General features: G+C 60.0%; 49 protein-coding genes and 1 pseudogene. 24 read left to right on the top strand and 26 right to left on the bottom strand.

Annotated features, from left to right (window positions below; translation table 11 throughout):
• The coding region (locus GC125_RS00700) for a HupE/UreJ family protein (RefSeq protein ID WP_199864389.1) at nucleotides 1-343 on the bottom strand (343 nt) is incomplete at its 3' end.
• Nucleotides 344-401: 58 nt separating this feature from the next.
• Nucleotides 402-779 carry a hypothetical protein gene (locus tag GC125_RS00695; RefSeq protein ID WP_151983270.1) on the bottom strand — a complete coding sequence of 126 codons (378 nt, stop codon included), beginning with the start codon at nucleotides 777-779 and terminating at the stop codon, nucleotides 402-404.
• Between the two features lie 103 nt (nucleotides 780-882).
• On the opposite strand from GC125_RS00695, the gene GC125_RS00690 reads away from it, so the two are divergent.
• The 4 genes from GC125_RS00690 to GC125_RS00675 all read left to right on the top strand — a co-directional run bounded on the left by GC125_RS00690 (nucleotide 883) and on the right by GC125_RS00675 (nucleotide 5,833).
• Nucleotides 883-1,161 carry a metal-sensing transcriptional repressor gene (locus GC125_RS00690; protein WP_151983216.1) on the top strand — a complete coding sequence of 93 codons (279 nt, stop codon included), beginning with the start codon at nucleotides 883-885 and terminating at the stop codon, nucleotides 1,159-1,161.
• Between the two features lie 12 nt (nucleotides 1,162-1,173).
• Complete coding sequence (locus GC125_RS00685) at nucleotides 1,174-2,496, top strand: MFS transporter (protein ID WP_151983269.1); 1,323 nt, start codon at nucleotides 1,174-1,176, stop codon at nucleotides 2,494-2,496.
• Between the two features lie 38 nt (nucleotides 2,497-2,534).
• Nucleotides 2,535-3,263 carry a nickel/cobalt transporter gene (locus tag GC125_RS00680; RefSeq protein WP_151983268.1) on the top strand — a complete coding sequence of 243 codons (729 nt, stop codon included), beginning with the start codon at nucleotides 2,535-2,537 and terminating at the stop codon, nucleotides 3,261-3,263.
• A gap of 251 nt (nucleotides 3,264-3,514) precedes the next feature.
• Nucleotides 3,515-5,833 (top strand): heavy metal translocating P-type ATPase, encoded by a 2,319-nt coding sequence (locus tag GC125_RS00675; protein ID WP_151983279.1) that lies wholly within the window; start codon nucleotides 3,515-3,517, stop codon nucleotides 5,831-5,833.
• Nucleotides 5,834-5,865: 32 nt separating this feature from the next.
• On the opposite strand, the gene GC125_RS00670 is transcribed toward GC125_RS00675, so the two are convergent.
• The 9 genes from GC125_RS00670 to GC125_RS00635 form a co-directional block, all read right to left on the bottom strand.
• Nucleotides 5,866-6,345, bottom strand: a complete 480-nt coding sequence (locus GC125_RS00670) for a c-type cytochrome (protein ID WP_286165309.1) — start codon at nucleotides 6,343-6,345, stop codon at nucleotides 5,866-5,868.
• A gap of 181 nt (nucleotides 6,346-6,526) precedes the next feature.
• Complete coding sequence (locus tag GC125_RS00665) at nucleotides 6,527-6,895, bottom strand: hypothetical protein (RefSeq protein ID WP_151983267.1); 369 nt, start codon at nucleotides 6,893-6,895, stop codon at nucleotides 6,527-6,529.
• Nucleotides 6,896-6,914: 19 nt separating this feature from the next.
• Nucleotides 6,915-10,055, bottom strand: coding sequence for an efflux RND transporter permease subunit (locus tag GC125_RS00660; protein ID WP_151983266.1), 3,141 nt, complete (start codon nucleotides 10,053-10,055; stop codon nucleotides 6,915-6,917).
• A gap of 10 nt (nucleotides 10,056-10,065) precedes the next feature.
• Nucleotides 10,066-11,775, bottom strand: a complete 1,710-nt coding sequence (locus tag GC125_RS00655) for an efflux RND transporter periplasmic adaptor subunit (protein WP_151983265.1) — start codon at nucleotides 11,773-11,775, stop codon at nucleotides 10,066-10,068.
• Nucleotides 11,776-11,842: 67 nt separating this feature from the next.
• Nucleotides 11,843-12,274, bottom strand: coding sequence for a hypothetical protein (locus GC125_RS00650; protein WP_151983264.1), 432 nt, complete (start codon nucleotides 12,272-12,274; stop codon nucleotides 11,843-11,845).
• 157 nt (nucleotides 12,275-12,431) lie between these two features.
• Nucleotides 12,432-12,560, bottom strand: a complete 129-nt coding sequence (locus GC125_RS20190) for a hypothetical protein (RefSeq protein ID WP_286165308.1) — start codon at nucleotides 12,558-12,560, stop codon at nucleotides 12,432-12,434.
• A 12-nt stretch (nucleotides 12,561-12,572) separates the two neighbouring features.
• Complete coding sequence (gene cueR / locus GC125_RS00645; RefSeq protein WP_151983263.1) at nucleotides 12,573-12,974, bottom strand: Cu(I)-responsive transcriptional regulator; 402 nt, start codon at nucleotides 12,972-12,974, stop codon at nucleotides 12,573-12,575.
• 121 nt (nucleotides 12,975-13,095) lie between these two features.
• On the bottom strand, nucleotides 13,096-13,590 hold the full coding sequence (copM, locus tag GC125_RS00640) for a CopM family metallochaperone (RefSeq protein WP_151983262.1): 495 nt from the start codon (nucleotides 13,588-13,590) through the stop codon (nucleotides 13,096-13,098).
• 500 nt (nucleotides 13,591-14,090) lie between these two features.
• Nucleotides 14,091-14,288, bottom strand: a complete 198-nt coding sequence (locus GC125_RS00635) for a heavy-metal-associated domain-containing protein (protein ID WP_151983261.1) — start codon at nucleotides 14,286-14,288, stop codon at nucleotides 14,091-14,093.
• 153 nt (nucleotides 14,289-14,441) lie between these two features.
• On the opposite strand from GC125_RS00635, the gene GC125_RS00630 reads away from it, so the two are divergent.
• Together GC125_RS00630 and GC125_RS00625 are read left to right on the top strand one after the other, a co-directional pair.
• Nucleotides 14,442-16,955 carry a heavy metal translocating P-type ATPase gene (locus tag GC125_RS00630; protein WP_151983260.1) on the top strand — a complete coding sequence of 838 codons (2,514 nt, stop codon included), beginning with the start codon at nucleotides 14,442-14,444 and terminating at the stop codon, nucleotides 16,953-16,955.
• 108 nt (nucleotides 16,956-17,063) lie between these two features.
• Entirely contained in the window at nucleotides 17,064-17,537 is a 474-nt protein-coding gene (locus tag GC125_RS00625; protein WP_199864388.1) for a DUF411 domain-containing protein, read from the top strand.
• Nucleotides 17,538-18,217: 680 nt separating this feature from the next.
• Here GC125_RS00625 and GC125_RS00620 read toward each other — a convergent pair.
• The 7 genes and pseudogenes from GC125_RS00620 to GC125_RS00590 form a co-directional block, all read right to left on the bottom strand.
• Entirely contained in the window at nucleotides 18,218-18,880 is a 663-nt protein-coding gene (locus GC125_RS00620) for a Crp/Fnr family transcriptional regulator (RefSeq protein ID WP_151983258.1), read from the bottom strand.
• A gap of 530 nt (nucleotides 18,881-19,410) precedes the next feature.
• A complete protein-coding gene (locus tag GC125_RS00615; protein WP_151983257.1) occupies nucleotides 19,411-20,007 on the bottom strand; it encodes a response regulator transcription factor in 597 nt (198 codons plus the stop codon).
• Nucleotides 20,000-21,187 (bottom strand): PAS domain-containing sensor histidine kinase, encoded by a 1,188-nt coding sequence (locus GC125_RS00610; protein WP_286165307.1) that lies wholly within the window; start codon nucleotides 21,185-21,187, stop codon nucleotides 20,000-20,002. The genes GC125_RS00615 and GC125_RS00610 overlap by 8 nt, the downstream gene beginning before the upstream one ends.
• A gap of 309 nt (nucleotides 21,188-21,496) precedes the next feature.
• A complete protein-coding gene (locus tag GC125_RS00605; RefSeq protein WP_151983256.1) occupies nucleotides 21,497-22,333 on the bottom strand; it encodes a universal stress protein in 837 nt (278 codons plus the stop codon).
• Between the two features lie 860 nt (nucleotides 22,334-23,193).
• A complete protein-coding gene (locus GC125_RS00600; protein WP_151983255.1) occupies nucleotides 23,194-23,535 on the bottom strand; it encodes a c-type cytochrome in 342 nt (113 codons plus the stop codon).
• Nucleotides 23,536-23,735: 200 nt separating this feature from the next.
• Complete coding sequence (locus GC125_RS00595; protein WP_151983254.1) at nucleotides 23,736-23,948, bottom strand: YgaP family membrane protein; 213 nt, start codon at nucleotides 23,946-23,948, stop codon at nucleotides 23,736-23,738.
• A gap of 209 nt (nucleotides 23,949-24,157) precedes the next feature.
• Nucleotides 24,158-24,413, bottom strand: a pseudogene (locus tag GC125_RS00590) (VIT1/CCC1 transporter family protein); the annotation flags it as partial.
• 348 nt (nucleotides 24,414-24,761) lie between these two features.
• Here GC125_RS00590 and arcD point away from each other — a divergent pair.
• The 6 genes from arcD to GC125_RS00560 all read left to right on the top strand — a co-directional run bounded on the left by arcD (nucleotide 24,762) and on the right by GC125_RS00560 (nucleotide 33,352).
• Nucleotides 24,762-26,231, top strand: coding sequence for an arginine-ornithine antiporter (arcD, locus tag GC125_RS00585; RefSeq protein WP_151983253.1), 1,470 nt, complete (start codon nucleotides 24,762-24,764; stop codon nucleotides 26,229-26,231).
• Between the two features lie 24 nt (nucleotides 26,232-26,255).
• On the top strand, nucleotides 26,256-27,488 hold the full coding sequence (locus GC125_RS00580; protein ID WP_151983252.1) for an arginine deiminase: 1,233 nt from the start codon (nucleotides 26,256-26,258) through the stop codon (nucleotides 27,486-27,488).
• 18 nt (nucleotides 27,489-27,506) lie between these two features.
• On the top strand, nucleotides 27,507-28,508 hold the full coding sequence (locus GC125_RS00575; RefSeq protein ID WP_151983251.1) for an ornithine carbamoyltransferase: 1,002 nt from the start codon (nucleotides 27,507-27,509) through the stop codon (nucleotides 28,506-28,508).
• Nucleotide 28,509: 1 nt separating this feature from the next.
• Nucleotides 28,510-29,454, top strand: coding sequence for a carbamate kinase (arcC, locus tag GC125_RS00570; protein ID WP_151983276.1), 945 nt, complete (start codon nucleotides 28,510-28,512; stop codon nucleotides 29,452-29,454).
• A gap of 182 nt (nucleotides 29,455-29,636) precedes the next feature.
• Entirely contained in the window at nucleotides 29,637-32,201 is a 2,565-nt protein-coding gene (locus GC125_RS00565) for a cation-translocating P-type ATPase (RefSeq protein WP_502706023.1), read from the top strand.
• A gap of 647 nt (nucleotides 32,202-32,848) precedes the next feature.
• On the top strand, nucleotides 32,849-33,352 hold the full coding sequence (locus GC125_RS00560) for a response regulator transcription factor (protein WP_151983250.1): 504 nt from the start codon (nucleotides 32,849-32,851) through the stop codon (nucleotides 33,350-33,352).
• Nucleotides 33,353-33,452: 100 nt separating this feature from the next.
• Here GC125_RS00560 and GC125_RS00555 read toward each other — a convergent pair whose 3' ends face one another.
• A complete protein-coding gene (locus GC125_RS00555; RefSeq protein WP_199864387.1) occupies nucleotides 33,453-34,289 on the bottom strand; it encodes a universal stress protein in 837 nt (278 codons plus the stop codon).
• A gap of 184 nt (nucleotides 34,290-34,473) precedes the next feature.
• Here GC125_RS00555 and GC125_RS00550 point away from each other — a divergent pair, with 184 nt between their 5' ends.
• The 5 genes from GC125_RS00550 to GC125_RS00530 all read left to right on the top strand — a co-directional run bounded on the left by GC125_RS00550 (nucleotide 34,474) and on the right by GC125_RS00530 (nucleotide 37,617).
• Complete coding sequence (locus GC125_RS00550) at nucleotides 34,474-34,827, top strand: SPW repeat protein (protein WP_151983248.1); 354 nt, start codon at nucleotides 34,474-34,476, stop codon at nucleotides 34,825-34,827.
• Complete coding sequence (locus GC125_RS00545; protein ID WP_286165305.1) at nucleotides 34,820-35,170, top strand: TraR/DksA family transcriptional regulator; 351 nt, start codon at nucleotides 34,820-34,822, stop codon at nucleotides 35,168-35,170. The genes GC125_RS00550 and GC125_RS00545 overlap by 8 nt, the downstream gene beginning before the upstream one ends.
• Nucleotides 35,171-35,185: 15 nt before the next feature.
• The gene (locus GC125_RS00540; protein WP_151983247.1) at nucleotides 35,186-35,701 is read left to right on the top strand and encodes a pyridoxamine 5'-phosphate oxidase family protein; all 516 of its coding nucleotides are present in this window, start codon (nucleotides 35,186-35,188) and stop codon (nucleotides 35,699-35,701) included.
• 84 nt (nucleotides 35,702-35,785) lie between these two features.
• Complete coding sequence (locus GC125_RS00535; protein ID WP_151983246.1) at nucleotides 35,786-36,433, top strand: BON domain-containing protein; 648 nt, start codon at nucleotides 35,786-35,788, stop codon at nucleotides 36,431-36,433.
• Between the two features lie 356 nt (nucleotides 36,434-36,789).
• Nucleotides 36,790-37,617 (top strand): Crp/Fnr family transcriptional regulator, encoded by an 828-nt coding sequence (locus GC125_RS00530; RefSeq protein ID WP_151983245.1) that lies wholly within the window; start codon nucleotides 36,790-36,792, stop codon nucleotides 37,615-37,617.
• A gap of 450 nt (nucleotides 37,618-38,067) precedes the next feature.
• Here GC125_RS00530 and GC125_RS00525 read toward each other — a convergent pair whose 3' ends face one another.
• From GC125_RS00525 to GC125_RS00505, 5 genes are all read right to left on the bottom strand, one after another.
• Entirely contained in the window at nucleotides 38,068-38,313 is a 246-nt protein-coding gene (locus GC125_RS00525; protein WP_151983244.1) for a hypothetical protein, read from the bottom strand.
• A gap of 981 nt (nucleotides 38,314-39,294) precedes the next feature.
• Nucleotides 39,295-40,041 (bottom strand): SDR family oxidoreductase, encoded by a 747-nt coding sequence (locus GC125_RS00520; RefSeq protein WP_151983273.1) that lies wholly within the window; start codon nucleotides 40,039-40,041, stop codon nucleotides 39,295-39,297.
• A gap of 215 nt (nucleotides 40,042-40,256) precedes the next feature.
• Nucleotides 40,257-40,610, bottom strand: a complete 354-nt coding sequence (locus GC125_RS00515) for a cyclophilin-like fold protein (RefSeq protein ID WP_286165304.1) — start codon at nucleotides 40,608-40,610, stop codon at nucleotides 40,257-40,259.
• A gap of 130 nt (nucleotides 40,611-40,740) precedes the next feature.
• Nucleotides 40,741-41,835: an alpha/beta hydrolase gene (locus GC125_RS00510; RefSeq protein ID WP_151983242.1), complete on the bottom strand. Its 1,095-nt coding sequence runs from the start codon at nucleotides 41,833-41,835 to the stop codon at nucleotides 40,741-40,743.
• A gap of 83 nt (nucleotides 41,836-41,918) precedes the next feature.
• The gene (locus tag GC125_RS00505; protein WP_286165303.1) at nucleotides 41,919-43,103 is read right to left on the bottom strand and encodes an MFS transporter; all 1,185 of its coding nucleotides are present in this window, start codon (nucleotides 43,101-43,103) and stop codon (nucleotides 41,919-41,921) included.
• Nucleotides 43,104-43,245: 142 nt separating this feature from the next.
• On the opposite strand from GC125_RS00505, the gene GC125_RS00500 reads away from it, so the two are divergent.
• From GC125_RS00500 to GC125_RS00480, 5 genes are all read left to right on the top strand, one after another.
• A complete protein-coding gene (locus tag GC125_RS00500) occupies nucleotides 43,246-44,142 on the top strand; it encodes a LysR family transcriptional regulator (RefSeq protein WP_151983241.1) in 897 nt (298 codons plus the stop codon).
• A gap of 453 nt (nucleotides 44,143-44,595) precedes the next feature.
• Entirely contained in the window at nucleotides 44,596-46,035 is a 1,440-nt protein-coding gene (locus GC125_RS00495; protein WP_151983240.1) for a DUF7125 family protein, read from the top strand.
• Nucleotides 46,032-47,099, top strand: coding sequence for a sensor histidine kinase (locus GC125_RS00490; protein WP_151983239.1), 1,068 nt, complete (start codon nucleotides 46,032-46,034; stop codon nucleotides 47,097-47,099). Before GC125_RS00495 ends, GC125_RS00490 begins: the two co-directional genes overlap by 4 nt.
• Before the next feature lie 6 nt (nucleotides 47,100-47,105).
• The gene (locus GC125_RS00485; RefSeq protein WP_151983238.1) at nucleotides 47,106-47,495 is read left to right on the top strand and encodes a response regulator; all 390 of its coding nucleotides are present in this window, start codon (nucleotides 47,106-47,108) and stop codon (nucleotides 47,493-47,495) included.
• 407 nt (nucleotides 47,496-47,902) lie between these two features.
• Entirely contained in the window at nucleotides 47,903-48,913 is a 1,011-nt protein-coding gene (locus tag GC125_RS00480; RefSeq protein ID WP_151983237.1) for a sensor histidine kinase, read from the top strand.
• A gap of 1,048 nt (nucleotides 48,914-49,961) precedes the next feature.
• Here GC125_RS00480 and GC125_RS00475 read toward each other — a convergent pair.
• On the bottom strand, nucleotides 49,962-50,489 hold the full coding sequence (locus GC125_RS00475) for a TetR/AcrR family transcriptional regulator (RefSeq protein WP_199864386.1): 528 nt from the start codon (nucleotides 50,487-50,489) through the stop codon (nucleotides 49,962-49,964).
• Between the two features lie 137 nt (nucleotides 50,490-50,626).
• Here GC125_RS00475 and GC125_RS00470 point away from each other — a divergent pair, with 137 nt between their 5' ends.
• Together GC125_RS00470 and GC125_RS00465 are read left to right on the top strand one after the other, a co-directional pair.
• Entirely contained in the window at nucleotides 50,627-51,082 is a 456-nt protein-coding gene (locus tag GC125_RS00470) for a nuclear transport factor 2 family protein (RefSeq protein WP_199864385.1), read from the top strand.
• Complete coding sequence (locus GC125_RS00465) at nucleotides 51,075-51,905, top strand: NAD-dependent epimerase/dehydratase family protein (RefSeq protein WP_151983235.1); 831 nt, start codon at nucleotides 51,075-51,077, stop codon at nucleotides 51,903-51,905. The genes GC125_RS00470 and GC125_RS00465 overlap by 8 nt, the downstream gene beginning before the upstream one ends.
• Before the next feature lie 1,204 nt (nucleotides 51,906-53,109).
• Here GC125_RS00465 and GC125_RS20130 read toward each other — a convergent pair.
• A partial coding sequence (locus tag GC125_RS20130) for a hypothetical protein (protein ID WP_210251650.1) occupies nucleotides 53,110-53,309 on the bottom strand: 200 nt, incomplete at its 5' end.

Genomic DNA, 53,309 nt, shown 5'->3' with positions numbered 1-53,309 from the left:
TGTTGAAGTAGACGCCGAGAAGCATGGTCGTCGAATGACCGATGGCAAACAGCGTCACGTAAATGGCGATGTGCTGCATCCGGTAAAGGAAGAAGATCACGCCGAGCAGGAACAGGATGTGGTCGTAACCGGTGACCATGTGCTTGGCCCCCAGATAGATGAACGGAATGAGGTTCACCCCGCTGATTTCCTGGATGTAGCCCTGGTCGCCGGCGGTGACCGCGTGGGCCAGCGCCGAGGACGCTAAGGCGAGCATCAGGCCGAGCGCGATAAGCCCGGTCGTGAGGCGGGGAGCGAACGCCGGAAGCGTTCGACCGCCACCCCGAGAAGGTGGTCGTGTCATGGATCAATATCCGCATTGAGGAAGAACGAGCCTCGGTTTTCCGAGGCCGGGCTATCGCTCAGGCGCGTGGCGGTCGATCCAGTTCGAATATCTGCAATGGGAGAATGTCGTAGAAGCTCGCGACATCCCAGCTCTCGCTGGCGGCGACAAGCATGGATGGCGTCGCGGGCGGGTCACCTGGCGTGTCGTGCAGATGGTCCGACGCATCATGACCGTGGAGATGACCCGAGTGGGCCTCATCGCTCCAGCCATCGTCATGGGAATGTCCGCGTTCTGCAATTTCTGCGGAAAGCGCCTGATGGCGTTCGGCCTCTGCCTGCGCAACCGTGAACGGATCATGGGACATTGATCCCGTCGGCGGCGCCAGCATAAGCGACAACGCCACCGCACAGGCGATGACGACGCGCAGCCCGACGCTTTGAAGACGGTTGACCATAGTGCCAGCGATACCCCCGCAATGGTTAAGAGCACCTTTCCCGCGATTCGGTGGCGAGATGATGGCGCTTGCCCTATCCTCCCCGGGGGGATAGCTTCTTGCAATGACTCATGCCGACCTTCATGCCTCGCATCCCGACATCGTCAAGCGCCTCAAGCGCGCTGAAGGACATCTCAAGAGCATCATTGCGATGATCGAGGCGGAGCGTCCGTGCCTCGACATCGCGCAGCAGATGCACGCCGTGGAGAAGGCCGTTCAGCAGGCCAAGCGGACCCTCATTCACGATCATCTCGATCATTGCCTGGGAACGCCGAGCGACCGCGAGGCGGGACCGGACCGCCAGTTCGTCGACGACCTCAAGGCACTGGCAAAATATCTCTGAAGGCGCTTCCTCATGATTGCCGTTCTCAAGAACCGCACCTACCGGCATCTCTTCCTGGCCCAAATCCTTGCGTTGCTCGGCACCGGGCTTGCGACGGTGGCGCTCGGCCTGCTTGCCTTCGATCTGGCCGGCGATAACGCGGGCGCCGTGCTTGGGACCGCGCTTGCCATTAAGATGGTGGCCTATGTCGGCGTCGCGCCGATCGCTGCTGCCTTTGCCGAGCGGTTGCCCCGCCGGACAACCCTGGTCGCGCTCGATCTCGTCCGGGCGGCAGTTGCCTTACTGCTGCCCTTCGTTTCGGAAGTCTGGCAGGTCTATGTGCTGATCTTCGCGCTTCAGTCGGCGTCTGCTGCATTCACGCCGACGTTTCAGGCGACCATTCCAGACGTGCTGCCGGACGAGAAGGATTATACGCGAGCGCTTTCCCTCTCAAGGCTGGCCTATGATCTGGAAAGTCTCGTCAGCCCCATGATTGCCGCCGCTCTTCTCACAATTATCAGCTTCCACAATCTCTTTGCCGGCACGGTCGTTGGCTTTCTCGCATCCGCAGCCCTCGTGCTGACGGTCCTTCTTCCGAGCCCGAAGCCGAGCAAACCTCGCGGCATCTACGATCGCACCACGCGCGGCATCCGCATCTATCTCGCCACACCCCGCCTGCGCGGATTGCTGGCCATCAACATGGCCGTTGCCGGCGGCAGCGCATTCGTCATCGTCAACACCGTCGTCTACGTCCAGGCGATCTTCGGGCTTGGGCAAAGCGAAACGGCGGGCGCGCTCGCAGCGTTTGGCGGCGGATCCATGGCGGTCGCGCTGTTGCTGCCCCGGCTGCTCGACAGTCTCGCCGATCGTCCGGTGATGCTTGCAGGTGCGTCGGTGATCACGATTGCCACAGGTGCCGCCGCGTTCATCCACTCTTACGGCCTTCTGCTTCTGGTTTGGGGCTTCATGGGCATTGGCTTTTCTCTCGCGCTGACGCCTTCCGGTCGCCTGCTCAGGCGCTCGTCCCATCCGGAAGACCGACCGGCATTGTTTGCCGCGCAATTCGCCCTGTCCCATGCGTGCTGGCTCGTCACCTACCCGCTTGCGGGATGGGCCGGCGCCAGCCTCGGGCTGCCGGCCACGGCCACGATCTTGGCGACGATCGCAGTCGCGGGCGTAACCTGTTCGGCCATGCTTTGGCCTGCCGGCGACCCTGAGGTCGTCGAACACGACCATGCGAACCTGCCGGCTAGTCATCCGCACTGGACGCAAGGAGGGCATGCCGGCAACCGACGCCACGCCCATGCCTTCGTGATCGATGATCTTCACGATGCGTGGCCACAAGCGCGCCCTTGAAGGAGCGCCAATCCGGCCCGCATCGGAAAGCGTAAAGCATGCCGTTCCTCGTCCAGAGCCTGATCGACGTCCAGCGGGACATCTATCTGACCTTTGCCGACACGATCCGGGCATTTGCTTCCGGCGGCGGATGGCTGGACCTGGCGACGTTTCTGCCGATGGCGATCGTCTTCGGCGCCGTCCATGCACTGACGCCGGGGCACAGCAAGACGGTTCTAGCGACCTATCTCGCCGGATCGACGATCTCTGTCGCACGCGGTCTGGCGGTTTCGCTGACCTTGTCGTTCACCCTTGTCCTGATGGCCGTGATCATCGCGCTGTTCTCGCTGCCGCTCATTTCCATCGCACTCGGCAGCGTCGGTCGCGCTCCTGCCATGGAAAATGTCAGCCGCGGTCTCCTGGGCCTGATTGGACTATGGATGCTGTGGCGCGCAGTACGTGGGCACCGACACGGTGATGGTGAAAACAAGGGCCTGCTGGTCGGCATCGTCGCCGGGCTGATCCCGTGTCCGCTCACGCTGTTCGTCATGATCTTTGCGATGCAGCGCGGCATCACCGAGGCTGGGCTCGCCTTCGCGGCCATGATGATGCTCGGCGTCGCAACGACGCTTTCGGCTGTCGCGCTGGCGACCGTCTTCTTCCGTCAAGCGTTTGCGGCCTTGATTGCGTCACGTCTCTTGCTGCTTAACCAGGTGAGCCGGGTAATCGAAGGACTGCCCGGTCTGATTCTGGTCCTGATCGCGTTCCGGACAATCGCGGAACCCTAGATAGCGGACGCATGTTTTCTAAGACGACTTACAATTTCTCCAGAAATGCTCGAACTCAGTGGCCCGCCGAATGGTTGGCAACGATCGACATTTCTACCGACCTGTCATCAGAGCTTGACCTTCCAGCAACAGAAAGGAGCACATAGATTGTGAAGGCCGGCGCATAGGTCTTCAGGCGGCAGTGACCGCGAAAGGAGAACATCATGTCCACCGTCGATCCTCACAAAGGCCACCCCCATTCAGACGCCGAAATGTCGAAGGTCCACGTGGAGCCTGCAACTGGCCCTACGGCCATCGATCCCATTTGCGGCATGACGGTGAGTCTGAAGCCAGAAACCAGAACGGAAAGCTTTGGTGGTGAGGACTTCCACTTCTGCTCGGGCAAGTGTCAGACCAAGTTCCTGGCGGATCCCTGGTTCTATGCCTCGGGTCGCGCCGCGGGGCGGAAGAATGCGGCCCCCGCCAATGTCCAGTACACCTGCCCGATGCATCCCGAGATTGTCCGCGATGCCCCGGGATCCTGCCCGATCTGCGGCATGGCGCTGGAGCCGATGCTGCCCTCGGACGAGCCCAGCGAGGAACTGACCGACTTCACACGCCGGATGTGGATCTCGGCGGCGGCGGCGGTGCCGCTCTTCGTGCTGACGATGGGCGAACTCGTTGCCCTGCCGGTGCGCGACTGGATCGGGCACCAGACGGCAAGCTATTTCGAGTTTCTGCTGGCGACACCAATCATTCTCTGGGCCGCGCTGCCGTTCTTCCGCCGTGGCTGGGACTCGGTATTGAACCGCTCACCGAACATGTGGACGCTGATCAGCCTCGGGGTCGGAGCAGCCTACCTCTATTCGCTGGTCGCGACGTTCCTGCCGGGCGTGTTTCCGGAACAATACCGGATGGGCCATGGTGTCGGCACCTATTTCGAGGCGGCGGTGGTGATCGTCACTCTGGTCTTCATCGGCCAAGTCCTGGAACTCCGAGCGCGCGAACGCACTGGCGACGCGATCCGCGCGCTTCTCGATCTTGCACCGAAGACGGCGCGGCGCATTCTGCCAGATGGCACTGAATACGACGCGCCTCTGGAGAACATCATGGAGGGCGACCGGCTGCGCGTCCGCCCAGGTGGTGCAGTCCCGGTGGACGGAACGGTGATCGAGGGCCACTCGTCTCTGGACGAAAGCATGCTGACCGGGGAGTCCATGCCCGTCGAAAAGGGTCCGGGCGACGCGGTGACCGGGGCCACGATCAACAAGAACGGATCTCTTGTGATCGAAGCCGGCAAGGTCGGCGTCGATACCGTGCTGGCCCAGATCGTCGCCATGGTCTCGAACGCCCGCCGGTCGCGCGCGCCGATTCAGGGGCTGGCGGACCGGGTGTCGGCAGTCTTTGTGCCGACCGTGGTGGCCATCGCGATCATCGCCTTCATCGTCTGGCTGACCGTCGGTCCGAAACCCGCGCTGGTCTTTGCCATCGCCTCAGCGGTCTCAGTGCTGATCATTGCCTGTCCCTGCGCGCTCGGGCTGGCGACACCAATCTCGATCACCACGGCGGCCGGGCGCGGGGCGCAGGCGGGGGTGCTGATCAAGGACGCCGAGGCGCTGGAACGCATGGCGGCGGTCGATACGCTGATCGTGGACAAGACCGGCACCCTGACCATGGGCAAGCCGAAGCTGAGGGATACCATTGTGTTGGGGGATATCACCAGGATCGATCTGCTATCGCTGGCGGCCGCCCTCGAACGGGGTTCGGAACACCCGTTGGCGGAAGCGATTGTCGAAGGCGCCGAAGCGCAGGGCGCCCCACGTCTGGAGGCTGCGGATTTCGAAGCGGTCATCGGCAAGGGAGTGCGCGGCAAGGTTAGCGGACGCGCGGTGGCGCTCGGCAATGCGGCGATGATGCGGGAGATGGGGCTGGAGACGGGCGCTGCCGAAGCAAAGGCGGACACCCTGCGTAAGGAGGGTAAAACGGCGATGTTCATCGCGGTCGATGGCGCGCTTGCCGGCATTGTGGCGGTGGCAGACCCGATCAAAGACAGTACCGCGCAGGCCATCCGGGAACTTCATGCTCAAGGCCTGCGGGTGATCATGGCGACGGGTGATAACGAACGCACGGCGCAGGCGGTTGCTGGCAGGCTTGGCATCGACGAGGTGCGCGCGGGCATTTTACCCGAGGCCAAGAAGGAGCTGATCGACCAGTTGCGTCGCGATGGCCACAAGATTGCCATGGCAGGCGACGGTGTGAACGACGCCCCCGCACTGGCCGCTGCCGACGTGGGCATCGCAATGGGGACCGGGGCGGATGTTGCCATGGAAAGCGCAGGCATCACCCTGTTGGGCGGTGACCTCATGGGCATCGTTCGGGCGCGCAAGCTTGCGCGTGCCACGCTCCGCAACATCAAGCAAAACCTGTTCTTCGCATTTGCGTACAATGCCCTTGGCGTGCCGGTTGCTGCAGGATTGCTTTACCCGGTCACTGGCATGTTGCTGTCACCAATGATTGCAGCAGCAGCGATGAGCCTGTCGTCTGTGTCAGTGATCAGCAACGCGCTGCGACTGCGGCGGATCGAACTGTGAAATGCTGAGGATTCTCAAGGAGTCCAAAGCGGTCAATCGCCTGCGACCGCCTTCGATCTTTGCGCCTGCGTTTCCCGAATATCTTCCGGCCACGTAGACTTGATATGGTCGAGGATGGCCTTGATCTCACGCTCGTTCAGCGCCGAACCGAAGGCCGGCATGCCTGACGTGAACGTTATGCCCATATCATCAAGCACCGCCTGGCCACCGCGGGTAATGTAGTCGAGCAGCATCGTATCGTCGTGGTGCCAGGTGTGTCCGGTTTCGTCGTGGGGCGGCGCAGGATAGAGGCCGTTGGCATCAGGGCTGCGCCAATCGGGCTGTCCCTCAAGGTTGACACCATGGCAGGTGGCGCAGTGCTCGATGTAGAGCGCGCGGCCCGTGATCATGTCCGCCTTTGCGACCTGCAAAAAATTTGCGGCAGGCAGGAGCAAAATGCCGAGCATCAATGCTGCGGGGGCTATAAACCGGGCGTGCCACATCGGCTTCCGGATCATCGGGTCACTCGCCAAGACGTCATTTCCTCCATGTCGACCAACGACTGGACATAGAGCGAACATTGGGCGCCGAAGCTTTGAAGCAGACTTCCCAGCGCCCAAGCCGCCATATCCAAAGCGAAAGAGGCTGCCAACGCGACAGATCCGCTCGCTCCAGGATTACTCCGTATCGCCCGCAGCGCCTGGTCGGGTTTGGTTACTCGAACTTGGCTTGCGACGTAGCCCCATCTGGGGCCGTCAGTTGAACCGCACCTTTGACTGGAAAAGCAACTGGAGCTGCCGCCTGGCCCAAGAGTTGCGAACCTCCGGAGGGCTCCAGAGCCACCCTTTGAGGCTTGCCTTCGACAATAAGGATAGCTGTGCCTTTGAACCCTTCGCTGAGCACGGGCGCATCGGAAGCATCGCTCAGATAAACTTCGACACTCGTATCCTTCGTGACGAGTTCGACATGATGGGCTCCTGCATCGACCAATGTACCGCCATTGGGACCCGGTCGAGGTTCATGCGCGTTCGCAATGCTGGGTATAGTCAGCGCTGCAGCGAGGGCGAGGATTCGGTAATTCATTGTTGGCTTCCTTGTTTCTTCAGAAGGATTGCGGAACTGCGCTGGTGGGCAGGGTTGCGGTTTCGCGTTCGACGCGCGCTGCATCGACCAGTCGCTTCAATGACTTCTCGCCATAGCGCAGGAAGAGGACAGGCGTCAGGAAGGTGTCGAGCAATGTCGATGACACCAGTCCTCCGAAAATCGTCACTGCGACCGGATGCAGGATTTCTTTGCCGGGCGCCGACGGATCGATCATCAACGGCATGAGCGCGACGCCCGCGGAAAGCGCGGTCATCAGAACAGGCGTAAGACGCTCAAGGCTGCCCCGGACCACGAGATCGCGTCCAAAAGGCAAACCCTCATGGATCGCCAGATTGATGTAGTGACTGATCTTGAGGATGCCGTTACGCGCCGCGATGCCCGTCAGGGTGATGAAGCCGATCATCGAGGCCACCGAAAGCGGTTGGCCCGAAAGCCACAGCGCGGCGACGGAGCCTATCAGCGCCAGGGGTACGCTGCCCATGATGATGAGAGCGCAGACCGCTGATCGGTATCGGCTGTAGAGAATGGCAAAGATCATCGCAAGCGATATCAAGGAGAGTGCGCCGATCGTCCTGGTCGCCTCCTCCTGAGCCTGAAACGTTCCCTCAAGACTTGTCGAGAAGCCCGGCGGCAACTGCGCCGCCGCGATCTCGCCGCGGATGCCCTCAATCACCGCGGCCATATCGGTTTCCCCGTCGGTGTTGGCCAGCACCACCACGCGCCGGCGCCCGTTCTCGCGAAGAATCTGATTGGGGCCATCGGTCTCGCGGACGTCGGCCAGCTCGCGCACAGGCACCCAGCCTGCCGGTGTTTCGATCAGGAGGTCCCCGAGCGACTGCGTCGTGCGGGCGGTGTCGTCCAGCCGCAGGACCACCTCATAGGATCGATTGCCGTCGACGAGACGGGAAACGACACGTCCGTTGGAGAGTTGCTCCAGTTCCTCGGTAATCCTTGCCGGCTGAATCCCGTAGAGCGCAGCCCGATCGTAATCAATATGGATTTCAAGCTGCGGAATGCGGACCTGCTTTTCGACCTGCAGATCGACGATGCCAGGAACATTCTCCATGCGTCCGCGCATGCTCTCGGCAAGCGAACGCAACGTGTCGAGGTCGTCGCCATAGATCTTGAGCGCGATCTGAGCTCGCACTCCGGACAGCATGTGATCAAGGCGGTGTGAAATCGGCTGTCCGACATTTACGGAGACCGGAAGGACTGCCAGACGCGAACGGATGTCGGCGACGATTTCCGTTTTTGCTCTTCCCTCGATGAGATCCACCTCGATCTCCGAGGAGTGAACGCCTTCGGCATGCTCGTCGAGTTCGGCGCGTCCCGTCCGGCGGCCGACCACACGAACCTCCGGCACCTCCATGATCAACCGTTCGGCGATCAGCCCGACGCGGTGGGACTCCGCGAGCGAAATGCCGGGGTTGAACGCCATCGAGATGGTCAGTGTCCCCTCGTTGAAGGGGGGCAGGAAGGCGCGGGGCAGCGCTGTCGCGGCTACCACCGCAGCGACGACACCGATCAACGCTATTCCCATAAGCATGCGCGGCCAGCGGAAGGCACGCTCGAGAAGCGCCTTGTTGCCGCGCTTGAGCCACCGGACAAGGAACCCCTCGTGCTCATCGAGCCGCTTGAGGCTCGGCAAGAGGTAATAGGCCATGACCGGGGTCAGCGTGATCGAGACGACGAGACTTGCTAGGATGGAGATGATGTATGCCTGGCCGAGAGGAGCGAAAAGGCGTCCCTCGATGCCGGACAGGGCGAAGAGTGGTACGAAGACCAGAACGATGATGACCGTCGCGTAGACGATACCCGACCGCACCTCCTGTGAAGCACTGACCACCACGTCGAAGGTGGATCGCGGGTTGCCGAGCTCCCTGTTTTCGCGCAGGCGCCGGAAGATGTTTTCGACATCCACCACCGCGTCGTCGACGAGTTCGCCGATGGCGATCGCCAGACCCCCAAGCGTCATCGTGTTGATGGACAGACCCATCAAGTGGAAGATGATGGCGGTCGCAAGGATCGAAACGGGAATCGCGGTGAGCGAGATGACCGTTGTTCTGACATTCAGAAGAAAAGCGAACAGGACGATTGCAACGACGACGATGGCCTCCAGCAGGACCGTCTGCACGTTGGAGATCGAGGTCTCGATGAAGTCCGCCTGCCGGAATAACACCTGGTCGGCCTTGATACCGTTCGGGAGAGAGGCGCTTATTTCGCCGAGCGCCGCTTCAAGTTGGCGTGTTAGGCCGATCGTATCAACATCGGGCTGCTTTTCGACCGAGATGATGACTGCCGAACGCCCCATATAGCCCGCTTCGCCGCGCTTCAGCCGTGCACCGAACGAGACGTCCGCGACCTGATCGAGGAGAATTGGCTGTGTGCCAACGGTGGCGACGACAACGCTGCGCAGGTCGTCGAGGCTGAGACTGCGACCTATATTGCGGATCAGGTACTCGCGTGCGTGCTGGTCGGTGAAGCCGCCACCGGTGTTGGCGCCGAAAGACGTAAGGGCCGTTTCGACCTGTTCGAGTGTCACGCCGAGAGCGCGTAGCGCTGCCGGGTTCGGCGCGATCCGGAACTGGCGAACCTCGCCGCCGATGGGGATGACCTGTGCGACGCCAGGAACGGCCAGAAGACGCGGCCGCACTAGAACATCGGCCGCCTCGCGCAATTCCATGGGCGATACGCCGTCCGGCGCCGTCATGGCCACCAGCATTACCTGGCCCATGATCGACGAGATCGGGCCCATCTGCGGTGCGACGTCCGGCGGCAGCTGGTTTCGCACCAATGCGAGACGTTCCGCGATCTGCTGGCGGTTCAGATAGATGTCGGTGTCCCAATCGAACTCGACATACACGATCGACAGTCCGACCCCGGAAACGGACCTGACACGGGAAACCCCCGGCAGACCGTTCATCTGCGTTTCCAGGGGATAGGTGATAAGCTGCTCGACCTCAGGTGGTGCCAGTCCCTCCGCCTCGGTCATGATGGTGACGGTCGGACGGTTCAAATCCGGGAAAACATCGACCGGCAGACGCGTGGAGACGAAGGCGCCGTAGATAACGAGGACTGTCGCCAGGGCCAGGACAAGCATGCGGTTCCGCAGCGACTGCGTGACGAGAAACGTGAACATTGTCGTCGCCTCAGCGGATCTGGTTGAGCAGTTCGGCGCCCTGCGTCACAACGCGGGCTCCTGGCTCGACGCCGGCGGCCACCAACACTCTGTCGCCGTCCAGCGGCAGGATCCGCACCTCGCGGGGCTCGAACCGTTCGGCGCCGACATGGAGGAAGACCATGTCCTGCCCGTTTGCACCGCGCAGGACGCTCATGCGAGGAATCGCTAAACCTTCGTCAGTCTCCTGTGTCTGTCCGAGGACCGACAGCATCTGGCCAAGCCTCAGTCCTTTCGTGTCGCTTTCGATGCTGAAGTGGACGGGCACTGCCTGACTCCGGTCGGCAAAGCCTGCACCTTCGAACTTGAGGGTGAGCGCGCGGTCGGACCCATCGCTGGCAGCCGCAGTATCGAACTGTCCGTCGTTGCCGTAGGCGAGCGCCTCGACCCAGAGGCGGCCAGGATCGACGATGTGAAAGATCACCGCGTTGCTTTCGGCCATCTGACCCGCAACGGCGTTGGATGCGGCGATGATGCCGGAGACGGGGGCAACGAGGGGCTCCGGTCGGACCTGCACCTGCTCCAGGGCAGACCGCCGCTCTTTCAGTCCCTCAAGCTCGATCTTGGCTTCATCAAGCGTCGTTCTAGCGACCGCACCACTCGCGATCAAGGTCTCGAAGCGTCTGATCCTCTGCTCCGCTATCGTGATCTCCTGCGCGAGCTCGCTCTGACGTTGCCGGACATCGGACTGGTCGATCATCTGGAGAGGGGGCGTGATCTCTGCGAGGACGTCGCCGGCCTCAACGCGGGCGCCGAGCCTCGGGAAGCCTCCTGCAGGTGGCGACAGCCGTCCGGCGATTGCCGCCTGCACGTAACCGCTTGCATTCGGATCCGGGATGATGCGGCCTGGCATCTCAACGCTGCGCCGGTGTGCCTCCTGCGCGGTCAGAATTGTTCGGATGGCGAGGATGCGCTGTGAAGGCTTGGGCACAAAAATTGATCCGTCAGGGAGCCGCTGGGCCATGTCCCGGCCGGACGGCACAGGCATCAAAGCCGCCTGATCTCCGTGATCATGCCCCTCATGGGCGACAGCAATCGATCCCGCGAAAATGACAAGGAGGACGGCGCCAGTTCCAGCAGCGAAGACTGTCCGGCGGCGAAACACCGCCATAACGAGAAGGCCACCGAAAAAGCCGATGATGCCCACGGCGATGAGACCCGGGTCATTGCGCGACAGGCGATCGCGCAGGTCCGTAGCAAGAACTTCCTGCATCTCATCCGCGAATGCTGAGTTTGCGAGCCAGCCGGATCGTTGGGCGAGCATAGGCGCTGCGACCTCGGGCACCGACAGTGTGGCGGTGAGAAAGTCGATGTCCGAGCCGCTCGAGACTGTGAAGATGAGGTCGTATTCGCCCGGTTGCAAAGACCAGGGCGCTTCAAGGCGATAGACGTCAGCCTCGGCAACAGCACTTATAGGGCCTGCGGGAGTCTCGACCTCGATGACGGCGTCCGTGACGGGTTCGTTGGTCTCGAATCGGTCAAGGTAGATTTCAAGTGATCCGCCGCTTGCAACGGCGACGAGTTCGAAAAGCGCACTTTGCGCCTCGGTGCGTGGAGCGCTTTGAGAAACGACGACTGGCGGGGCATCGCCATGGTCGTGGCCTTCATGAGCGTAGGACAACGGAAGGAACAGAAGCGTAACGGTCACAGCCGCCGCCGCAGCAGCAATACGGAAATCCATCGGAAACCCCGGTCTGAAACATAGAAAAGAACGCATGCAAAAGCTTCGCATGCCTCCGCCTTGTCATTCAGACAGAGAGTTGAGGGGGCCTGATCAGGCCATCCTTGTCGATGTCGGCCATTCCATTCGGCCCGATGTGCCAATTCATTCCGTCAGGGAAAATCGGAGGGAGAGCAACAATCTCGCTCACAATCCCTGAAAAACACCCGGTGGTGCCAATGCCACAGCATGAACTGTCAGCACCCCGATCGGGAGTGGTCGGTCGATCGATTGCTTTGAAGATCGACGGCTCTGTTACCGATGACTTCGCGTCTTGATCGTCGATGCGTTGAACATAATCCGCGAGTTCAACCGCAAGGGCTTGGATCGATGTTGCACGCATGGCGGTCCGCTCTGCGTGGACCCCATGAGCCTGTGCCGTTGTCGTGCTGAAAAACATCGATCCTGCGAGCACAAAGCCCGCAAGCAACACCGACATCTTTTGCAAGCCCTGCAGCATGAAGCTTCCACGATCCGAATCAGGAGGTCATTTGGGATGGAGATTACGGCTAATTTAGCCCTGTTATCACAACCAGCTTACGGTGTATCTGTTAACACGATTTTTCATCTCGGCGAGAAAATCGCAAAGCCTCTCAGCGTCAACAGCTTCGAGAGCGCTACCGCTTGAAGAAGATGTATTTCACGAGGGCGGCAACGACGAGCACCAACAACACTGCGAGCAGGAGGCCCCCGAGCCCCATTCCCCACATCATGCCGTCGCCCATCATCATTCCATCTTCCATCATTGTCTCAGCCTTTCACGCTGTTGGTCGCGTCGTTGCCGCCAACCCGTCGATGATCGGGCATTCGGGGCGGGCGTCGCCGTGGCAGTTCTCGACCAGATGCCCGAGCATATCCCGCAGTCCGGTCAGCTCCGCGATCTTTCGGTCGATTTCGCCGAGCTTCTCGGTTGCGATCGCCTTCACATCCGAGCTGGCGCGGTCGCGGTCGGTGTAGAGCGATAACAGCTGCCGACATTCTTCGACCGAAAATCCGAGGCTACGGGATCGCTGGACAAAGCGGAGCCGGTGAACGTCTTCGCTGGAATAATCGCGGTACCCGTTGGCAGCCCGATCGGCGGTTAGCAGACCGATGTCCTCGTAGTAGCGGATCGTCTTGGGCGGCAGGCCTGATTGTCTGGCGGCGTTTCCGATGTTCATGGCGCGTCTCCTGACCTTGGCCTCTCAATTTAGGGGCTCCAGCCACTGGAAGCTCAAGACGTTTCTAAGCGATCAGCGAAAATGCTGGCCGCGCGGGTCGCCCCGCGCGGCCAGCAGCAGCTCAGTTGGCGTTTTCAGCCAACCACGTGGTCATCTGCTCGATCTCGCCGACCTGTGCAGCGATGATTTCTTCGGCGAGCGCGCGCATCTGCGAATCCTCGCCATGCTCAAGCAGCACCTCCGCCATGTCGATGGCGCCCTGATGGTGAGCGATCATCCCGCAAGCAAAGGCCACGTCGGCATCCTCCATCATCATGCCTTCGTGCATTGCTGGCATGCTGATCATCATCCGGCGCATGTTCTCCTGGACATGCTCGGGCATGGATTCCAGGTCCATGCCGCCCATTCCCATCATGTCCATCATCCCGGAATCCATGGCGGCGGCCTGATCTCCCTCCATGCCACCATGACCCATTGCCGAGTGGTCCATTCCGCCCATGGCGGTCGAAGAAGTGCACTGCTCGGGCAGCTGGAATTCGGAATCCTGCGCCAAAGCAGGTGCCGAGAACGCGATTGCGGCGACTGCCGCGGCGAGGGTCGTCTTTGTAATCGTCATCTTGAGTTCTCCTGAATGTATGAATTGTCGCGCGATCACAGCCACGAGCGTCGTGGAGGGGGCAGGATGACGCCAGGATTGTTGCCCAAGCCGCGCACTGGCGCGGCAACCGTCGTCTCGCTTCGGGCAACAACGATGGTCATTTCGGGTGCGTCGACAGACATGCCCGGATGACAATGAGCCATCATGCAGCAACCGACTGCCGAGGGCTGGCAGTCTGCGTCAAAGGTACCATTGTGAACCCGCTTGGCGCCGATATCTTGGGCGTGTGCGTCGTGGCTTTGCAAAGCCGTGATTGCAACGTGATCGGTGGAAGAAGCGGCATCCGACGTAAGAGGCGGCCAAACGAGGATGACGGCCAATGCCACCAGGACTGCCAGTGCAAGTCGCCATGTTTGATCAGACCGCTTCATCGGTACTCTGCACCTCTGGATCATGAAATCAACAATGCATTCGACATATAGGCCCGGGGTTTCAGCTCACAACGGCGTCCTGTCGCATTACGCCGCACGGCGGGGCGGATATCCGACATCCTCGAGGGCTGCCACAACCGCTGACTCGTCAGCAACAGACGCCACGTTGACGCTCTTCTGGGGCAAATCGATGTCGACCTTTGCATGTGGGTCTAACGAATGGATCGCTTTGGTGACGCTCCGGGCGCAGCCGCCACACGTCATGTTGTCGATCTGAAACTTCATGGGATTCTCCTTCGATGAGTCGGGCTCGAACGGAAGATGGGGATTCCAGTACGTGGAAGGTCAAGGGGCGACATCACGTGAAAATAGGTGTTGACCTTCTAGTGACTGGAAAGAGCAGAAGAACTCCAACAGCATTCGCCAATGGAGTTGACGATGAACGTCCACGCGACTGAAAGCGCCAAGATCGCTTCCAACCTGACATTAAAACTAACCGCCGTTTCGCTTCCTATCGTCGAGATGACCTGTGCGTCCTGCGTCGGGCGGGTCGAGAAGGCCCTGAACCGTGTCGAAGGAGTGGGAAAGGCGACGGTCAACCTCGCCACAGAGCGAGCCGATGTAACCTTGGTCCAGCCTGTCGATCAGGCCAGTCTGGTTCGGGCGATCGTAGACGCAGGCTATGAGGTTCCGAGCCGTTCGATCACGCTCGCTATCGACGGCATGACCTGCGCGTCCTGCGTGGCGCGCGTGGAAAAGGCGCTGCTTGCAGTTCCGGGCGTCGCGTCCGCCACCGTGAATCTGGCCACCGAACGAGCGTCGCTTTCGACCTCCGGCACAGTCACGGATCGCGATCTCGTCTCTGCAGTCGCCTCGGCAGGTTACGAAGCGCGTATGGTCAGCGGCAGCGAAGACAACGAGGCGCATGCGTCCCGAAAGCAGGCGGAGCAAACCGCTCTGGGCCGCGACGTCACTGTTGCGGCCCTCCTGACGCTGCCTGTATTCGTGCTGGAAATGGGCTCGCACCTCATCCCAGCGGTTCATGACCTCGTCATGAACACCGTCGGCATGCGCGAAAGCTGGTATCTGCAGTTCGTTCTGACGACAGTGGTGCTGTTCTGGCCAGGCTTGCGCTTTTACCGGATCGGACTACCGGCGATCATCAAGGGCGCGCCGGACATGAATTCGCTGGTTGCGGTCGGCACGCTGGCGGCCTGGACCTACTCGGTCGTGGCGACATTTGCGGCGCAGCTTCTGCCCCCAGGCACCGTGAACGTCTATTTCGAGGCGGCCGCGGTCATCGTCACGTTGATCCTTCTAGGCCGCTACCTCGAGGCTCGGGCCAAGGGCAGGACCTCAGAAGCGATCAAACGCCTTGTCGGTCTCCAGCCGAAGACAGCGCGCGTTCGACGCGATGACGAGGTTGTCGAGCTGGCGCTTGCTGACGTCGTGACAGGCGACCTTGTCGATGTCCGCCCCGGAGAGCGGATTGCCGTGGACGGCGAGGTCGTTGAGGGCGCGTCCTTCGTCGACGAAGCCATGATTACGGGCGAGCCGGTGCCGGTCGAAAAAAGGCCAGGCGCGACCGTGGTGGGCGGCACCGTCAACCAGACTGGTGCGCTAACATTCCGCGCAACCGCAGTCGGTGCCGACACGATGCTCGCACAGATTATTCGCATGGTTGAGGAGGCGCAGGGATCCAAGCTTCCCATTCAGGCGCTCGTTGATCGCGTGACGCTATGGTTCGTGCCTGCCGTCATGGCGGCGGCAGCTCTGACCTTCTTCGTCTGGGCGGTGCTCGGCCCGGAGCCTGCGATAACCTTCGCGCTCGTCAATGCGGTCGCCGTGCTGATCATCGCATGCCCCTGCGCGATGGGCCTCGCCACGCCCACGTCGATCATGGTCGGAACCGGGCGTGGCGCTGAGATGGGCGTGCTGTTCCGCAAGGGCGAAGCGCTGCAGTCGCTCAAGGACGCCCGCGTCGTCGCACTCGACAAGACGGGAACGCTCACCGAAGGCAAGCCCACACTCACCGACCTGGAGACCACTGTCGGTCATGCCCGCGAAGAGGTGCTGGCGTTGGTGGCCTCGGTGGAGAGGAAATCGGAGCATCCGATCGCGCGCGCCGTTGTCGAAGCCGCTGAGGCAGACGGGCTGAAGCTGTCCGATCTGGCCCGGTTCGAGAGCATCACGGGTTATGGCGTCAGCGCCGATGTCGGCGGACGCCACGTTGAAATCGGAGCCGATCGGTTCATGGCGAAGCTCGGGCTCGATGTAGGGGTGTTCGCGACAATTGCCGCGCGGCTGGCCGACGAGGGCAAGTCGCCTCTCTATGCCGCCGTCGACGGCAAGCTTGCAGCAATCATTGCCGTCGCCGATCCGATCAAGTCCTCCACGCCCGAGGCAATCCGAGCCCTGCACGCCCTAGGATTGAAGGTTGCGATGATCACCGGCGACAATCGGCGCACGGCAGATGCCATTGCACGACAGCTCGGGATCGACGAGGTTGTGGCCGAGGTGCTGCCGGACGGCAAGGTGGAAGCCGTCAGAGCGCTTAAGCACCAATACGGCGGGCTAGCCTATGTCGGGGACGGCATCAACGACGCGCCCGCATTGGCCGAAGCCGATGTCGGCATCGCCATCGGTACGGGAACCGACATCGCCATAGAGGCTGCCGACGTGGTCCTGATGTCGGGCAGCCTGATGGGCGTTCCCAATGCGATTGCGCTGTCCAAGGCAACGATCCGGAACATTCGACAGAACCTGTTCTGGGCCTTTGCCTACAACACCGCGCTTATCCCGGTTGCGGCAGGTGCGCTCTATCCCGCCTTCGGCTGGCTCCTGTCGCCAGTGCTCGCGGCTGGAGCCATGGCGATGTCGAGCGTGTTCGTGTTGGGCAATGCGATGAGGCTGAAACGCTTTCGGACTCCAATCGCCGACGTCGGTCGATGACGAGGCATTGTAAAATGCGCCGCATGGCATGCGGTGGCCGTCTGCGGTAGACATGGCTCGAGCCACCGTGAGGGATCGCGCTGGACACCTCGAAATATGGAGGAAGAGATGGATCTGATACTTTCCCGTCGAGGCTTCATCCTAGGTGCATGCGCTGCATCGGTTGCCGCAGCGGTCCCCACCATGGCCGACACACGACCTGCTCTCCATGTGCTGAAGGATCCGAACTGCGGATGTTGCTCGGCCTGGGTCGAGATCATGCAGGCAGAGGGGTTTGAGGTGACTGTCGAGGAGAGCATGGGCACGACGCTTGCGCGCTACAAGATCGACAACGGCATCCCGCAAGGGATGGGTTCTTGTCACACCGGCAGGATCGCCGGCTACATGATTGAAGGTCATGTCCCGCCCGCCGATATCCGGCGGCTGCTTCAGGAGCGACCGGACGCCATTGGCCTCGCCGTGCCTGGGATGCCCTACGGATCGCCCGGCATGGGCCCGGAGATTAAGCGCGAGGCCTATGAAGTGTTCCTGATCCGACGCGATGGGTCGACCGAAGTCTTCTCCAGCTATGGTGCGGCCTGAGTCCCGAGCGTCTATTGCTTGTATCGGACGCCTATATCAACTCTCGTATTGGCTCGATGATGATGTGAGGTCCTGCAGGTTGCCGGTCGCGCTAGTTCGATAAGGGTGACCCGCTTCAGGAGACGCGTGGCAAGCGGTTGCCATTCCGTTGTCCGCACCCGGTACGATCGTTGACTCTAGTATACGCAGGTCGGGAAGTATTCTCCCACTGGCGCCTTCCGGGCCGTACCCAGACGGTCCGGTTATGGGCGCTGAAAACTGAGTAGCTGCCGTTGAGTTTTAGCTGATCGCGAAGACGACCTTCGACCGCGCTCAATCCGTTTTGAGAGCTGCTGTAGCTCCTCGGCCTCCAACTTCGCTTTTGGCGATCCAGGTTTTACATGAAAAACCGCATCGGCCATCATGGGAAATTCGAAGTCAGTCGGGAACACCAACCGACGGGCCGGAGTCATGGTCTGCAGACGTTTCGGTGTCAAAACCCAGCTCTTCTGAACCAAGTCTGCCCCGGGAAGCCTAGGAAGATTGCGGGCCAGATCGGCTCGATCACTATGCTGAAGAAAGCGCTGGAGAGTTTCAGTCCAATACCATCTGGATCCATGCCCGCAGCTGCGGAGCCGCATGCCAATAAGTAGTTGAGCCCGAAAACGCCAGCTATTGTCTTGGATCAAAAACAGCGATCTTCAGTGCAACACTGCGAGACGACACAGGCGGCAGGGGTCCTTGATCACGATCTGGCTTGGTCGCGGTAGTTCAATCAGCCCATCGCGCTTCAATTGCGAGATTGCACGGCTCACCGTTTCCAGTGTGAGGCCAAGATAGTCGGCCATTTCCTGGCGGGACATGTGAAGGTCATGAATGCGTGTAGCGTAGCCGGATGGAGGTGCGCCCCGGCAGACACGACCGGCGCATTCGCGCACGAGGCGCATCAACATGCTGGAGACGCGCTCAAGCGCCGTTTTCTTGCCCAGCAGCGTGACATGATCATGCATAGCGCCAAGCTTGCGTTGCACCCCGCGGGAGAACCCTTCGCACCAGACGGGGCAGCTTTGCGCCTCTCGGATGCGCCAAACAGTGATTTCGCAGTCGGTTAGCGTTTCAGCAAAGCAATCCTGGACATTACCATCCCCAAAGCCAAAATAATCGCCGGCGTCAAGAACATCGACGATCTGACGCCTTCCGTCTTGCAGTATCTGGTAAAGCATAACGACGCCGTGCCCGAGCCGGTAGACGCATTCGGCAGTATCGCCTTGCTGGCAGATGATTTCACGGGCCAGAAAGCTGCGGCGCATACCCATTGCGGCGGCAGATTTCTCTTCGCCTGAAGGTGTGATGGCAAACAACATGGGCTGGCCTCTCCGGAATTGGGTACCGGAAGACTACGCTCTTGCTCCCTGTCGGAATATTCGGCCTAACTCTCAGGGAAATCCCCTACCCCATCGCTTCCGGCATCTGGATGAGCGCCAGGAGTTCAGCAGCCTGAAACGGCTTCGGTAATAGCGCCGCGCTTCCGGTCTCCCCGCAACTCGCTTTCATGGCTCGGCCCTTCAATCCCGTCAGAACGATAAGCGCGCACCAGCTGTGTTTTGCCGCCACCAGTCTATGAGTAGGCCTGCCTCGCCGGGCGGCAGATCTTGATCGACAATGACCATATCATGACCAGCTACCCCGCTTTGCCGGAGAGAGCGCAAGCCGGCTTGGGCCTTCACCTCGTATCCATGCATTCTGAGGATGACCATCAGCGAGTCCCTCAGGCCAGGGTCCCCCACGACGATGTGCAGGCTCATGAACAGTAGGCCCTCGCTGGATGGAACGAGCGCCCATTCTGCGAGTAACCGCCACGACGGTCTTGAGATGCATCAAATAGCGGATGTTTTCACCTTCGCTTGGAGTAGACGATCCGCAGGAGGTCGGCGAGCGTTCGGGCCCCGAGCTTGGCCATGATGCTCTTACGATGCGCCTCCACCGTTCGCGGACTGATGCCGAGTGCAATCGCAGCTTCTTTGTCCCGAGCGCCGCCGACGACCTGCGCGAGCACTTCCGCCTCCCGCTCTGACAGGCGATCATCGCCCGCAAAACCCGATTGGAAACTATCAGCCGGTGCCCCATCGATCGCCTGTCTGACACGCTCGATCAGACGATCGACATCAAATGGTTTTTCAAGAAAGTCGAGTGCGCCCAACTTCACAGCTTGGACCGCCATCGGAATATCGCCCTGCCCGGTGATGACAATGACTGGTGCGGGAAAACGGCTTTGCTCGAGAACACGCAGGATGTCGAGGCCCGATCGACCTGGCATATGCACGTCGAGAAGGAGGCAATCTGGGAACCGATGGGCGATGGCACGAACGAAGGCATCGCCTGATTCGAAGCCCTGCACCTCATAGCCTTCCATTCGCAGAATAATACCGAGCGCATCCAGCACGGCCGCGTCGTCATCGACGACATGAATCAGCTTCGCATGATCAGTCATGACCGGAGCTCTGCACTGCTGGATCTCCGGCGGGCAAGGTCAACTCGAAACGAGCGCCGCGGCCGTGTCCACCAGGATCTACAGTCAGATCACCCCCGTGGCTTTGCGCGATTGAACGCGAGATCGCCAGACCAAGGCCCATACCCTTCCGTTTGCTGGAGGAGAAGGCTTTGAAGAGATCCTGCAAGGCATTCGGCGCTATGCCACGGCCGTTGTCGCCGACGACAACCTTAGCCCTCCATCCGTCATATCTGGTGTCTATGTTAATTTCTGGTCGCGGCTGCCCTTCCACGGCATCAAAGGCATTGCGGAGAAGGTTCACGAAGACCTGCTGAACCTGTATTGGGTCGGCCCTGATCAGCGGCATCTGCGGATCATCAGTCCGTGTGATCGTCACACCGTCCGAACGACGCCCCATCTTGGTCAGTTCGACCGCCTCATCGAGAAGGCGTTCGAGGTCGACCATGCGACGTCGCTGATCGCCGCGGTCTAGAAAGCCTCGCATGCGTTGTACGATGCCAGCCGCGCGCTGAGCCTCGCGTAGTGCATTGTCGAGGGCCTGCGACCGCAGATCATCGACGGTCCATTCCTTCGATAGACCGCGCTGAACAGCCTCTAAATAGAGCATTAATGCCGTCAAAGGCTGATTCAGTTCATGTGCGAGCGCGGCGCCCATTTCATCGATCGCAGAAACGCGGGCCATATGGACAAGCTGGCTTTGAAGGTCGCGCATACGCTCCTCTGTGGCCCGCCTGGAACGCAAATCGCGAATGATACCGATGAACTGGCGGCCATCCGGCGTCTGCGCCTCGCCGACCGAAAGTTCGACAGGTATAATTGCTCCGTCACGATGCATGCCCTCGACCTCACGGCCAATTCCAATGATGCGGCGCTCTCCCGTGTCACGATAATGCGAAAGATAGTCGTCATGCTCTTTGGCATAACGCGAGGGCATAATACATTTGACGTTCCGTCCGATAACTTGCTCGGGCGGATAGCCAAAGAGCTTTTCGGAGGCCTTGTTAAAGCTCAGGATCGTCCCGCGTTCGTCGATGACTACGATGCCGTCGACAGCGGTATCGAGCATACTCGCCAGCCGCGCCTCGGACACCGAATTATCTTTCACAGAGTGAACCTTGTGACGCAGATTGAAGGTTGCGATGTTCGGCGTGACTTTCACTCAATCTGTCAAGTCTGTCACGTCTGCGTCAAGTGCGGTCAACAACAGAACAACTGATCTGCAATTGACGGTCATTGGTGACGATGATGACCGCAACCCCTTCCAACGCGCCTTGGGTGCCAAGCGGAGAGCCAGTTTCCAATGAAGCAAAACTAATTCCATCAAAGGCATGCAACGTTTAGGAAATTATACCGGGAAGACGCGAACTTATCACCCCACAAGCGGCTAGGTATTTGCGTCTGGGCCGCGGTCCTCTCAGATGATGATCGCTCACGCGACGGATCAGCCGCTTTGGCCGAATGGCCACAACTATCGCGCAAGGAAAGTCGGTATTTCCGGCGCATCAATCATCATGCTTGTCACACCTCCAAACATGCGCTGACGTAACCGTGAATGTCCATAGGCGCCCAGCACCAACATATCGGCCGAAGCGTCGCGGGCGTGCTGCATCAGAACGGCGCCGGCCATCTCGCCTCCGCTCGCCACTCGTTCCACCGTCACTTTCGCCCCATGACGTGCGAGATAGGCCGCGACGTCGGCGCCAGGTTCCGGTCCATTTGCCCGATCTGACGTTTTTGGATCGACAAGCACGATGCGTACGTCGTCGGCCTTATCGATCAAGTCTAGCGCCTCGCGCACCGCACGCGCGGCTTCGAGCGTCGAATTCCACCCAATCACGATACGTTTTGGCGAAAGCGAGACCGCAGCGCCTCTCGGCATCAGGAGAAGCGGACGCTGCGCATGAAACAAGACACCATTTGCCACGCGATATTTAAGATGGTGGGTTGCAAGCAAGTCGGGCCCGATCACCGCGAGGTCGCAATAGCGTGCGCGTAGCCCAACGGCCTCATCGGCGCTGGCCGTTTCTACGTAATCAGATGTTATATCAGCAGAGAGCCCACGTTGCTGCAGGAGACCCTCAAAGGCCTCGACGCAATCGCCGAGCTGCTCCACGTCCGCTTCGCGCTCGGCCAGCCACGCGTCTGAAATAACGGAAGCATAATCGCCGACTGGCGGTGGCGCCGCGATGCCGATGATCATTACGCTGAGATGCGCGTTTGCGCTCTCACAGAGCTCCATCGCAAGCTTGACATCACCGTCTCGCTGCTCGTGGCCGACTATGTTCAGCACAGTCTTGAACGTCATGGTCGTTCTCCTGGGTCAAAGCCGCGACTCCTGCATACAGCGATCGAACGTGAGTGGGCTTGCGCAAGATCAAGTTCTAACGAGTTTTGGTGCTCAGCAATGCGGCCATCGGTTATTCTCCACCAGTGGCGCGAGGCCCGAGGCAAGCGTGAAGAGCGCAACGAGGGCGACGATGCGGCGATACTGATCAAATCACTGGTGACTGAGGTCTGCTTTTGGACACTGGTCCAAGAAGCTTGAACGACTTATCAGGGGCCGATACCGGACTGTCCGGTTGTGCATCTCTAAAGCCGAATAGCTGCCACCGAACGCGGGCTGAATTTGCCGACAGTTTCTGCCCCTATTGGGCCACTTGAATAGTCGATCGTCCGGCTAAAGCGGACTTAGGCTGAACCGCGCAAATTAAGGAGCAGACTTCAAGGCAATCGCCAGTAAGGGTTGAATTCAGCGAATAATTACAAACTTAAAACTACCAAGTGCTTGGTGCTGTTCATGACCACTCCCTGGGAACCGCCCAGTGTTCCACAAGCGCTTCGACACAGTCGAAACACTCAAGTCGACGCCCCGGCAGAAAAACCGAGGTCAGATCAAAGGCTCTTATTGTTCCTTTCCGATGCCTACCGTTGTCTGCGCTCGGCAGTCGACTGAAAACTGTCAGGGTTCCGCTGGGTCCCCAGGCAGCAGTGTTTTTGATGAATTCGGCATCCACACTCTTCATCTGCTGAGTCGATCTTGGAAGCTTATACATCTGGTGCCCTTGCGGTGGTGGAAGCACACGAGATTTGCGACGCGGACCCACTGATAATCACGGAGTCGCCTTGGCGGGTGTGCCAAATCCGCTACGCTCCTCATTTCGGCATTCAGCGGGATAGCCTCTGGATATAGTCAATAATCGCTTCAGTTTGTTGGGGTGTCGCAATGAACTCGGGCATGTCCGGATGCCCGACGTAAATCCCTTCGGCGAAAGCCTCCTCCAAAGCATCAAGTGGATAGCGCTCGTGGAGATCACGAAAAGCTGGTGCCGCGGGATGTTGGCTGCTGTCCGCGATGTCGATGGCGTGACACCGAGAGCAGTTCGCTTCGACAAGATCCCTGCCAGCAGATGCAGAAAGGACAGGCGTGGAACATGTCAGATAAGCAGCAACGACGACAAGTATGGAGCTTAATAGCCGCTGATAGAATGAGGTGTTGCGTCTGCACATTGTTCCGCTCTCCCAAGCTGTCTTCTGCGTTGAAGGTCGTTCTTCGATACCCCTCGTCATGTCCTCACGGTTATCTGTGATCTGAACCGGTTCATCCTGATCTCCGCTAGCGTCGGATGGTTGCTGGTCGGTCGGATTGGTCCAACGATCTATTCCACCTCTGCCCTCATGGACACGAGGTGACGTGTACTAACACCGCCTCACCCCTCATCGGGTTCTGCCCGACGGGTCGACATTCCAAGCATGCTGTAGAGCGGACACGTGCCTAAGACCCCGGTTAGAAGAGGCACAAAGCCAAGAAAGCTCCAATAACGCCAGTCGCTCGCCGGGTAGGCAAAGAAAAGCGACAAGATCGCTAAGCCGACGCCAATCCTGATCACCCGGTCGATTGGGCCAACATTGCTAGAAAACATGGCAGTCTCCTATAGATGGATCCGATGCCATGCATTCAATCAGCATGGCGATACGTTCGCCTTGATCGGGATCAAGATTAACCGTCGCATCCTGTTCAGAGGAAGAAATACCCGCCGACCGATTGGAAACAGGTCACTACCCGATGGTCACCGCCAGGACGATGGCACGATACATCGTAGCCGTCTCGAGCATGCCCAGAGGTCTCGCAACGAGATTGGCCACGCTGTTCGGTGTCGGACTGCGAACTGACCGAGACATTCTCGCCCGCCGTCATGGACATCGCGTCCGCCACCAGACCAGCAACACCTGCCACCAGAACCTCGGATGTCGCGGCCGACGCCGCGCCAACCCGACGATCAGGCTGGCGCTCGACACGATGCCGTCATTCGCGCCAGCACCGCCGCCCGCAGCCAGCCGATGCGGGAAACGAGATGGGACTCGGGATGTGTGTGAAGGCGCGACATGGCAGGCCTCGGGGATTGTTCTTAATTTCTACGTCTTCAGCTTCTACTTTGGTAGTTAGAAACAGCGGTGTTGGAAATTAGAAGGCGATCGCCGGATTAGATCCGTCGGTCGGTAATAAACACCCAGCTAGAGCAAATTCTGACATATCGTACGGTTAAGTATTGCAAGCGCCTTGACCTGGATCAGTACGTCTCGGGAATCAGGGGGTAATATTATGTCAAATCCAGTCAAGTGCCATTGAATCACCTTGTGTCCTCGCGGAATTGATCAAGCACTTCGGCGATAGCCGTTTCTGGAGGAGTGGCGACCGACGCCGGCACAAACCCTGGGTTTGGGGGAGAGAAAGCATGGCTATCACGGGTCTCGAAGGGGCGCCGAAGGCCGATAGCAGGTCATCCGGCAAGCTCGGATTGGTCGCGCTTGTCGCCCTCGTCGTAGGTTCAATGATTGGCGGCGGCGTTTTCAGCCTGCCGCAGAACATGGCCAAGGGTGCATCTCCGGGTGCCGTCGTCATCGGTTGGCTGATCACCGGCATCGGCATGCTTGCGCTGGCCTTCGTCTATCAGGGACTGTCGACCCGAAAGCCTGCGCTCGACGCGGGTCCCTATGCCTATGCCCGGGCCGGCTTCGGCGATTTCGTCGGCTTCAACAGTGCCTGGGGCTACTGGCTCAGCGCGTGGCTGGGCAACGTATCCTATGTCGTGCTGATCTTCGGTGCCCTGAGCTATTTTTATCCAGCCTTCGGCGCCGAGGGGAACACGGTTCAGGCGATCATCGGCGCCTCGGTTGTTCTGTGGATCACCCATGCGCTGATTCTTATGGGTATCCGACAGGCCGCCATCATCAATGTCGTTACTACAATCGCGAAATTGCTACCTATCCTGCTGTTCATCCTGCTCGTGACGTTGGCGTTCAACCCGCCGAAGATCAGCACTGATTTCTGGGGGACACAGACACCCGACCTTGGCAGCATCATGGACCAGGTCAAAAGCACGATGCTTGTCACGCTCTGGGTCTTCATCGGGATCGAAGGCGCAAGCGTCGTTTCCGGCCGCGCCGCCAGACGGGAGGACATTGGTCGCGCCACGATCATCGGATTCGTCATCGCGCTCGGCGTCTATTTGTGCGTATCGCTGCTGTCCTTCGGCGTCATGAACCAGGCTGAACTCGCCGCCCTGCCTTCGTCGGCATCGATGGCCAACGTGCTGGAACAGGTCGTTGGTCCCTGGGGTTCGGTTCTCGTGAGGATCGGGCTTGTCATCTCGGTGGCTGGCGCGTTCCTGAGCTGGACGTTGTTTGCCGCCGAAATTCCTTATCGCGCGGCAAAGGAGGGCATGCTGCCGAAGGTGTTTGCGACCGAAAACGCGAATGGGTCTCCTGCCGGGTCGCTGTGGATCACCAACATCTTCGTGCAGATATTCCTGATCGTCACATTTTTCGCGAACTCGACCTATCTCGCCCTGTTCTACATCGCCTCGACCGCGATCCTGGTGCCTTACGTGCTCTCTGGCGCTTATGCCTTCAAGCTGGCGCTGAGCGGCGAAAGCTATGGGGCGGGTGAGGGGCGTGGCCGCGACATGTTCACCGGCGCACTGGCCACGGTTTATGGCGCGTGGCTGATCTATGCCGCAGGGCCGAATTACCTACTGATGTGCGCCATCCTCTATGCCGTCGGGGTTCCGGTCTACTGGTTCGCCCGCTCCGCAAGGGGCGAAAAGGCCTTTTCCGGTATTGAGGCGATGATCGGCACAGGAATCGTGATCGCGGCAGGCATCGCCGCCTACCTGATGTGGACCGGCGCCATTAGCGCGCTTTGACCCCTTGAATTGAGGAACCCTGAGATGAACGCGGAAATGAAACTCGGGGTTCATTCGGAAGCGGGTAAGCTGCACCAGGTCATCGTCTGCCGCCCGGGCCTTGCCCATCGGCGCCTGACGCCCGCCAATTGTCAGGAACTGCTGTTCGACGACGTGTTCTGGGTCAAGCAGGCACAAAAGGATCATGACGTCTTTGCCGCAACCATGCGCGACGAAGGCGTCGAGGTATTGGACGTCAACGTGCTACTGGCCGAGACATTGGAGACGGCGGAAGGCCGCGCCTACGTGCTGGACCACAGGATCAGCGCCGATCAAGTCGGCGTTGGCATGATCAGCGAATTGCGCGGCTGGATGGATGAACTGCCGGGCGCCGACCTGGCGGAATGCCTTCTGGGCGGACTGGCCGCAGACGATCTGCCATTCAGCCCGACGGGTCTGTTCGGCGGCTACCTCGGCCATCACGGTTTCATCCTGCCGCCCCTGCCCAATGCCATATTCACGCGCGACAACTCGGCCTGGATTTATGGTGGCGTTGTCGTGAACCCGATGTACTGGGCTGCACGCCGCCCGGAAACCTTACTAAACACGGCAATCTACCGGTTTCACCCTACGTTCGCCAGCAAGGCCGAAATCCATTGGGGCGATCCGACCAACGAGCACGGGCTGGCCACGCTCGAGGGCGGCGACATCATGCCGGTCGGCAACCGCACGGTTTTGGTAGGCATGGGCGAGCGGTCGTCGCCACAAGGCATCGGGCAACTCGCGCAAGCGCTTTTCGCCAAGGGTGTTGTGGACCGCGTTCTGGCCTTTCGCATCCCGAAATCGCGCGCAGCGATGCACCTCGACACCGTGTTCACGCTGTGCGGCGGGGATGTGGTGACGACCTTCAAGGAAGTCGCCGACGAACTGACTTGCTACGACATCCGTCCCGGCGAGGGAACGGCGCCGCTGGCGTTCCGCCACGACCCGCGCCCGATCTTCGAAATCGTGGCCGAAGTTCTTGGCTACAAGAAACTGCAGATCGTGCCGACCGGCGGCAATACCCAGGAGGAGCGGGCCCGTGAGCAGTGGAATGACGGCAACAACGTCCTGGCGCTGCGCCCCGGAGTCGTAATCGGCTATGACCGCAACGACGATACCAATGCAGCTCTCAAGGCCGTCGGCGTCGAGGTCCTGGCAATTCCTGGTGCGGAGCTTGGCCGTGGGCGCGGCGGCGCACACTGCATGAGCTGCCCGACCATCCGCGAAGCAACCTGAATTCAAGGGGGCGAGACAATGGCGTTCAATCTGAAGAACCGCAGCCTGCTGACGCTGCGCGATTATTCTCCAAGGGAAATCAGTTTTCTCCTGAAGCTCGCGGCCGATCTGAAGACCGCGAAATATGCCGGCACAGAAGTGCCCAGGCTGCAGGGCAAGGATATTGCCCTGATCTTTGAGAAGGATTCGACCCGGACCCGCGTTGGCTTCGAGGTCGCTGCCTATGATCAGGGGGCTCGCGTCACCTATCTCGGACCAACCGGTAGCCACATCGGCCACAAGGAATCGGTCAAGGACACCGCCCGGGTTCTGGGGCGCATCTATGATGCGATCGAATATCGTGGATTTGGTCAGGAGATCGTCGAGCAACTGGCCAAATATTCCGGGGTGCCGGTCTACAACGGACTGACCAAGGAATTCCACCCGACCCAGATTCTGGCCGACTTCCTGACCATGCAGGAGCATATCGAGAAGCCGCTGCACCTGGTGTCCTATGCCTTCATCGGCGACGCAGCCAACAACATGGGCGACAGCTTGCTGATCGGTGGCGCCAAGATGGGCATGGACGTGCGGCTTTGCGCGCCCAATGCCTGCTGGCCGTCAGCGGGCATCCAGGACGAGGCGCGCGCCATTGCCACGGAAACCGGCGCGCGTATCACGATCACCAACGATATCGATGCAGCCGTCAAGGATGTCGATTTCGTCTACACCGACGTCTGGGTCTCGATGGGGGAACCGCAGGAGAAATGGGGCGAGCGGATCGAACTGTTGATGCCCTATCAGGTCAACGCGGCGCTGATGGCCCGAACCGGCAATCCTCGAACCCGCTTCATGCATTGCCTGCCCGCCTTTCATGACACAGAGACATCCGTGGGTGCCGACATCGAGGCCAAATTCGGCATCAGTGCGATGGAAGTGACCGATGACGTGTTCGAGAGCCCGGCCTCGATCGTCTTCGAACAGGCCGAGAACCGGCTGCATACGATCAAGGCGGTGCTTGTCGCCACGTTGGGTGTTTGAGGTGCTGGTTGTCGTCGCCCTTGGTGGCAATGCGTTGTTGAAACGCGGTGAGCCGCTGACGGCTGAGGCGCAGCGTGCCAATGTGCAACAGGCTGCCAAAGCCCTGGCCGCGATCGTACGGGCGGGACACGGTCTGGTTGTCACTCACGGCAACGGGCCGCAGGTGGGCCTTCTGGCGCTGCAGGGTGCCTCCTACAAGCCCGATGAGGCCTATCCCCTCGACGTTTTGGGCGCCCAGACGGAGGGCATGATCGGCTACATGATCGAACAGGAACTCGAAAATGCGCTCGGCCATGACCGGCCGGTGGCGACGCTGCTCACTCAGGTCGTCGTGGATGTCCACGACCCGGCCTTCGGAAAACCGACGAAATTCGTAGGCCCCGTCTATGAGAGGGAAGAAGCCGAGACACGCGCGAAGGCCGCAGGTTGGGCGATTGCAGCAGATGGCCCAAAATGGCGGCGCGTCGTGGCCTCGCCTGGGCCGATGGAAATCCCGGATCTGCGTGTGCTCAAGCTTTTGCTGGAACAAGGGGTGATCGTCATCTGCGCTGGCGGTGGCGGCATCCCTGTCGTCCGTCGCGGCGATGGCAGCCTGATCGGCATCGAGGCGGTCATCGACAAGGATGCAGCCAGTGCACTGCTTGCCCGGCAGCTCGGGGCCGATGCGCTCCTGCTTCTGACCGATGTCGATGGCGTCTATCGCGACTTCGGCACGGAACGCGCGGCGCGGATCGCCGAACTGACAGTGGTTGAAGCGCTTGCCTTCGATGCGCCCGCCGGTTCCATGGGGCCAAAGCTGCGCGCCGGATCTGATTTCGCTATGGCCGGCCGCTTCACCGGCATCGGTCGGCTGGAGGACGCCATCGCAATCCTGGACGGCCGTACCGGCACGCGGATCATCACACCGGACGAGGCTCGGGAAGAACCTGGTGGGGCGCTCGTCTGACACATTCAGCGGCTTTCCGGACGGCAACGGGAGCAAGGTTCGGCACTATCGACGAATAGTTCTCCGCCAGGGGTTTGCCCAAGGCGAATATGCTCCGGAACGAAGTGCATGGCGTTCACGACGCTGCCCGGTCAGGTTCATCACAGGTTTGTTTTCCTCCAGGAGAGGTCTGCAGTTTGACATTGTCCATTACGAAACCGCAGGGGTCAGCACCGTTACGTCAGGGCCTGACCAAGGCCGAGGCCGAGGCCCGGCTTGCTGCCGAGGGCTACAACGAACTGCCGCGTGCGCGTCGTCGCACACCCTTTCGGATCGTGCTGGAGGTCCTGCGCGAGCCGATGCTGGCGCTGCTGATCGCAGGGGGTGTCGTCTATCTGTTGCTTGGCAGCCTGGAAGAGGCGCTGGTTCTGCTGGCCTTCGCCTGTCTGTCGGTGGGTATCACCGTGGTGCAGGAGGCGCGGACCGAACGGGTGCTGGAGGCGCTGCGCGACCTGACCAGCCCGCGGGCACTGGTCATTCGGGGCGGAGAGCGCCTGCGGATCGCAGGGCGCGAGGTGGCGCGCGGCGACCTGATCGTGCTGGCCGAAGGCGATCGCGTTCCTGCCGATGCAGTGCTGGTCGAGGCAACGGGGCTCTCTGCCGACGAATCCCTGCTGACCGGCGAGGCCGTTCCTGTCCGCAAGAAGGTCGGAAAGCCCGATCCAGACACCCGTCCGGGCGGCGAGGATCTGCCCGTGGTTTTCTCGGGCAGCCTGATCGTTGGCGGATCGGCCATCGCCGAGGTCACGGCAACCGGGACCGTCAGCGAGATCGGCAAGATTGGCGCCTCGCTCGCGCAACTGGAGACAGAGACTCCGCATCTGCAGCGCCAGATGCGCAGTCTGGTCATCTGGTTCGCCGCGCTGGGGGGCGCGGTCAGCGTGGCGGTCGTGGTCCTTTATGGACTACTGCGCGGTGGCTGGCTGGAGGGAGTTCTTGCGGGCATCGCCGTCGGCATGTCGATGCTGCCCGAGGAATTCCCTATGGTGCTGGCGGTCTTCATGGCGATGGGGGCGTGGCGGATTTCCAAGGTCAGGGTGCTGACGCGGCGTGCTTCGGCGATCGAGACGCTGGGCGCGGCCTCGGTGCTGTGCACCGACAAGACCGGCACTCTGACCGAGAACCGCATGACGATTGCCGAATTGCGCCTTGCAGACGGAACCCCGGCCACGATCGCCGAAACGGCCTTGCCAGAGGCCTTTCGCGAGCTTTCGGCAGCGGGGGTCATGGCTTCGGCCCCCGAACCGTTCGACCCGATGGAGAAGGCGTTTCATGCGCTGGCCACAGCGGACCTACGCGCCGGAGAAACCCTGCCTGGGGCGGGCCGGAGGCTGGTGCGCACCTATGGCCTGTCACCCGATCTGCTGGCCATGTCGCAGGTCTGGGCAACTGATGGCGCAGGCTGGCAGATCGCCGCCAAGGGCGCACCCGAGGCGATCGCAGACCTGTGCGCGCTGGACACGGCCGCCCGCGCCACGGTTACTGTGCAGGTGAACGACATGGCGCAGGCGGGCCTGCGGGTACTGGGGGTGGCCGATGCCGCGTTTTCCGGCGCCGGCCTACCAGACAGCCAGCGCGCGTTCGCCTTTCGCTTTCTGGGCCTCGTGGGTCTCGCCGATCCCCTGCGCACCTCGGTGCCCGAGGCGGTGGCGCTGTGCCGCAGCGCAGGGATCCGGGTCATTATGATCACCGGCGACTATCCGGCCACGGCGCAGGCCATCGCGGCGGAGGCGGGATTGCAGGGCGGCCGAGTGATCGCCGGGGCCGAACTTCAGGCGATGCCGGACGCTGATCTGGCTACCGCCGTGCAGGATGTCAGCATCTTCGCCCGCATTATGCCGGAACAGAAGCTGCGCATCGTCAACGCGCTGAAGGCCTCGGGCGCCGTTGTGGCCATGACAGGCGACGGCGTGAACGACGCGCCGTCGCTGAAGGCGGCAGATATCGGCGTGGCGATGGGCGGGCGCGGAACGGATGTGGCGCGCGAGGCGGCCAGCATCGTGTTGCTGGACGACGATTTCGGCTCCATCGTCACCACCGTGCGATTGGGGCGGCGGATCTACGACAACCTGCGCAAGGCGATGAGTTTCATCCTGGCAGTGCATGTGCCGATCGCAGGGCTGGCGCTGATGCCGCTTCTGTTCGGGATGCCGATCCTGTTCGGCCCAATGCACATCGCCTTTCTGGAAATGGTGATCGACCCGGTCTGTTCTCTGGTCTTCGAGGCTGAGACTGAGGAGAAAGGCGTGATGGACCGCCCGCCGCGCCCGCCTGCCGAGCCCCTCTTATCTGTCCCCACCATCCTGTGGAGCCTGGTCCAGGGTGCGATGGTTCTAGCGGCGACCGCCACGATCTTCGCGCTTGCCCCCGGTTACGGACTGGAAGCCGATCAAGTGCGGGGTCTCACCTTTGCTTCGCTGGTCTTTGGCATCGTCGCGCTGATCTTCGTGGACCGCTCGCTGTCGTTCTCCGTCATCACTGCAATCCGGCGGCCCAACCGGGCGCTGGCGGTTGTGCTTCCGATTGTCGCTGTCCTTCTGGCGGTCACCTTGTTCTGGCAGCCCGCCCGCGACCTGTTTGGTTTCGCGGCACTGGACCCGGTATTCCTGGCCGTCCCTCCACTTGCGGGGCTGGCGGTGCTGCTGGTGCTCGAGGCGCTCAAGCCGATCTGGCGGCGGACCGTCCGCGTTAGCGCAAAATCGCAATAGCGGATCTGCGGAAGGTGCTGTTGGACGAATGGTCTGACGATCGATCGTCCACTTTCTGTGGATAGATTTATTCCACGGCTTCAGTGCCCGGATATACTAGGCACGGTATAGCCGTTCCGGACGGCAACACGGATCTGGGATTCGGCGTCGGGCAATCGCATGAAGGCCTCGGATTAGGTTGTGTCATAGGATACTCCTTTCGCCGCTCAGCCGCTCTTGCAGCCCCAGAAGGACGTGTGATCGGCGGCGAAGTAGCCGTCCGCGACCCGGAAGTCCCCTGCAGTTCGACGGTATCGCCGGCCGACAGCGCGGCCTGGCCTTCCCGGCTAACTCGCACGCGAGACCGCCGCTGGTCGAACCGACACTCGCGCCCATGCTGTTAAAGGTTCTGCCGGGCGAACCAGGCAGGTGAGTTAGATTGGCAAGCACGCGAAGAAGGTTGGCCGCTTCACAAGCCTTCCGCCATCTTTGCTCGTTTTTAAGGGATACCAATGGGCTAGGAAGTTACCATTCACATCGTTCATCCGGATAAGGGCATCCGACGCTCAATCGGCCTCACGCTGGCGCTCGGAGGGTTCGTCGTTCGCTTTCACAGCAACCTGAGCGAAATTCTGGATCCGCAAAGCAGCTTCTTGACAGGATGTGTCGTGATCGCTGGCGCCAAGAGGTCTCCATCCGAAGCCCAGTGCCTGCATGAGTTGCGGGCGAGTGGACTCCATCTTCCTGTTATTTTTGTCGTAGACCACGGAGATGTGAAGGCTGCCGTCGCGGCTTTGAAGGCCGGAGCTGCAGATTATCTGCAGTTCCCGTTTGAAGCGCAAATTCTGCTCGGCGCGGCTCGCGCAGCCCTCAATGCTACCCTGACCAAAAACACGTCCGATCTCGAACAAAGCCAACTACGGGCACGCCTGTCACGTCTTACGCCCCGCGAAGTCTGCGTATTACGCGGCGTGGTCGACGATCGCCCGAACAAACTGATTGCTCATGAGCTCGACATCAGTCCGCGCACCGTCGAGGTCCATCGCGCTAGTGTGATGACAAAGATGAACGCCCGCAGCGTTGCCGAACTCGTGCGCACGGTGATTGTCGTGGAAGGTGATGCCGCGATCCACAACTTGCCGCCGAACCGTCAAAATGGCGCATCGCATTAAATAGCTTACTAAGTGATGAGCATAGCAACGACGACGGCGCGATGCATCGTAGCCGTCTCGAGCATGCCCAGAGGTTTCGCAAAGGGTCAGGCCACGCAATTCAATGGGCGAGCAGCACGGGTAGATCTGCGTTGGCGAGCACCTCGCGCGTGCTGCCTCCGATGATCCATTCCAACAGCCGCGAATGCCCATAGGCGCCCATGACCAGTAGATCGGCGTTAAGGTCGCGTGCCTTGGACAGCAGAACCAGGCCCGCATCACGACCCTTGGAGTCGACGATCGCGACATCGGCGCTGATATCGTGATGCGCGAGATAGCTGGCCACATCGAAGCCCGGCTCTTCCCCGCTCGCCCATTCCCGAGCGACTGGATCGATCATGCAGATGGTTACGGCATCGGCACCGACAAGCATGTCGAGCGAGGCAGCAAGGGCGCGCGCAGCCGGGATGGAGCCATTCCAGCCGACTAAAACGCGCCTGGGTTTCAGCGTCACCTTCGCCCCGTCTGGAACGAGCAGGAAGGGCCGACCGCTGCGAAAGATCAATCCTTCGAGAATGCGGCTATGGAAGAGGGAGTTTGGTCCTTTCGGCGGTGCTGCGACCGCGAGATCGGCATAGCGGCCGTACAACCCGGCAACGTCGGCGATATCAATTGTGTCCACCATCAGGCGCAGCGCTTCGCCGTTGCAATCTCGGCGCTCCAGTTGCGCCGAGATTTCCGCAACGCGGCTGTCAAGGGCCGAAGATATCTGCTGCTGTGCCTCTTTCCATTGTTGCCAGGTTTCCTGACGCCGGGTGCCGATCGGCATGAGCGGCGCATCCGCGACAACGACGCAGCGAACGTGCAATCCGTCATCCTGGCCCATCGCGATCGCGCTTTCCAGAAGCGTCGACGGATCGTTTTGCTCGATCAGACAAAGAAGAACGCGTGGCATCATGCGGATTGTACCCCCGGAAGAATGAGCAGGCATTGTCCGTCGAACGCTAGCACCGCAGCTGCCTGGCTTAGTTGATACCAATCAAGTTTCGCTGCGGCGTACGAAGCGGCGCCCGGTGTTGACCCATATCAACGGCGTCCGTCTCGTCGGGGCATAGACTTGCATCTTCAAGGAGGACTTTGTCATGGAACGATATGGATGGCAGGATTGGGTGATCACGCTTCTGGGCGGCTGGCTTGTTGTCTCGCCATTTGCACTGCGCGCCCTCGGATATGAAAGCGGGCCGGCGCTTCCGGCGGACTGGAATGCCTACATCGTCGGCGTCCTTGCGCTGGCCCTCGGGATCGCTGCGCTGCTGGCGCGGCGGATCTGGGAGGAATGGGCCGATGTTGCGCTTGGTGTGTGGCTTATGGTGTCGCCCTGGGTGCTGGGCTTTACGTCCGATCGTCCGATGACGACGAATGTCATCGTTGTCGGAGGGCTCATGATCCTGGTGGCTGCATCGACCATCGCCACAGACCGGACGTCCCATGCGTGAGGGACCCAAGAAGCCAAATGGGCTCGATCTCGATAGTATGCGGCGGGTGATGGAAGCACGCAGGGAGGAACTGGATCGGCGCCTCAGCAAGATTGGCGTCGATCTCGCCCAGCCGGGCGACAGGGACTTGGAAGATCAGGCCATCCAGCGCGAGAACGACGAGGTGCTGGAAGAGATGGGCGAAGCCGGCGTGGAGGAGCTGCGGCAGATCGAAGCTGCGCTTACACGGGTGGAAAAAGGCACCTACGGCGTCTGCACGCGTTGCGGCGAGCGGATCGACGAGCAGCGCCTGAAAACACTTCCGTCGACCCCCTTTTGCGTAGCGTGTGCCACAGAACTCTGAACAACTGGAGCTTCGATGATCACGCAGATGAGTGGCGAGGACTGCCTGACGCTTCTCTACAAAGTCCCAACCGGACGGCTCGCCTGTGCGCTTCACGACCAGCCTTACGTGGTTCCGATCCAGTTTGCGGCCGAACCTGGCCATCTCTATAGCTTCACCACCCTTGGCCAGAAAGTCGAGTGGATGCGGCAGAACCCGCGCGTCAGCGTTCTGGTAGATCGGATCGATCACCCGGAGTGCTGGGAAAGCGTGATAATCACCGGACTCTACGAAGAGATTTCTCCGAACAACGGCTATGAGGGGCAACGCGATCATGCCTGGTCGCTGCTGCAATCGAATGCAAGTTGGTGGGAGCCCGGCTCCCAGCAGACTCGGATCGGTGACACAGATCGTCCGCTCGTGCCGGTCTTCTTCCGCATCGCCATCGTCGAGATGACGGGCAGACGGTGCAGGGGTGACGAACACGCCGAACAGCCAACAGAGCCGACCTTCTTTGAGAGGATGATCCGACGAATTGGATCGCGAACTTGACCCTGATCAAAGCGCGGGACCGGCGGTGTTATAGAAGAGGAAAGACCGAGAGGCTGGTAGCTGGCTCGTCCCAAGGAGGACCACATGCTCGACAAGACACTCAGGCAGACCATCATTGACGCACTGGATTTTGATCCTGGCCTGCATTCCGCCGACATCGGTGTCGCGGTGGAAAACGGCGTCGTCACGTTGACTGGCCATGTGCCGACCTATGACGAAAAACTGACCGCAGAAGATCTGGTCAAGCGGATCAAGGGCGTGCGTGGTATTGCGCAAGAGATCGAGGTGCGCCCCGCCGGTACGCATCGCACCGCCGATGACGAGATCGCAAAGCGGGCGCTGAACGTCATTCGATGGAACACCACGGTTCCGGACGACCAAATTCAGGTGAAGGTGCAAAGGGGCTGGGTCACGCTCACAGGCCGCGTCGAATGGCAGTACCAGAAGAATGCGGCGGCCGGCGCCGTGCGCGGTCTGGTTGGCGTGATCGGCGTATCCAACATGATCGAAATCCGGCCGCGCGCCGAGGCGACCGACATCAAGAAGCGCATCGAAGCTGCCTTCAAGCGCGATGCCGAGTTGGAGGCCCAATCGATCCAGGTCGACGTTCACGACGGAAGAGTGACGCTGGAAGGCCATGTGAAAGTGTGGGCCGACCGACAGGCCGCCGAACGTGCCGCGTGGTCGGCACCGGGAGTCACGGCTGTCGAGGACCGCATAACCTTGGCCTGAGAGCGTTTCGGGTAGCCGTCGTGGAAAACGCGGCCGTCGGGAGGGCGGCCGCGTTTTCATATTCCGTCAACTTCCATCAGAGCGACGGCCCGCGGACGATTTTCTACCGATCGCCGCTGAAATCAGAATGGTTCTGCTGCCGCAGGTCTGCATGCAGAAGACATGCCCTTCGTCGAGATCAGTTGACCGCTGCGATATAGCGATGACGGTCGGAACGAAGGTGGGTGAAACAACTGACGAATGGTCGAGTTCGCACCGCAAATTGATTTGTATTAAATTACTTTCTTCTTCAAGAGATACGGCTTCACTGGGTCGGGCAGGCTGAAACTTCTTTCAAAGAAGATGAGGAGCGAACGATGGCCTACCGTAACCTTTCAACTGCGATCGCCATGTCTCAGCATTGCAGCAATCTGAGATCCACCTTGCACACTGGGCTTTCAGCGGAAGCACAGCTGCAAATGAACAAACTGGCGCGTATCAAATCTTATCGCAAAGGCGAGACCATAGTAGCCCAAACCGATGATATGAACATTATTGGCACCGTGCTCAATGGTGTCCTTAGGTCGAACAGGACATCCAGTGACGGGCGCCATCAGATCGTTTGCCTATTGCTGCCGTCCGACGTTTTCGGCCGCGTCTATATCCGCACGTCCCATGTCAGCATCGAAGCAGCAAGTGACTCGACCGTCTGCACCTATGATCGTCAAGCGATCGAGAAGCTGATGGCTCAGTTCCCTGAGATCGAGCACCGGATGATAGTCGTTCTCTCCCAACAGCTGGATGCTGCGCATGACTGGATGCTGATGATCGCGACCCAAAGCGTTCTAGAGCGTGTGGCAATGTTTCTTCTCATTTGCCGCAACGCCGGGCTGTCTAAGCCTCATCTTGATAATTTGTCGGTGACAATTCCTATCAGCCGCGGAGACATGGCAGCACATCTCGGAACGACGATCGAGTCGATCTGTCGCGCGCTACAGACGATGAAAAAGCTGGGCGTCATACGGACTATTCTGCCCACGCAAATCGAGATTATGAACCTTGATCGCTTGGTCATCATGTCGAATTGCGGGCTGGAAGACGCCGAAGCATCGCTCGATGACTTCGAGATCAACAAAGACCAAGGTTCCGAACGCATCCACGCGTTAACGGTCCTGACGGACAGCGCACCGAAATCGGTGCATTAGCTTGTGAGCGGTCAGAGTTCATTTGCTGAGTCTGAAGACGTGGGGTGAAGGGGCACCTTAGCGTCGAAAAAGAACATTGCCCGAATGGCCGGAACCAGTGAACATCGCGGACAAGATTGTCGGCCAACTGGCCAAGCGCATTTCCGGATACAGACGGTCCGGTCCTGGGCGTCTTGGACTGAATAGCGGTCCGATAAAGCAGCACTGATCTCGCCGAGGCTTCCGACATAACGTGGGTGGTTAGTTCGGTGTGGCCGCGGCCCGGTACCCGCCATTCAGAATGAATCCGACTCTTGGGATCGATGGGGCCTCTGCGGGTCGTTTGTCTAGGCGAAAATCAGAAGAGGTTTCCGTTTCGAGACGCCAGCAGTGCAGTTGTTCTCGCCTGAAGAACGCCGGGGAACTCGTGGTCTGCTCGCAGACCCGCCGCCACCCATCGCTCGCCGTTCTTTAAAAGTCGCTCTTGAACTCCATCACAGGGCTGAAGTCGCAGCACTGGATGAGGGCCTGCAAAAGAGAAAGCATAAGCGTTGGCCGTCCGCCATCCAACGTCGGAGAGATGGACGAGGCTAAACCGCTCCCAATGAGAACGGCAAGAATGACAGCAAGAACGCCAAAAGCAGCAGAGCGATAAAACGGGTGTTTTGCACGCTTTCTGTTTGTCCCCTCCATGGGCAATTGCCCGAAATCGATCATTTGCCATTCCTCAAACCAACAGGGTCGACGGGAACCGAGTGTAAATCCATCTGTTCCAGTGGTCCGACTATCTTCCGCATCAAGGTTAATTTGCCCCTGCAGTCTATCCAATTGGGAACAATGGTAACCGCTTGCTGGCCTTCTCTCCCTTTAATGGCAGATGCACATGAAAAGTGGCGGGTTTGGAATATTTTCGGCTATTGTTGACCCGATGGACGAGAGGGCGAAGGACGACAAAGAAGTTGATCGGGGACCGCTGACCATCAATGAGGACGATGCTGCGGTCGTGCGCCGTATCTTCCGTGACTTCGCGGGCGGAAATTCCCAAAAGCGTTAGCACGCGCCTTGAATGTCGAACGCGTCCCCGGCCCCACCGGCAAGGCCTGGCGCGATCCGGGGCCGTGCGACACGGCGTACAGATTTCCTGCACAACGACCGTTTTTCCGGGTGTTCTCGTCTGGAACCGGAGGACTAAGGCCGCGACCCTTGAACCGGCAACCGAGTATCTCGGGTGAACCATGAGCACCTTTGGATTCGGCAGGACGTCAAGGAGTTGCGCATCGTCGATCCGAATATCTGGAACGAGGTCCAGGTCCGTCTCGAATGCGTTCGGCGTTCGCTGCATTCCGTCAATATCCTTAAAGATGTATTTTGAGAGCAGCGCCGTCCACGCCATTTGCTGACCGGTATCTCGTTATGCTATGCCTGTGGCGGTCCGCTCGCATCTGTCGGTCACGGCTACTTCGACTGTCTATCTGCACGCGTGGAAGCGTGATGCAACGTCAAGCCGAGCATCGGTCCAGCGAAGCTGGAAGCAGCGATCCTCAGCGGTTTCAAGACCCGACTGATGGCGTCCGATCTGTTGGCTGAGTTTGTTGCTGTATTTCATGGGGAGATGAACCGCATCGAAGGGAAATCGCGGCGCGTCGATGCGGTTGTTTGCCGTCGCGGGCGCGCACTGATACTTGGATCTCGTCGAAATCAGAGTTCCTGAGCCGTCGGCCGAAAGAGGATTTCGTTGATGTCCACGTCCTCAGGCTGACTGATGGCGAATTCCACCAAGCCAGCAAACGTCTCGGCTGGAACTCCGATCTCACCAACATACTCTTGGTTGGCCTTTTTGACATCCTGCTCCGTGATGTGGTCGAGCAGTTCCGTCTTCACCGCACCGGGTGAGATGATCGTTGTGCGGATATTGTAGGATTTCACCTCCTGCCGGAGCCCCTCGCTGACTGCCCGCACACCGAACTTCGTCGCGGAATAGACTGCCGAACCACCGAAGAGCTTGTGTCCCGCGACTGAAGATAGATTGATGATATGCCCCGCCTTCTGTTTTCTCATGTAAGTCAGCGCGGCGGCGATACCGTAGAGCACGCCCTTCAAATTGACGTCGATCATCTGGTCCCATTCATCGACCTTAAGGCGTTCAAGAGGCGACAGGGGCATAATGCCGGCATTGTTGATCAGAACATCGATCCGACCGTAAGTTTGCACGGCTGTGTCGACCAGCTTTTGCACGTCTGTGCGTCTGGTGACGTCGGTAGCAACCGCCGTAGCCTTGCCACCGGCTTCAGAAATTTCGGATGCCAGCGCCTCCAATCGGTCTGCACGCCGAGCACCAAGCACGACGCTGGCGCCCTTCGCCGCGAGATGCCGCGCCGCGGCCTGGCCCATGCCGCTGGACGCGCCCGTGATGACGATGACTTTTCCGTTGATGTTGTCAGTCATTGTATTCTCCTTAGGGTGATGGATGGAACGCAGCCTCACACCCCTATCGAGGGGATTGGAGGCTTTCATCGTCCCGTATTTGAAGTTCCCTGGAGGTGCGCTGGCATCTCGACGGGTGAAAGCAAACGAAACCTGCAGTGCGACGTCCGGATGCCAAGCATGGGTCAGCGGCTCAACGTGAAGGCCGCTGCGCTGCGGCAAGCGCCATCGAGGACTCAATCAAGGCGCGTCAGGTTGACCGTGACGTTGCCAGGCCGGTCAAAGATCGACACGTCGCCTGTAACCTCGCCGAGGATGATGATGCCCGGCGCGGGGACGCTGCCGGCGCTGTAGTAGATCACGAAGTGATTGGAGCTCCACAGACCGAGCGTACCCATCGAGAAGTCGCGCTGTCGCGGCAGTTCCGGAAGGTCCGATGGCAGGTAGCCTGTCTTTTCCTGACGAAGATGGTCGCGCATGTCGATGCTTAGCGGCAGCATCTCCAGCAAGGCATCGGCGGCATCGTTATCCGCTAAAGTGGCGGTCACCTCGCCCCATTCAGACGAGATGCGAACTTGGTCCTGTGACATGGCAGCTCCTGTTAATCCGAGGGCAAAAGCGGCAACACCCAGTGCTGTTCTCCGCATGGGACATTCCTCCCGTTGGCGGAATTTTGGATTTGGATAGGCCTGCGCTCGTGCGCAGACCCATCTCGATTGCTCAAGCGGCGAGATGCTGGCCAAAGAACTCGGCCAGTCGGTCGAACGGGATCACGTCCATCTGATCGTAGAGATCCACATGATCTGCGCCGTCGATGATCATCAGCTCTTTCGGCTCGGCTGCGGCGGCAATGGCATCCTCGCTGAGGTATCGAGAATGCGCCTCGGAGCCCGCGATAACGAGCATCGGGCGTGGCGAGATCTCCGCGACATAGGTCAGGAGCGGCATGTTCATGAAGGACAGCGGATTGGTCACGGTCCAACCACCGTTCGAGTTCACCGAGCGGGGATGATAGCCCCGATCCGTCTTGTAATAGGCGTGGTACATGCGGATGACCGGATCATCGATGCCGTCGAGGCTATCTGGCAGACCGCCTGCCATGTCCGGTGCGCCATTTTCGGCATCCGTCCAGCGATGCTGGCTTATCTGCGTGAGGGCATCAGTCCGCTGCTCGTCTGTCATGCTGTCGTAGTAGCCCCGCGCCATGACGCGCGACATGTCATAGAGACTGGTTGTGGCCACCGCTTTGACGCGCTTGTCGGCGGCCACTGCGTTCAGCGCCATGCCACCGAAGCCGCAGATACCAATGACGCCGATCCGCTCACGATCCACGGCGTCGTGCAGGCCGAGATAGTCGACCGCGGCCATGAAGTCCTCGGTGTTGATGTCGGGCGATGCCACATCGCGCACCTCGCCGCCGCTTTCGCCGACGAAGGATGGATCAAAGGCCAGCGTGACGAAACCGCGCTCGGCCATGGTCTGGGCGTAGAGACCGGCCGATTGCTCCTTAACGGCGCCAAACGGGCCGGCGACAGCGAGCGCCGGCAGGGCGGCATCACCGTGCTCGGCTGGCATGTAGAGGTCGCCAGTCAGCGTGATGCCGTAGCGGTTGGTGAAGGTGACCTTCTCCTGGGTCACATTCTCGCTGCGGGGAAATGTCTTGTACCATTCGTCGCTGGCCTGCGCCTGAGCAAGCGCAACGCCACCGATTGAGGCAAGGCCTGCAGCGGCGACACCTGCACCAGTCATCATCAGCAGGGTTCTGCGACCGACGCTCGGAAGATCGTTCGATGTGTGAAGAGGTTTGTCGGTCATGTCGTTTGCCCGTTCAAGCAATTGGCATCGTTTGCTGAGGTCACGCGCATCAGGACGAGCGCAGGTGTAGTGAGAAGCGTTTGTCATCGTGGGTCACTCTGCTGAAACCATGCGGCGAGCGCGCACAGAGCCGACGCGCCGAGAAGCGCAGCCGAGACAGCGAAGGTGGTCTGCCAGCCGAGCGCATCGAAGACGAAACCGCCGGCGGCTGCGCCAGCCAGGATGGCCAGCTGGGTCACGGCAACCTGGAGCCCGCCGCCGGCCTCCGCCTCGGGACCAAGCGTTCGGGCAAGCCAGGTGCCCCAGCCGACGGGTGCCGCCGTTGCGAAGAACCCCCAAAGGACAATCAGTGCGCCGACAACGGCCGGCAGCGCAGCCGATGCGATCATCAGTGCTGCCAGCGCGGCCATTACTGCGGGGATCGCGATCAACAGACCATAGAGGCGTGTCCGCAGCAGGCGGCTGATCGCAAAGGTTCCGGCAAGGCCTGCAAGTCCGAGGGCCAGGAAGCCGCCCGAAAGCATGGGAACAGAGAAGCCCGCCACACCCTCCAAATACGGCCGCAGATAGGTAAACAGCGCGAACTGGCCCATGAACAGCAGGAAGATTGACGCCATGCCGAGCGCGACTTGAGGCTGGGAAAGCAGTCCAAGAGGATTGGCCCGCCGAATCCCACGGGGCGGCAGAGCCGGCATATGGATGCGTTGCCAGACGAGGGCGAGCACTGCCACCGGGACAATCAGCGCAAAGGCGCCGCGCCAGCCGATGATGTCGCCGAGCCAGGCGCCGAGCGGTGCCGAGATGGTGGCCGCGATTGCGTTGCCCGCGTTCAACGCAGCGAGCCCTTGGGGAACCTGGTCGGCTGGCAGGAGCCGCATGACGATGGCGGTCGACATCGACCAGAAGCCGCCAACGGCGATGCCCAGCAAGGCGCGACCGATCATCAGCACCGGGTAAGTCGGTGCGAGCGCCACAATCAGGGTCGAGATGATCAGGAGTGCTGCGAACGACGACTGCACGAGCTTGCGGTCGATGGTGCGCGTCAGTCCACCAATTGAGAGGCTAGTAATCACGGCGAAAAGGCCGGAGATCGAGATCATCTGACCGGCCTGTCCCTCGCTGACGCCAAGTTCGCCCGCGATTGGGGTCAGCAGGCTGACTGGCATGAATTCTGAAGCGATGAGCACGGCGACGCAAAGCGCCATTGACATCACTGCACCCCATGCGGAGCGCAGGTCGGCCGTATCTGCTGTGAGTTTTGTCGACATTTCTGCGCCTCGCTGTCGGTGTCAGGACCGCATTTCGATGGGGCAGAGATAGCAGCGAACAAACGATCGCATTAGACGGGTAAACGCGATTGCATTAATCGACCTGAGGCATAAGTATGCTTTTCAATCACGGAAACCGTAGATGGCGAGAGGCAAGTTCAATGACCTGCTGTGGTTCCTGGCTGTCGCCGAGGAGCGCAGCTTCACCCGCGCCGCTGCCAAGCTCGGTATCGCCCAATCGACGCTCAGCCACACCATCAAGCGCCTCGAAACGCAGATGGGCATTCGGCTCCTGACACGCACGACGCGCAACGTCGCGCCAACCGAGGCCGGAGAGCGCCTGCGCCAGGCCTTGGCGCCTCGCGTGGAAGAGATCGAGGCGGAAATTGCTTCACTGACGGAGTTTCGTGACAAGCCGGCAGGCACGATCAGGATCACGTTGTCCGATCACGCGTTTCAAAGCTACGTCTGGCCGAAGTTGCGGCCTGTGCTTATCGACTATCCCGACATCAAGCTCGAACTGAATATCGACAATGGCTTTCGCAACATCGTCGAGGAGGGTTTCGATGCGGGAATTCGCCTCGGCGAAAGCGTTGAGAAGGACATGATCGCCGTCAGGATTAGTCCGGACTGGCGTCTGGTCGCGGTCGCGTCACCGGCATACCTGGAGACGCATCCCGCGCCTGTCCACCCTGAAGAGCTGATCAAGCACAATTGCATCAACCACAGGCACCTCAGGGCTGGCGGGCTTTATGCCTGGGAGTTTGAAAAGGCTGGGCAGGACCTGCGTGTCCGGGTCGATGGCCAGCTTGCCTTCAATTCTTCACACGCAATGATCGATGCGGCGCTGAACGGCTACGGCATCGCCTACATTCCCGAGGATACGATCACGCAGCATTTGAAGTCGGGAGATCTGGTCCAGATACTCGACGACTGGTCCCCTTTCTTCTCAGGATATTATATCTACTTCCCCAGCCGGCGGCAAAGCCTGCCAGCTTTCAGGGTCATCGTGGACGCGCTGCGAGTCTCCACGGCCTGATCGCGCCTTTGTGTAACAGACCCTCTGCGTTCCTGCAGAATCGGAGACGTAAAGCTCGGCAGCCGGTGTGGCTAATGCAACAGGCGCATGACGCCCGGAGTGTTTGAACCTCCAATTCCGTGCGATTTTAGACAGTATCGTGTCGGCCAATTCCACTCCACCGCGGCTGGTGGCATCGGCTCAAACGATTGCATGGGGAAATAATCACCCGAGGCGAATCCGGGTGGACGGCGGACCGTCCGCTTTTTGGGCGCTGAGCATCGAATAGCTGCCGTTAAGTTCAGGCAACGCCACGACATAGTCTCAGCACTTGGCGGACGGGCCATTTGCTCAACTCAGAACCGGTACATCGAGGTCTCTGCTTTTCCAAAGCAGCAGCGCAGGCGGCTTTTCGTTCGCCCTCATTGGGTAAAGGTGATAGCGACAAATTAGGACGCTAAGGCAGGAAGAGAAATGGCCAAGAAAGCAAAGAAAACCAGCCCGATCTCAACCGGGATCGCTGGACTGGACGATATCCTGCGAGGCGGGCTCCCCCCGTCCAACCTTTACATGCTGCAAGGCGCCCCAGGTGCCGGAAAGACCACTGCGGCGCTTCAGTTTCTGCGTGCGGGCGTCGAGGCCGGCGAACGCTGCATTTATGTGAGCCTGTCTCAGACTGCCGCAGAACTCGAATCCATCGCCGTCTCGCATGGCTGGACCATGGACGGCATTCGGATCGAAGAGCTTTCAGCGTCGGATGGAGTGAACGGGGGAGCGGATCAAACCATTTTCCAAACTGCGGAATTGCGGCTGGACGAGACGCGCCAGGCGATTGAGCGCGCGATCGAGGAATATAAGCCCAGCCGCCTTGTCTACGACTCGCTGCTCGAAATTCGTCTCATCACTGGCGATACGCCCCGCTTCCGGCGTGAACTGATTGGGTTCAAGGCATTTCTGGCCAAGCGAAACGTTGTCGCTCTCTTGCTCGACACGCAGGACAGGGAAGGCAACAACGGCGAGGAAGTAGAAGGCATCGCGCATGGTGTCATCCGGTTCGACAAGTCGCTCCAAGACTACGGGGCGGTGCGCAGGCGCATCGAAGTGAGCAAAATGCGCGGCGTGCCGATCGCAGATGGTTACCATGACATGGCGATCCGCGAAGGTCAGGGCGTCGTCGTGTTTCCGCGTATCGTTGCAGGATCGATGGCAGAAAACAGCAAACCGGAATTGATCAAATCTGGTGTTGCTACGCTCGATGAAATGTTTGGCGGCGGACAGGAGTCGGGCACGATCACGCTCGTTATCGGTCAGTCCGGGACAGGCAAATCGACCATGGCCTCGCTTTATTCGACGGCGGCGTTGGAGCGTGGCGAGAACGTTGCATTGTTTCTGTTTGAAGAACGACTTGAGACCTTCTTCCGGAGGTCCGAAGGGCTCGGCATGAACTTGCGTCCCTTTCACGAGAAGGGGCAGTTGATCATTCGCGATTTTAATCCGAATGAAATCTCACCCGGTGAGTTTGCCCAGATCGTCCAGACGATCGTCACGGAAGACCGGACGCGCGTCGTGGTCATCGACAGTTTCACGGGCTATCTTAACTCGCTTCCGCACCGTGAGAAAGCCGTGCGCGACATCCAGTCCCTTCTGAAATATCTGGCAAGAGCGGGTGTCCTGACCATGCTGATCGTCGCTCAGCACGGACTATTGGGTCAGAACGTCGGCATTGATGTCGATGTCAGCTTCCTTGGTGACACGGTACTTCTGCTGCGACTGACGGAACATGATGGGCGCCTGAGACGCAACATCACTGTCGTGAAGAAACGGCACGGTCCTCACGATCTCGATGTGCATGAGCTGTTCATCCAAAGTTCGGGCATTAGTGTCGTGCCCTACAATCCACTCCCGGAAGCGTGAACGGCTCGGACGACAGATACGAAAACTCCACGCTGGATCACGTCCTGATCCTGGCGCCATACCGTAAGGATGCCGATTACCTTGGACGGCTTCTCACGGGTCACGAGATTAGTGCTCGGATAGGCGCTCAGGACGACGATCTAGGTGAAATGCTTGCCGCTTCGCCAGGTGTGTTGGTTACGACGCATGAAGCGCTGACCGCCTCTGTCATTGCGGCTGTTGCAGATCACGTTCACGCGCAACCTTCTTGGTCTGAAATACCCGTTGTCGTCCTCCTCGACCGCGCATCCAGGCCGGACGAGGTGCGAGCCGCGCTCACACGCGCTTGGCCAAGAGCACGCTTGCTGTTCTATCAACGACCGGTCACGACCGTGGAGCTTGTGAGCGGAGTGCAGTCGGCATTGTTGGCTCGATTGCGCCAACGCGACGTCCGCGACCACATCGCCCAAGAATCCGAGCTGCGCCGCGAACTAAATCATCGGGTCAAGAATATTCTCGCCAGTGTGACGTCGATCTTCGAGATGACGCGAAGAGGGGCAACTTCGATCGAGGCGTTGGCCGAAGACTTCCGTGGCCGCCTTGGAGCACTGGACAAAGTCCATTCCGCCGTTTTCCATTCTGACGGAGAGAATGTTTCCATCGCCGAGATCGCCAAGCTCACGTTCGATCCATATGTCCACGATGGAGATGCTAGGATCGCCGCGAGCGGTCCAGCGGTGCTGCTCAACAGGGAGGCTGGCACCACGCTGGCTCTCTGCCTGCATGAACTGGCAACAAATGCGATCAAATATGGTGCACTGTCACGGCCCGAAGGCCAGGTCCGCTTTGAATGGACCCTGTCGCATGATGACAAGCCCGTTTTAGCGATCTCCTGGCTGGAGAGAGGAGGCCCCCGTGTCGAGGAGCCGAACCGAGCTGGTTACGGCACGCGCTACATCCGCTCGGCGCTTGCCAGCATTTTCGGGCAGAAACCCTCGATAGCTTTCGAACCTGGTGGGCTGCGGTGCGAAGCGCGGGGTGCATATTCAAGAGTAGCGGCAACCTCTGACGCGCAACCGGGTTAGTGCTCTATGAATCACACACCCCCTGTCGTCTTGGCGCCAATACGTCTTCTTTACCTTGAGGATAACCCGCTGATCGTTTTTCATGTCGAGCAGATGATCGAAGATTTGGGACACGTCTTTGTGGGCGCTCTCGACAGCTTTTCCGAACTGCAGAAGCAATTTACGAGCCTGGAATTTGATGGCGCCCTCGTCGACATCGATCTAGCCGACGGCCCTACGGGACCAGAAGCAGCAGCCTGGTTGCATCAGCGTGGCATTCATTCGATTTTCGTAACCGGACAAGAGCGGGTCGCTTCCGCTCACAGCAATGTCTCTATCGGAATTGTGTCCAAGCCTGTGTCGCCCACCGAGCTTTTTGAGAAAATTGAGCTATTTAACAATTGGCGTGGACGCTGAACTTAGCGCTTAGGATGATTGTTGAGCGCTTGCGCTTTAATGGCGCTTCAAGTTCCGCCAATTGCTTTATGACGGCCATCGGGCCGGGAACGGAATGGCGGGACCATTTATCGGCAACGGCCCGCCATTGGCCGCCGACTGACCTGTATGGGCGATAATCCCGCCGATCACCGTAGTAGCCATCAATACGGTTTCATCACCGACGAGTTTGCACTGAGCTCGATACACCTCGAAAGATCCAACCCCGCTCGGAAGATTATCTCGCTTAGCGGATAGCTCCCCTACAATCCGCCATTTTGAAGCAAGCACTAAAATGTGTTGAGCCTTGCATTGTCTGAGCGGCATTGCTGTGTAAGACAGCCAAAAATCTGCGGCCTTGGCTGCGGCAGAGAATTCGGGAGAGATATTTGGCGACCACAGCAGATGAACTGAAGCCGCTTCTGTGGGAGCCAAAGAACCTCGTACGGGCAATCGAAGCGGCCGGTGTGACGCTCTGGTCTTGGAACGTTGATACCGACGCTCTCGCCATGGACGATAATGCCTACGATCTGTGGGGTATTTCCCGAGGCATTGACGTCAGCTTCGAAGATCTTTCTGCTCACATTCACCCCGCCGATCGCGACAGGGTCCGGGCTGCATTCAACGCCACACGCGCGATAGTCGGCCCATATGAAATCGACTTCCGCATCATGATCGGCGACGAGCTCAAATGGATCTCGGCGCGCGGTCAGGGTGATGATGCAGGAATCGTCGGACGCATCATGTTCGGCATTTTCATTGATGTTACGGGCAGGAAACAGGCGGAAGAAGGCCGTGAGCTTCTCGCTGGTGAGATGAGCCATCGGGTGAAGAACCTCTTGGCGATCGCGTCCGGCCTGACCGCAATAACCTCACGGTCGACCAAAACCGTCAATGACATGGCGCACGAACTGACGCTGAGGCTTACAGCTCTCGGTCGGGCGCATGATCTGGTTCGGCCAGTTCCCGGACAAAACACAACTGCTTCAGCACTTCTCGGCGATTTGCTGTCGGTGCTGCTTGCTCCCTACGATGACCTTGGCGCCTTCAGCGGGCGCATCCGCGTTTCTGTGCCGAGAATGCGCGTCGGAGATATGGCCACCACAATTCTGGCACTTGTCGTCCATGAACTGGCAACCAACTCGCTTAAGTATGGAGCACTCTCGGTCGATACCGGTACCTTGGATCTATCGTGCTCCGCACATGACGAAGCCGTTACGCTGGTATGGACGGAAAGCGGCGGGCCGGAGGTCAAGATACCCGTCGGGCCCGGCGGATATGGAAGCAAACTCGTGGAGCGCAGCGTGACGGGACACTTACGCGGATCCATCGCTTACGTTTGGGCGAAGTCCGGTCTTGTGGTTACGTTAAAGGCTTCGCCTGAGCGCCTCGCTCAGTAAGCAGCTGGCTCTGCGACCGAGCCCTTTTCAAGACCGCTGATCCAGCCGCGCCAGAAGCTCAGTCATTGCGGCGGGCAGGTCACTGTTCAGGTGGAACTGAGTCAGCGCTAAATTGGCACGCCTGACGGCTTCGTGCCGGCATAAATGCTCGATCGCTCGCGCGGTATCTTCTACCGATTTCGATGTAATTGTGACGTCCCTTCACACGGCAGCAATGCGCCAGCAGGTCATCGGTTCCGGAGTATCTCAGCGAACACGCATGTCCTTCGACCAAGGCCTTGGAAAACACGTTACCAACCACTTCGAACTATGAATTACCATGCCAGGCACGTCAGGAACCCACCGGACAGCGTCGAGGGCCCGATGGTGACTGCAACGACGCCTTCTATCGTTCGCGCATCCTTCTGAGATCACGCGCGAACGGTTCGATCTTAGTGATCACCTTTTCGGCTCGACAAGGCCGCCGATTTGGTTGAGCGTGCTCTTAACGCTCTTAAACTTTGCGTCGACCCTTGTCCTGCTTTCGGCCATTGGGTGGCAGAAATTCTGAGCAAATAGGTAAATCGCCTGACCTGCTGATCGCGGCTCCCACGTCAGGCTTTTGAGCTGTAAAGAGCAATGATGTGCAGCAGCTGAGCCCCGACGAGCCAGCTCTCGAATGCACGACGCGTTAATTTAGAGCGCGCCCATGGGTCGACCCTAATGCTGCGCGCGCATGTCGTCTCAAAGGAAATCCACGCAATTTGGCACCGATAGCCTCCGAGGCTCGGCCACGCCCGCTGTCGTTAACTGCCAGGACATCGCCCGTCCGCAGACCACCGCAACTCAGTCGTTGGCGTGCGCTCAACTAATCGGACTTGGGGTAATGATTTCCCAAGGCTGCTTAGGGGCCGAATCGGGAAGATCTAGTTGTGGGCGCCAAAGCCGGAATAGCTGCCGTCGAGCTGAGGCTGATCTCGACGGCGGCTTGCGACCCCATTGAAGCCGTACCATCGCGAATTCGCAGTACGCGAACATTCGACGTCAACCCTCAAGAAGGTGTCGGCAGCTACGCAGCCCTTGCGGCTGCCGCACTCATGCGGGCTAGGCACCGGATATGCTCGCGGTCCGAACGGCCGCCGACCACGACGAGGCGCCAGTAGATCGGTGCGGCCAAGAGATCGGCGATCGTCTCTCGGTCGACGCTTTCCTTCAGTTCCCCTCTCGTGATGGCGCGCTCGACCAACGCGTGAGCGCGCTCCCGCCGCGCCTGCTGCATCGGTCGGATCGCTTCGGCGAGCGCTGGCTCACGTGCTATATGGGCATGGAGATCGGCAAGAATACGCCGGATCATGCGGTGGCGCAGAACGCGACGGATCGCGACAAGCACCGCCTCGATATCGGCCTCCAGCGATCCCATGTCGCCGGTCTCGGTGATGCTTAGCCCCACGCTCGTCAGGAGATCGCTCGCCATCTCCACTTTGGAGGACCAGCGGCGGTAGAGCGCCGCCTTACCGACGCCTGCGCGTTTGGCGACGCGTTCTAGGCTTATTCCCCCATACCCTGTTTCGGCCCATTCCTCGAAAAAGGTCCGCACGAGAGCGTCCGTGACGCTGGTCCTGCGGACAGCTGCTCCACTCAGTCGTCTGACGGGCTTATCGTCGGAACGGTTGCGTTCCATTGAAACACCTCTTATATCGTCGGAACGTTATCGTTCCAACGGAGACTTAGACCATGACAGAGACCTTTGGAAGCTTTTCCCGCATGCTGAGAAGCGCGCTTGGCAACAGGCTCGATCCCGATGCGGTATCCTTTGACGAGATGTTCGATCCGGACGGGGTGATGGAGTTCCCATTCGCCTACGCCGATCTGCCCCGTCGCATCGAGGGGCGAAAAGCTCTGACGGATCATCTCGCCATGCTCGGCACGCTCATCACATTCGACGGCATGAGCGAGCCGACGATCATCGAAACGACCGACCCGGACACTGTGGTCCTCGAATTCAATGGTTTCGGAACAGGCATTGCAACCGGTGAACCCTACGAGCAGCGCTACGTGTCTATCATCCGGACGCGCAACGGGCGGATCGTCCACTACAAGGACTACTGGAACCCGCTAGCAGTGCTCGGCGCCCTGCGCGGCGCAAAAGAGGTCGCCAAGCTGACAGAAGGCGAGGTGCGCCATGGCTGATACCGTTCTCGTCACCGGCGCGACCGGCAAGACCGGCAGTGCACTCGCTCGCAAGCTGCGCGAGATGGGCGTCGATGTGCGCTCGGCGACGCGCAATCCCCGTGAGGCCGGAGATATCCTGTTCGACTGGCGCGACGCCTCTACGTTCGAAGCCGCGCTCGATGGGGTGGACGGTGTCTATCTCGTCGCGCCGACCGACACGATCGAACCTCTCGCGCCGATGCAGCCCTTCCTCGAGCGGGCCATTCCCGACAGACGCGTCGTTCTTCTATCCTCGTCCTCGCTGCCGAAAGGCGGCCCGATGATGGGCGAAGTTCATGCATGGCTTGCCGACCACAGCGAGGACTACGCGGTGCTGCGCCCGAGTTGGTTCATGCAGAACTTCCTGACGCAGCATCTGAGTGGCATCCGCGAAAAAGGCGCGATCTTCTCGGCAACCGGGGATGGACGCGTCGCCTTCATCGACGCCGAGGACATCGCATCCGTCGCCGCCTCCATGCTCACGCGATCTGAGACGTTGAATGGCGACGAACCCATCCTCACCGGCCCGCGGACCCTGTCCTACGACGAGGTCGCCCGGTCGATCGCCGAGGCGAGCGGCCGCGCGGTACGCCACGTCCGCTTGACCGTGGTCGAGCTCGCCAGCCGCTACGAGGGTTACGGCCTGCCCTCAAACTATGCCACGACGCTCGCTACCCTCGATGACGACATCGCCAAAGGGGCAGAGGATCGAGTCACAGGCGAGGTCGCTCGCTGGACCGGTCGCAGCCCGAACGATCTTGTCGCGGTCCTCGCGCCCCATGCCGGCATGCTGCGGGAGTGATGGCCGCTGCCTACCGGGCAAGACCGAACCGGCTCCCTCTCCCAGGATTTCGTGCCGCAGGGTATGCCAATCTGGGTGCTGTTTTGGATGCGCTGGGCGCGCGCCCTGAGCACGTGGTGAAGCTGATGGTCTTCGTCTGACCGGTTATAGGCTACCAAGAGCGAATAGCTGCCGTTGAACGCCGGTCGATCTCGACGGCGGCGTGCACCCCCATTTTTTCATATGTTTCGGCCATCGCCGCCTTGGGCTTAGCCTTCAGTTGTCACGCCCTTAACCGCAACCGAACAGACTGCGTCGACAACCTAGCTGGCCATCAGCACTGTGATCTGATCTGTGCCACTGCCGAAACTGAGCATCTTCATCGGGATGCTCGAGCTAACGAATTAAGTCTTCTCAGCAGCGATAGTCTGTTAGGATGTCCTTGACTGGAAAATATCTCGATAAGAGCTTTGACCGGTCAGCCGCGCGTAATCTTCGCGCCGCCACCAAGCCTAGAACAGTGAAGCCTACCCGTCGCGAGAGCGAGCGGGATAACTTCCATTATCAAAGGCGACCTCCAATGACTCCAACTCAAACTCCAGGAAATCAGCGAAACATCATGGGCGGCATCCTTATTCTTGCTGCAGCGGTCTTCGGATACTTCTGGTATGCAGCCGCGCCTATGGAAGCGACCGCCCCGATCCCGGGCGAAACGCAGACGCAGTGAGTGGCCGGACGCAGGACGTGAAATTGGCTTGCGTGCTTGTTTTGACGACTGCGGTCATCTCGACAGCCGTGCTGCTCTTTATTCCGTCGCCCTGAAGATCAACGTGAAGGCGGCAGGTTGCCGTCTTCACCCGTTCACGGTCAAAGGATTGAGACGGCGATCCACATTCGTCCAGATACAGCCGCAGCCGATATCGCAACAATCAGTGCTACTGCGGAGTCGAGAGGACCGACATTGGCGATGCATCGCCGCAGCTGCATCGAGTGGCTGAGTGGCGAGCGAAGACACGGCGTAATTCCCTAACCGGCCAGCCACCACCCCGTCTCACTTATTGGCGTCCCCTCGGCCAGTTACACTTGGGAAATAATTTCCCGAGGCGGATTTGGGGCCGGGTTCGGACCGTCCGGTTATAGGGAGTTTCGTCGGCAAGCTGCCGTTTCGCGTCTCCCGGACCATCCAAAGTTTGCGGGGGTCAGCTTGCTGCCTCAACCTGGGCGATCAGGTTGGTTTCTGAACACCCGAAATTCGCATTTCATTCAACACCTGCTTTTTGCTCAAGGGGGAGCTTTCTTGGACACACTGTTCACTGAGCCCGAGCAGGGTAACCCCCGCAGCATAATTCATTTGCATGTGATGCGGCTCGCAGTTCAGACCCTTGGCGTACAACGCGACTTTCAATCGAATAGCGCACATCAGAT

It is taken from the genome of Rhizobium sp. EC-SD404, from assembly GCF_902498825.1.
Lineage (GTDB): Bacteria > Pseudomonadota > Alphaproteobacteria > Rhizobiales > Rhizobiaceae > Georhizobium.
Note: the sequence above shows the minus strand (reverse complement) of the source record. Positions and strands in the feature narration are given on the sequence as shown.

What these genes read in the sequence shown, in the direction of transcription:
- GC125_RS00695 (WP_151983270.1), bottom strand. Translation starts at nt 779, where the DNA reads ATGGTCAACCGTCTTCAAAGCGTCGGGCTGCGCGTCGTCATCGCCTGT.
- GC125_RS00690 (WP_151983216.1), top strand. Translation starts at nt 883, where the DNA reads ATGACTCATGCCGACCTTCATGCCTCGCATCCCGACATCGTCAAGCGC.
- GC125_RS00685 (WP_151983269.1), top strand. Translation starts at nt 1,174, where the DNA reads ATGATTGCCGTTCTCAAGAACCGCACCTACCGGCATCTCTTCCTGGCC.
- GC125_RS00680 (WP_151983268.1), top strand. Translation starts at nt 2,535, where the DNA reads ATGCCGTTCCTCGTCCAGAGCCTGATCGACGTCCAGCGGGACATCTAT.
- GC125_RS00675 (WP_151983279.1), top strand. Translation starts at nt 3,515, where the DNA reads ATGTCGAAGGTCCACGTGGAGCCTGCAACTGGCCCTACGGCCATCGAT.
- GC125_RS00665 (WP_151983267.1), bottom strand. Translation starts at nt 6,895, where the DNA reads ATGAATTACCGAATCCTCGCCCTCGCTGCAGCGCTGACTATACCCAGC.
- GC125_RS00660 (WP_151983266.1), bottom strand. Translation starts at nt 10,055, where the DNA reads ATGTTCACGTTTCTCGTCACGCAGTCGCTGCGGAACCGCATGCTTGTC.
- GC125_RS00655 (WP_151983265.1), bottom strand. Translation starts at nt 11,775, where the DNA reads ATGGATTTCCGTATTGCTGCTGCGGCGGCGGCTGTGACCGTTACGCTT.
- GC125_RS00650 (WP_151983264.1), bottom strand. Translation starts at nt 12,274, where the DNA reads ATGCTGCAGGGCTTGCAAAAGATGTCGGTGTTGCTTGCGGGCTTTGTG.
- GC125_RS20190 (WP_286165308.1), bottom strand. Translation starts at nt 12,560, where the DNA reads ATGATGGAAGATGGAATGATGATGGGCGACGGCATGATGTGGGGAATG.
- cueR (WP_151983263.1), bottom strand. Translation starts at nt 12,974, where the DNA reads ATGAACATCGGAAACGCCGCCAGACAATCAGGCCTGCCGCCCAAGACG.
- copM (WP_151983262.1), bottom strand. Translation starts at nt 13,590, where the DNA reads ATGACGATTACAAAGACGACCCTCGCCGCGGCAGTCGCCGCAATCGCG.
- GC125_RS00635 (WP_151983261.1), bottom strand. Translation starts at nt 14,288, where the DNA reads ATGAAGTTTCAGATCGACAACATGACGTGTGGCGGCTGCGCCCGGAGC.
- GC125_RS00630 (WP_151983260.1), top strand. Translation starts at nt 14,442, where the DNA reads ATGAACGTCCACGCGACTGAAAGCGCCAAGATCGCTTCCAACCTGACA.
- GC125_RS00625 (WP_199864388.1), top strand. Translation starts at nt 17,064, where the DNA reads ATGGATCTGATACTTTCCCGTCGAGGCTTCATCCTAGGTGCATGCGCT.
- GC125_RS00620 (WP_151983258.1), bottom strand. Translation starts at nt 18,880, where the DNA reads ATGTTGTTTGCCATCACACCTTCAGGCGAAGAGAAATCTGCCGCCGCA.
- GC125_RS00615 (WP_151983257.1), bottom strand. Translation starts at nt 20,007, where the DNA reads ATGACTGATCATGCGAAGCTGATTCATGTCGTCGATGACGACGCGGCC.
- GC125_RS00605 (WP_151983256.1), bottom strand. Translation starts at nt 22,333, where the DNA reads ATGACGTTCAAGACTGTGCTGAACATAGTCGGCCACGAGCAGCGAGAC.
- GC125_RS00600 (WP_151983255.1), bottom strand. Translation starts at nt 23,535, where the DNA reads ATGTGCAGACGCAACACCTCATTCTATCAGCGGCTATTAAGCTCCATA.
- GC125_RS00595 (WP_151983254.1), bottom strand. Translation starts at nt 23,948, where the DNA reads ATGTTTTCTAGCAATGTTGGCCCAATCGACCGGGTGATCAGGATTGGC.
- arcD (WP_151983253.1), top strand. Translation starts at nt 24,762, where the DNA reads ATGGCTATCACGGGTCTCGAAGGGGCGCCGAAGGCCGATAGCAGGTCA.
- GC125_RS00580 (WP_151983252.1), top strand. Translation starts at nt 26,256, where the DNA reads ATGAACGCGGAAATGAAACTCGGGGTTCATTCGGAAGCGGGTAAGCTG.
- GC125_RS00575 (WP_151983251.1), top strand. Translation starts at nt 27,507, where the DNA reads ATGGCGTTCAATCTGAAGAACCGCAGCCTGCTGACGCTGCGCGATTAT.
- GC125_RS00555 (WP_199864387.1), bottom strand. Translation starts at nt 34,289, where the DNA reads ATGATGCCACGCGTTCTTCTTTGTCTGATCGAGCAAAACGATCCGTCG.
- GC125_RS00550 (WP_151983248.1), top strand. Translation starts at nt 34,474, where the DNA reads ATGGAACGATATGGATGGCAGGATTGGGTGATCACGCTTCTGGGCGGC.
- GC125_RS00545 (WP_286165305.1), top strand. Translation starts at nt 34,820, where the DNA reads ATGCGTGAGGGACCCAAGAAGCCAAATGGGCTCGATCTCGATAGTATG.
- GC125_RS00540 (WP_151983247.1), top strand. Translation starts at nt 35,186, where the DNA reads ATGATCACGCAGATGAGTGGCGAGGACTGCCTGACGCTTCTCTACAAA.
- GC125_RS00535 (WP_151983246.1), top strand. Translation starts at nt 35,786, where the DNA reads ATGCTCGACAAGACACTCAGGCAGACCATCATTGACGCACTGGATTTT.
- GC125_RS00530 (WP_151983245.1), top strand. Translation starts at nt 36,790, where the DNA reads ATGGCCTACCGTAACCTTTCAACTGCGATCGCCATGTCTCAGCATTGC.
- GC125_RS00525 (WP_151983244.1), bottom strand. Translation starts at nt 38,313, where the DNA reads ATGATCGATTTCGGGCAATTGCCCATGGAGGGGACAAACAGAAAGCGT.
- GC125_RS00520 (WP_151983273.1), bottom strand. Translation starts at nt 40,041, where the DNA reads ATGACTGACAACATCAACGGAAAAGTCATCGTCATCACGGGCGCGTCC.
- GC125_RS00515 (WP_286165304.1), bottom strand. Translation starts at nt 40,610, where the DNA reads ATGTCACAGGACCAAGTTCGCATCTCGTCTGAATGGGGCGAGGTGACC.
- GC125_RS00510 (WP_151983242.1), bottom strand. Translation starts at nt 41,835, where the DNA reads ATGACCGACAAACCTCTTCACACATCGAACGATCTTCCGAGCGTCGGT.
- GC125_RS00505 (WP_286165303.1), bottom strand. Translation starts at nt 43,103, where the DNA reads ATGTCGACAAAACTCACAGCAGATACGGCCGACCTGCGCTCCGCATGG.
- GC125_RS00500 (WP_151983241.1), top strand. Translation starts at nt 43,246, where the DNA reads ATGGCGAGAGGCAAGTTCAATGACCTGCTGTGGTTCCTGGCTGTCGCC.
- GC125_RS00495 (WP_151983240.1), top strand. Translation starts at nt 44,596, where the DNA reads ATGGCCAAGAAAGCAAAGAAAACCAGCCCGATCTCAACCGGGATCGCT.
- GC125_RS00485 (WP_151983238.1), top strand. Translation starts at nt 47,106, where the DNA reads ATGAATCACACACCCCCTGTCGTCTTGGCGCCAATACGTCTTCTTTAC.
- GC125_RS00470 (WP_199864385.1), top strand. Translation starts at nt 50,627, where the DNA reads ATGACAGAGACCTTTGGAAGCTTTTCCCGCATGCTGAGAAGCGCGCTT.
- GC125_RS00465 (WP_151983235.1), top strand. Translation starts at nt 51,075, where the DNA reads ATGGCTGATACCGTTCTCGTCACCGGCGCGACCGGCAAGACCGGCAGT.